Genomic DNA, 56,076 nt, shown 5'->3' with positions numbered 1-56,076 from the left:
GGACCAGCGCCTTGGCTATCAGCAGACGCCGCTTCATGCCCCCCGACAGGCTGCGGGCATAAGCGTCGCGCTTGTCAGCAAGGTGCACCGCGCGCAGCAGTTCCTCGGAACGGCGCAGATGCTTGGCGATGCCATAGAAGCCGGCCTGGTTCTCCAGAACCTCGATCGGGGTAAAGAAGGGGTCGAACACGATTTCCTGCGGCACGATGCCGATCGCGCGCTTGGCGTTGCGCTGATCGTGGTCGATGTCGTGCCCCCAGATATCAACCGACCCCGAGCTCTTGCGCACGAGCCCGGCCATGATGTTGATCAGCGTCGACTTGCCCGCACCGTTGGGGCCGAGCAGGCCGAAGATCTCGCCCTGCGGCACGTCGAAGCTGACCCCCTTGAGGGCCAGCTTGGCCTCGGCCTTGCCAACAGGCGCATACCGCTTGACGAGGTCGCGGATCGAAATGGCGGGCGAGAGGGCAGAAGAGGCAGTCATGGCGCACCATGTGGGCCAGCTTTGGCCCAAGGTAAAGAGCGCAAAGCACAAAGAGGACCGCGAGCCAGGCCCTGTCCTGCCCAGATTGCCCCGCATGCAAGCGCGCTGCATCCTGCGCACGCAGCTGCGCGCGTTTGCCGCTGGAAATCGTCCTCGCCCGCTGGTAAAGGCATCGCCCATGAGCAACGTGCCTGAAACCGTCTTCACCGATTCCCACCGCGTCAAGTGCGATGGAGCCACCGACATCCGTGCCGGAGCCGCTCTTGGCCATCCGCGTGTCTGGCTCGAGATCGACGAGAAGGGCTATGTCGAATGCGGCTATTGCGACCGCCGCTTCGTCCTCAAGGGCGGCCCCGCCGACCAGCAGGCGGCCTGAGCCTTCCGACCTTGTCCCTGAACGGCCTTTGCCGCCCCGGGCCAAACTCCTCCCACCTGTAGAGCGGCATAAGGCAGGCCTTGCGCGTGCCGGGACGCAGGCGTTCAACCTGATGGCCTCGCATGTGCGGTGCCAAGGCAGGCTCCTGGGACGCAGCCTCGCGGCGCTTGCCCTGCCGGTTGTGTGGCCCGTGCGAACAGCCAGGGCGCACGCAATGGCTTTCGCCCACCGGACTTGGCGCCTATATGATGGAAATGTCTTCCATCGTTGATCCCCGCTCGCTCCTCTACCGCCACCTCACGCCCGAGGACGCGCAAGCGCTGGCTGCCGAAACGCTGCGCTCGTGCGACGATGGCGAGCTCTACATGCAGTTCATGGCGAGCGAGGCTTTCGGCTTCGACGACGGACGCCTCAAGACCGCCGACTATTCGCGCGATGCCGGCTTCGGCCTGCGCGGTGTCTCGGGCGAGATGACGGGGTTTGCCCACGCCAACGAGATTTCCGCCAAGGCCATCCGGCGCGCGGGCGAAACGCTGCAACTGCTCGATCCCGCGACCGGCCCCAAGGCTGGCCCGCCTGCGAAAAGCAACCGCCACCTCTATACCGATGCCTCCCCGCTCGACCTCGTCGGCTTTGGCGAGAAGGTGAAGCTGCTGGAGACCATCGACGCCGCCGCGCGTGCGCGTGACCCGCGCGTCGCGCAGGTCAGCGCCAGCCTGTCCGGCTCGTGGTCCGTGGTCGAGATCGTGCGCCCCGACGGCTTCATCGCCACCGACGTGCGCCCGCTAGTACGCCTCTCGGTCTCGATCGTCGCGGAAAGCAACGGTCGGCGCGAGACTGGCTCGTTCGGGATGGGCGGACGCTGGCTCTACGACGATCTCTTCCGCCCCGAAAACTGGAACCGCGCCATCGACGGCGCGCTGGCCCAGGCCCTCACCAACCTGGAAAGCATCGATGCCCCCGCCGGCGAGATGACCGTCATCATGGCTCCGGGCTGGCCGGGCGTGATCCTGCACGAAGCGGTCGGCCATGGCCTGGAGGGCGATTTCAACCGCAAGGGCACCTCGGCCTTTGCCGGACGCATCGGCGAACGCGTGGCCGCACCCGGCGTTACCATCGTCGATGACGGCTCGATTGCGGATCGGCGCGGCTCGCTCTCGGTCGATGACGAGGGCACGCCCACCCAGGAGACCGTCCTGATCGAGGACGGCATTCTCAAGGGCTACATGCACGACCGCCTCAACGCGCGCCTGATGGGCGTCGAGCCGACGGGCAACGGGCGCCGCGAGAACTATGCGCATGCCCCCATGCCGCGCATGACCAACACCTTCATGCGCGCGGGCGAGCAGGACCCCGCCGAACTGCTGAGCGGCGTGAAGAAAGGCATCTACACCAAGAACTTCGGCGGCGGCCAGGTCGACATCGTCTCGGGCAAGTTCGTGTTCTCGTGCACCGAGGCCTACATGGTCGAGAACGGGAAGCTGGGCGCGCCCATCAAGGGCGCAACGATCATCGGCGATGGCCCCTCGGTGCTGACCCGCGTGACCGGCATCGGCAACGATCTCGAACTAGACCGCGGCATCGGCGTATGCGGCAAGGGCGGCCAGAGTGTACCGGCAGGCGTGGGCCAGCCCACCCTGGTGGTCGAGGGCCTGACAGTGGGCGGCACCGCCTGAGACAACCGGATAAAAAGTGCCGGGGCCGCGACGAACGGTCAGCCCCGGTTCAGGACCAGATGCTAAGCTTGTCCAGCAACTAGAGATGCGTGATGGAGACCAGAGCCATGAAAGCCCGTTTCGCCGTACTCGCCGCTGGCCTCGCCGCAGCCGCCAGCCTTGTGTCCGCGCCTGCCGCGATGGCCAAGGAAAAGCTCACCGGCGAGGAGGAACTCGCCAAGATGCTCGAAGGGCGCACGGCGGGCGAACCGGTCAAGTGCATCTCCTACTCGCGCCTCAACAACGCCACGATCATCGAGAAGACCGCGATCGTCTACAAGGTCGGCAGCACGCTTTACGTCAACCGCCCGACCAACGCGGACCTGCTCGATGACAACGATATCTTGGTGACGCGCATCTTCGGCTCGCAGCTGTGCAACGTGGATACGATCCAGCTGCGTGATCGGATGACCCCCAACATGTGGAGCGGCTTTGTGGGTCTGCGCGAATTCGTGCCCTACAAGAAGGCCAAGTAAGCCCCCCACCCCTTACCAGTCCCCCGGTCCCTTGCCGAAACGGCCACGAACCATTCGTGGCCGTTTTGCTGTGCCGGATCGACACGAGCCGTCCTCTCGATCCCGGAGCTTTGCCCAAGCATCCGGCATCCGAATACTAAGACCCGCCGCCTAGTGTCCCGTGCAAGGGGGCACGTCTTCATGAAACGATGTATCGCATGGGGCCTCCTGGCCCTTTCGGCCTGTTCCTCCGGGCGGGAGCCCTACCTTCTGGAGTGCCGCGGGACGCAGGACTTCGAGTGGGACCAGACCCGTGCGGTCGGCTTCATGACACTCTATTTCCGTATCGATGAAGAACGCCGGGCGATCTACGGCCAGTCGCCATCGGGGCAATTCGACAATGTGTGCCGCGCGAGTTGCGCGCAGCTGCAGTTCGGCAAGGACGCCATTATCTGGATTGATGCGACATCCGATGACGAGGGTGCCGACACCCGCATCGTCTCGCGCCTCGACAGGGCCAGTGGAGAGCTGCACATCCGCACACTCGGCCAACGCACCGACGCCGCCGGCCTCCACAAAACCCTTCATGGCGACGGCCTGTTCCACTGCCGCGAGGTCACATCCACGCGCTGAGCTCTGCCACAGGTAGGGAAAGGAGCGCCCCAAACGACAAAGGGCGGCCCCGAAGGACCGCCCCATGCCTGGTAATGGTATGTGCGTGACTCTGACGTCGGATCCGAGATCAGACCAGGGTCAGTGCGAAGACCAGGGCGCTGGTGCCCAGAGCCGCCGCTGCACCGACAGTGCGGTGAAGAATGGCCATAATCGATACTCCTGCGAACACGTTTCGTGCTTTTCGTTTTATCGCTCGCTCGCGGCATTTCGTCGCGATCGGCAGGAGTGCGAAATAGGCGCCTCACGAATTATCGCAAATCCAAAAGCAACAATATTGCTTGCATAATTTGCATTAGTGCAGGTTCGAAAATTTCACGGACCACCCTCGAACCTCATGGCAGAGAGAGCCGGAATCCGTCCTTCAGCGGGGATTTTGGGCAAATCGTGTTCGCCTGTCGGAAATCAAACCCCTCCGCGCAGTCGCAAGGTATGCAACAAAATCTATCCGATTGCGGATTCCTGTACCGCACACAGCGCCTTCAGCCGCGGCGCAGGCGCGGCCAGGCCAGCGCGAAGATCGCCAGCGCCACCCCGGTCAGCCCCAGCCCCGCGAGAATAGGGGACCGAAGCCCCCAGCCCGCCTCGACCGTGAGCGCTCCGCCGATGGCGCCCACCGCGTTCGCGATGTTGAAGGCCGCCATATTGAGCGCCCCCATCATCGTCGGCGATTCCGGCGCCATGCGCATCATCTGCACAGTGATGGAAGGGACGGCCGCGTTGAGGAGGAACGAGGCCACAAAGAACATCGCCATCAAGCCGACCGGCATCGCGGCAACAAAGTACATGACCAGCATGGCCACCATTGCGCCGGCCAGCGAAAGGATCAGCGCCCGGAAACGGTAACGGTCCGCCATGCCGCCGCCCCACAGCGCGCCGAGCGCGATGCCAAAGCCGATCAGCATCTGCGCCAGCGGCGTCTTGCCCGCCGACATCCCGGCCACGTCCGTCACCAGCGGTCCGATGAAGGTGTAGATGGCAAAGAGGCTGGAAACCGCGAACGAGCCGAACAGGACCATGATCCACACCTTGATCCGCCGCAACGAGGCCAGTTCCTGCCGGATCGGACCACCGGCCAGATCCTCGCGCTGGGGAACGGCGAACGCCAGCACCAGTCCCGCAACCAGCGCCAGCAGGCCGATGGCGGTATAGGCCGCGCGCCAGTCAAGCTGCTGCCCGATCCACGTTCCCACCGGCGCACCGAGGATGGTCGCGATGGAGATGCCCGAAAAGACGAGCGAGACCGCCCGCCCTGCCCGCTCGGGCCCGACGATCCGCGTCGCCACCACAGAGGCCGCGCCGAAGTAGACGCCCTGGGGCAGGCCGCTGAAGAAGCGTCCCACCACCAGCGAAATGAGATCGCCTGCCATCGCGGTGACAAGGTTGGCCAGGAAGGCGAGCCCGATCAGGGCGATCAGGAGACGCTTCTTGTTGAGCCGCGCCGCCGCAATGGTCAGCACCGGCGCCCCCAGCGTCACGCCGACCGCATAGGCCGTGATCGCATTCGTCGCGGCCGGGATCGAAAGATCAAGGTCGCCTGCAAAGAGAGGCATCAGGCCCATACTGGCAAATTCGGACGTCGAGATGGCGAAGGCCCCCAGGCCCAGCGCCAGCAGAGCCAGCGCGCTTTGCCGCGCGTCGGGCATGGTCGTGTCGGTCATGATCGGCAGATTACCTTGTCGTGCGGAAAGGAGCGGGTCGACGGCGCACAGGCCGCGTCCATGCAGTTCCCGCTATCTAGGGCAGAAGAACAGGGGCGGATAAGCCGCTCATTGCTTCGTGCCATGGTGAGGATCGCTCATTCACGATGTCGCGCGGGGATCGCTTTCGTCGCTGGCAATCCATCACCGCACGGGTTCCGGACAGGGGCAGTGAATTCTGCTCACCACCGCGTCCAACGCACAGGATCTAGTTCCGCCCCCGGCAGCTTCCTACCTTGGTGAAAGCTTCCCATACGCGGCCCGCCACGGCCCTTTCGTGCAAAGGGCCCACGCATGGAGGGCCATAGACGACAAGGATCAAGGAAAGACCATGATCACGAACGAAACCTACACGCTCGGCAACGAGATCACTGTCCCCAAGCTGGGTCTTGGCACCTGGATGATCGAGGACGACAAGGTCGCACAGGTCGTGCGCGATGCGGTCGAGATCGGCTATCGCCACTTCGACACCGCGCAGGCCTATGGCAACGAAAAGGGCGTGGGCGAAGGCATCCGCAGCTGCGGCGTCGATCGCAAGGAGCTGTTCGTCACCACCAAGCTGGAAGCGGAGATCAAGGACTTCGAAGGCGCCAAGGCGGCCATCGAGGGCTCGCTCGAAGCGCTCGGCCTCGACTACATCGACATGCTGCTGATCCACGCGCCACAGCCCTGGGGCGAATTCCGCAAGGGCGAGCACTTCTTCGAGGGCAACCTCGCCGCCTGGAGCGCGATGGAAGAGGCCTACAAGGCAGGCAAGCTGCGCGCCATCGGCGTCTCAAACTTCGAGAAGGTCGACCTCGAGAACCTGATCAAGAACGCCACCGTCAAGCCGATGGTCAACCAGGTCCTCGCCCACGTCAGCAACACGCCCTTCGAGCTGATCGAATATACCCAGTCGCAGGACATCCTCGTCGAGGCGTACTCGCCTGTCGCCCACGGCAAGATCCTCGACAACGAAAAGATCGGCGAGCTGGCAGGCAAGTACAACGTCTCAGTCCCGCAGCTGTGCATCCGCTACGCGCTGCAGCTGGGCCTTCTCCCGCTGCCCAAGTCGGCCACCAAGGCGCATATCGAATCGAACGCCCAGGTCGATTTCGAGATCTCGGCCGAGGACATGGAGACGCTCAAGACCATGGAGCGCATCAAGGACTACGGCGATGCGAGCATGTTCCCGGTCTTCGCCGGCTGACCTGACGCGCGCCGATGGCGCATGAAAAAGGCCCCGCATCTCATCGCGAGATGCGGGGCCTTTTCGTGTGTCCAAGGTCACTGCGCCTTGGGTGTGACGCGCATCGTCGCGGCGCGGGCGCGCTCGGAAATCATGGAGCCCAGGTAGCTGCTGGCGCCGTACTTGGCGCGGTAGGCCGCATCGATGCGGTCCTGCTCGGCGGGCTCGTCGACCGGGGTGAAGGCTACCGTACGGTCCATGCCCGCAGCGGTGATGCGCCCGGCCTTCTCGCGCAGCGCGGCCTGGTACCAGCGCGAACGGATGCCGTTATAGGCACGCACGTAAAGCACCCCGTCCGCCACCACCGACCAGATGAAGGTCAGCGTGCCGGGCGTTGCGCCGTCTTCGCGGTAGGGGGCGATGCGAAAGTCGTCCGAGGCGGCAAGAGCCTCGAGTTCGTCGGATGTCCAGTTCATCGGGCCTGTCTCCTGTCGGCAGCCCCGCCCGCCGGGCAGGCGGAACCGCAATGCGGTTGACGATGCAAGGTCCCGATGCCGCCTGCGAACGATGGGAGGAGGTCGCAAAGCGGCATCGGGAGAACGCAGGCGAGGCCCTCAGGTACCGGGGACGGGCGCCGCCTGCGCGAAGTGGGAGCGCAAAAGGCTCAGTTGATCGAGAAGCCGCCGTCGACGGTCAGCGCAGTCCCGATCACGAAGCTGGCGCCGTCGCTGCACAGCCACAGCACGGCCTGCGCGATCTCCTCGGCTTCGCCCAGGCGGCCGATGACCTGCAGCTTCATGAATTCGTCCATCGCCTCGGGCTGCTCGTTGAGCATCTTGGCAACCATCGGCGTGTTGATCGTACCCGGGCACACCGCATTCACGCGGATGCCCTGCGCGGCATAGTCCATCGCAGCGCTCTTGGTGAGACCCAGGACCGCGTGCTTGGTGCCGTAATAGATGCCCAGCGCCTTGCCGCCGACGAGGCCGCCGACCGAGGAGCAGTTGACGATCGCGCCGTTGCCCTGCTTGCGCATCTGGGCAAGCTCGTGGCGCATGCACGACCACACGCCGCGCTGGTTGATGTCGGTCACACGGTCGAATTCGGCAACGGTCTGGTCGGCCATCTCAGCCGGGGTCGGCTGCACACCGGCGTTGTTGTAGGCGAAGTCGAGCTGCCCCCAGGTCTCCACGGTCTTGGCAACGAGGGCTGCGACGGCATCATCGTTGGCGACATCGCACGTCACGGCGATGGCTTCGGCCCCACCCTCGACGAGTTCCGCAGCGACCTTCTCGGCCAGCTCGGCGCTTACGTCGGAGACGACGACACGCGCGCCCGCAGCGGCGAAGGCCTTGGCGGTGGCGTAGCCCATGCCCATACCAGCGCCCGTCACGAGGGCGACCTTGCCGGCGAAATCATAGTTCACGTTCATGGATCTGTGTCTTTCCAATTGCTGAGAGAGTTTCAGGACACGGCGATGTCCGTGCACACAGGTTTTCCAAGCCATGGGCAGCGCCTGCAGTTCCGCTTGGCTTCGCCCCGATGCACTGCACGGCGCGATGAGAAGAATTCACCTCACAACCAAAGGCGGCTTCAACGTCGCCGCGCGCCTGCAAGGTCACCTGCGAATTTCCACCCACCTACTCCTCGCGCGCGGGCGCGCAAAATGAAGGGATCTCAACGTGGCGGTGAGAGAGCGGCGGACTTAACAAACAGGGGGGCGAAGGCCTATCTGCCTACCATGCGCCCCGATTCCCCCCATTTTCCCGCCGCGACCACCTCGCCTCCCCGTCCCTCCGGCGCGGCGATCACGGCAACCCTCGCCGGGCTCATGGCCTTTGCCTCGCTGTCCACCGACATCTACCTGCCCGCCCTTCCCGACATGAAGGGCGAGTTCGGGCGCGGGGTGGAGCTGACCCTCTCCACCTTCCTCATCGGCTTCAGCCTGGGGCAGATCCTGTGGGGGCCGATCGGCGACCGGCTTGGACGGCGCGGACCGGTGCTGGCAGGCCTTGCCCTCTTCATGGTGGGATCGGCGGGCTGCGCGCTTGCGGACACGCTGCCCCAACTCCTGGGCTGGCGCGTGGTCCAGGCGCTGGGGGCCTGCGCGGGCCCTGTGCTCGCCCGCGCCATGGTGCGCGACCTGCACAGCCGCGACAAGGCTGCACAGATGCTCTCGATCCTGATGCTCATCATGGGCGTGGCGCCGCTGCTGGGCCCGCTGATCGGCGGGCAACTGCTACGCTTCGGCTCGTGGCACCTCTCCTTCTGGCTGCTTGTAGCGGTGAGCGCGGCCATGTTCGTGGCTGTCCTGCGCCTCCCCGAAACGCTCCCGACCGAGCGCCGCAACCAGACGCCGATTGCCCGCTCCTTTGCGGTCTACTGGACGCTCCTGAAGGACCCCGTGGTGCTGGGCTACGGCATTGCGGGCGGGTTCTACTACGCCGGGATCTACACCTATGTCGGCGGATCGCCTTTTGCCTATATCGAGTACTACAACGTCGACGCGCGGGCCTATGGCCTGCTGTTCTCGCTCGGTATCTTCGGGCAGATGGCGCTCGGCTTTGCCAATTCGCGCCTCGTGATGCGCCTGGGCAGCGAGCGCATGGCACGCATGGGCGCGCTCCTCATCGGCGCGGCAAGCCTGGCGACGCTGGCGACGACCTACACGGGCCTTGGCGGCCTGCCCGGCCTCGTCATTGTGCTCCTGCTGTTCATGTCGGGCAATGGCATCTTCATCGCCAACATCGTGGCGGGCGCCATGGACGCCCATCCCGAGCGCGCCGGCGCCACCTCGGCGCTGGTGGGCGCGATGCAGTTCGGCAGCGGCGTCTTTGCCACCGCGCTGCTGGGCTGGATGGCCGATGGCACTCCGCGCCCGATGGGCACGCTCATCGCGACGGTCGGCCTCGGCACGCTCATCGCGACCTTTGCGGTAACCGCCTGGAAGCGCCGCCGCGAAGCGAAGCTGGCCTGAACCGAAGCATCGCTCTCAACGAAAAAGGCCGCCACTGCGAAGCGCAGCGGCGGCCTTTTCGTATAAGTCAGCGGCGGTGGACCCAAGCGTGTCAGCGCGCAGGCCCGGCCGTGCCGATCACTCCCACTCGATCGTGCCCGGGGGCTTCGAGGTGTAGTCGTAGACCACGCGGTTGATGCCCTTTACCTCGTTGATGATGCGGGTGGCAACCCGGCTCAGGAACGCGGCGTCGAAGGGATAGATGTCGGCGGTCATGCCATCGGTGGAGGTCACCGCGCGCAGCGCACAGACATTGTCGTAGGTGCGCCCGTCGCCCATCACGCCCACGGTCTTGACCGGAAGCAGCACGGCGAAGGCCTGCCAGATCGCGTCGTAGAGACCCGCGCTGCGGATTTCCTCAAGGTAGATCGCATCCGCCTTGCGCAGGATGTCGGCCTTCTCGCGGCTGACTTCGCCCGGAATGCGGATGGCAAGGCCCGGCCCCGGGAAGGGGTGACGGCCCACGAAGATTTCGGGGAGGCCAAGCTCACGGCCCAGCTCGCGCACTTCGTCCTTGAACAGTTCGCGCAGCGGCTCGACCAGCTTCATGTCCATGCGCTCGGGCAGGCCGCCCACGTTATGGTGGCTCTTGATCGTGACCGAAGGGCCGCCGGTGAAGGAGACCGATTCGATGACGTCGGGATAGAGCGTGCCCTGAGCGAGGAACTCGGCGCCGCCGATCTTCTTCGCCTCGTCCTCGAAGACGTCGATGAAGGTCTTGCCGATGAACTTGCGCTTCTTCTCGGGGTCGGTGACGCCCTCGAGACCCTTGAGGAACAGCGTCGAGGCGTCGACGTGGACCAGCGGGATCTGGTAGGCGCCGCGGAACAGCGAGACGACCTGCTCGGCCTCGCCCATGCGCATCAGGCCATGGTCGACGAAGACGCAGGTGAGCTGATCACCGATCGCCTCGTGGATGAGGACGGCGGCCACCGCCGAATCGACGCCGCCCGAAAGACCGCAGATCACCCGGCCATCGCCGACCTGCTCGCGGATCTCGTCGATCTTGGCCTTGCGGAACTCCGCCATGGTCCAGTCGCCCGAGAGACCGCACACGTGGCGCACGAAGTTCTTGAGCAGCTTGCCGCCGTCGGGCGTGTGCACGACTTCGGGGTGGAACTGCATGGCATAGATGCGCTTCTCGTCGTTGGCGATCACCGCGAAGGGGGCACCGGGCGACGAAGCCACCGGGCGGAAACCGTCCGCCAGCTGGGTCACCTTGTCGCCATGGCTCATCCAGACCTGGTGCTTCTCGCCGACCTTCCAGAGACCGTCGAAGAGCGCGCACTCGTCCTGGATTTCGATGAAGGCCCGGCCGAACTCACCCGAATCGCCGAGCGTCACTTCACCGCCAAGCTGGTGGGTGAGCGACTGCTGGCCATAGCAGATACCCAGGATCGGGAGACCGCTCTCGAGGATCACGTCGGGAATGCGCGGGCCGTCCTCGTCGAGGACCGAAGCGGGCGAGCCCGAGAGGATGATCCCCACCGGCTTCATGCGCTCGAAGGCTTCCGCCGCGTTGGTGAACGGGGCGATCTCGGAATAGACGCCCGCTTCGCGGACGCGGCGTGCGATCAGCTGGGTCACCTGGCTGCCGAAATCGACAATCAGGACCGATTCAGTGGTCTGGATGCTCATGGCTGGCCGATAGTCGGGCGCGCCCGCGCTGTCCAGACACTCCGAACGTGCGAAAGGAACTTTATGCAGGCCGCAAACCGCCGGTTGCCGCCGAAGAGCGAGCCCCGCCACCCGGGCCGTCACCCGTGATTGTATGCCGCGCATCTTAGACCAAAGAACGTCGTGGCGATGCGCCCCTCGCCTTGTTCGTTGCTGTCAAGTGGCGTAGTGTTGCTGACGAGCCGGGAAAACCGGCCGCTTTTGGGAAATCTTGAGGAGGATGTCATGACACTTGTCGAAAAATCGATCGGCTTTGCCGCTGCACTAGGTATCTGCGCACTGGGATTCGCGCTCACCCTGGCCTGAGGACACGCCTCGGCCACCACGTGGCCACCGCGCCGCGAAAGCCTGACGCAACCACCAACGGGCGGCCTCGCAAGGGTCGCCCTTTTCCATGCCCGATCGCCGTAGTCTGGCCCCCGAACCGCGCCCTGCCGCTGCCTTGTGGATAAGGACAGCCCCCGGCTTGCGGTTTTGCTTGGGTTTGACCGTCGCGATGCTATAGCCGGAAACATGGCTACCGATCCCGAAAACCAGAAGAACAGCAACGCCTACGGCGCAGATTCGATCAAGGTCCTCAAGGGGCTGGACGCAGTCCGCAAGCGTCCCGGCATGTACATCGGCGATACCGACGATGGCTCGGGCCTGCACCACATGGTCTTCGAGGTCTCGGACAACGCGATCGACGAAGCGCTCGCAGGCCACTGCGACCTCGTCCTGATCGAGCTCAACGCCGACGGTTCGGTTTCGGTGGAAGACAACGGCCGCGGCATCCCTGTCGACATGCACAAGGAAGAAGGCGTCTCGGCGGCCGAGGTCATCATGACCCAGCTCCACGCGGGCGGCAAGTTCGAGAACACCTCGGACGATAACGCCTACAAGGTCTCGGGCGGCCTCCACGGCGTGGGCGTCTCGGTGGTGAACGCACTCTCGGAATGGCTCGAACTCACCATCTGGCGCGACGGCAAGGAGCACTGGATGCGCTTCGAGCACGGCGATGCCGTGGCCCCCCTCATCGTCAAGGGCGACGCGCCCCGCACGGACCAGAACCCGGACGACAACGGCTTCAAGAAGGGCACGCGCGTGACCTTCCAGGCCAGCCACGAGACGTTCAAGAACGTCACCGAGTTCGATTTCGACAAGCTGGAACGCCGCTACCGCGAGCTCGCCTTCCTCAACTCGGGCGTGCGCATCCTGCTGCGCGACCTGCGCGGTGAGGAAGTGGGCGAGCACGACCTCTACTACGAAGGCGGCATCGGCGCCTTCGTGCAGTACCTCGACCGCACCAAGAGCGCGCTGATGGAAGCGCCCATCGCGATCACCGCGGACAAGGACGGGATCGGCATCGAGGTCGCGCTGCAGTGGAACGATTCGTATTACGAGAACGTCCTCACCTTCACCAACAACATCCCCCAGCGCGACGGCGGCACCCACCTTGCCGCGTTCCGCGCCGCGCTGACGCGCACCTTGAACGGCTATGCCGAGCGCGCCGGGCTGCTGAAGAAGGAAAAGGTCACCCTTTCGGGCGATGACATGCGCGAGGGCCTGACCGCGATCGTCTCGGTCAAGCTGCCCGACCCCAAGTTCTCCAGCCAGACCAAGGACAAGCTGGTCTCCTCCGAAGTGCGCCAGCCGCTCGAAAGCCTGATGGGCGAGAAGATGAGCGAGTGGCTGGAGGAAAACCCGGCGACCGGCAAGGCCATCATCCAGAAGGTCATCGATGCCGCGGCCGCACGTGAAGCGGCCAAGCGCGCGCGCGAGCTCACGCGCCGCAAGGGCGTGATGGACATCGCCAGCCTGCCCGGCAAGCTTGCCGACTGCCAGGAGCGCGACCCGAGCTTGTGCGAACTGTTCCTGGTCGAGGGCGACTCCGCAGGTGGTTCGGCCAAGCAGGGCCGCGACCGCAAGACCCAGGCCATCCTCCCGCTGAAGGGCAAGATCCTCAACGTCGAGCGCGCGCGCTTCGACCGCATCATCTCCTCCAAGGAAGTGGGCACGCTGATCCAGGCCATGGGCACGGGCATCCGCGATGACTTCAACCTGGAAAAGCTGCGCTACCACAAGATCGTCATCATGACCGACGCCGACGTCGACGGCGCGCACATCCGCACTCTGCTCCTGACCTTCTTCCACCGCCAGATGCCCGAGATCATCCGCTCCGGGCACCTCTTCATCGCGCAGCCCCCGCTCTACAAGGTCGCCAAGGGCCGCAGCGAGGTCTACCTCAAGGATAACGCCGCGCTCGACCGCTACCTCGTCGAGGCCGGACTCAACGGCCGCGTGCTGGAGACCGCCGGCGGTGCGCGCACGGGCCAGGACCTGGAAGGCCTGGTCGAACACGCGATCCGCATGCGCAACCTGATGGCCTTCGTGCCGCGCCGCTACAACGCCTCGATCATCGAGGCCCTGGCGCTGGCCGGTGCCTTCGCGCCTGATCTTTCGACCGAGGAACGCGCCGCGGCCTACAAGAAGACCGCCGAGTGGCTTGAGTTCGCGGACAGCGAAGCCAAGTGGAGCGTCACCCCGACCGAGGGCGGCGCGCTCGACATCAACCGCCTGTGGCGCGGCGTGACCGACAACCACAAGATCGAGGCCGCCTTCCTCACCAGCGCCGAGGCGCGCAAGCTGGCCAAGCTCGCCGCCGAGCACGCCGATGTCTATTCCTCGGTCAGCCGCCTGGTGCGCGCCACCGCGGTCTCGACCGACGACGGTGAGACCGAGGGCGACGAGGACGTCCAGCGCCCCACCGCTGATGCGGATGCCATTGCGCGCCCCAGCCAGCTCCTCGAAAAGGTGCTCGCGGCCGGACGCAAGGGCCTCTCGATCCAGCGCTACAAGGGCCTTGGCGAAATGAACGCCGAGCAGCTCTGGGAAACGACGCTCGACCCCGAGAACCGCGCCCTGCTCCAGGTCAAGGTCGAGGATGCCGACGTGACCGACGAAATCTTTACGCGCCTGATGGGCGACGTGGTCGAACCGCGCCGCGACTTCATCCAGGAAAACGCGCTCAACGTCGCCAATCTTGATATCTGATCCGCCGCCGATCCGGCGGACGATCACCGGCATGGCGCAGGCCCTCCAGGCGGCGCCATGCTGAAGTTCCTGACAGGCGGCGGCCGCATGGCCGAAGCCATTCGCACTCACGATTGGACAGACCATCCCCTCGGCCCGCCCGAGGGATGGTCCGCAACGCTCAAGACCACGGTGGCGACCGCGCTGGCCTCGCGCTTTCCCCAATGCGTCGTCTGGGGCGAGCACCTCACCACCATTCCCAACGACGCGTTCCTGCCGATCCTGGGCAACAAGCCCCCGGCACTGGGGCTCCCGTTCAGCACGGTCTGGGCCGAAGCCTGGCCGACGATCGGCCCCATCGCCGACCGGGCCTTTGCAGGCGAGCCGACGTTCATCGAGGACTTTCCCCTTGTGGTGGAGCGCCAGGGTACCCCGGAGGATGCCTGGTTCACTTTCTGCTACGGCCCGGTGCGCGACGAGCGCGGCACCGTGGTGGGCATGCTCGACACCGTGATCGAGACCACCGGCGCCGTCCTTGCACGCCAGCAGGCCGAGGTAGTCGCGCAGGAACTTGTCCATCGGGTCAAGAACGCGCTCTCGGTCGCGCAGGCCATCGCCGCCCAGACCCTGCGCGGCGACATCTCTCTCACCGAAGCCCGCAGGCGCCTGGAAAGCCGCCTTCAGGCCATGGCCCGCACCCACGACGTACTCATTCGCACCGACTGGCGCGAGGCCGATGTGGAGACCATCCTGGAGCACATCCTGGCGCCCTACGTCGACCGTCCGGACCGCATCGCACTCTCCGGCCCGCGCCATGTCGTGACCGGGCGCCAGACACTCTCGCTTGCGCTGGCCATCCATGAACTCGCGACCAACGCCGCCAAGTACGGGGCGTTGAGCCGGGACGAAGGGCATGTGGCGCTCAGCTGGACCGCGGGCCGGGACCTGCCCTTCGTGCTCAGCTGGCGCGAACGGGGCGGCCCCGACGTCACCCCACCTACCCGGCGCGGGTTCGGCACCCAGATTCTGGAGCGGATGCTTCCGGGCGATTTTGGCGGGAGAAGCGAACTCGAATACGCATCGGAAGGTTTGCGCTTCACCCTCACGGTCCCGCAAACACACCGAACTTGAAGCGCAGCGCCTATCGAAATACGCGTATCCGCGCCGCTTGCGCAATCCGACACGCGACCATAAGTTGCCGCGATGCGTAAACTTCTTGCCCCCTCCCTGCTCGGTGTCCTTCTCGCCGGAACCGCCCCTCTTTTCAGCGTCCCGGCCCTGGCGGCCGATGCGCGCGAGGCCACTGCCCCCGCCCCGATCCTGACCACGCCCGAAGCGCGCGATGTCTGGACCCATGCCGAGCCGGAAGCCGCGCGCGTGACCCACGTCTCGCTCGATCTCGACGTCGATTTCGCCAGCAAGACGCTCGCCGGAACGGCCACGCTCGACGTGCTGGCCGACGCCGATGCCAAGGAGATCGTGCTCGACGTCAAGGACATGACGATTGCCTCTGTCACGGACGGCAAAGGCACGCCGCTCACCTACACACTGGGTGAGCCCGACAACGACGAGCTTGGTTCGGCCCTCACCGTCCAGTTGAACCGCGCAAAGCAGGTGCGCGTCACCTACCGCACCTCGCCCAAGGCCTCGGCTCTGCAGTGGCTGCCGCCCGAGATGACCTTCGGCAAGACCCAGCCCTACCTCTACAGCCAGGGCCAGGCGATCCATAACCGCTCCTGGGTGCCCACCCAGGACAGCCCCGGCATCCGCCAGACCTGGGACGCCACCTTGCGCGTGCCGGGCGACCTTGTCGCGGTGATGAGCGCGGAGAAGCTCTCGGGCGACAAGGGCGAGGCTCTGCCCGACGGGCGCCGTGCCTTCCGTTTCCGCATGGACAAGCCGGTCCCGCCCTACCTCATCGCCTTTGCCGTGGGCGACCTCAAGTTCAAGTCGCTTGGGCCCCGTTCGGGCGTGTGGACCGAAGCGCCGATGCTGGAGAAGGCAGCTTACGAATTCGCCGATGTCGAGAAGATGATCGATGCGGCGAGCGCGCTCTACGGCCCCTACCGCTGGGGCCGCTACGACATGCTGCTGCTCCCGCCCGCCTTCCCCTACGGCGGCATGGAAAACCCCATGCTCACCTTCCTGACGCCCACCATCGTGACGGGTGACCGCTCGAACACGGACGTCGTCGCGCACGAACTGGCACACTCCTGGTCGGGCAACCTTGTCACCAACGCGACCTGGTCGGATTCGTGGCTCAACGAAGGCTTCACCACCTACTTCGAGAACCGCATCATGGAGGCGCTCTACGGCAAGGAGCGCGCCGCGATGTACGCCGATCTCGACTGGGATTCGATGATGCGCGACATCACGGCCATGGGCGATGACATGAAGCCGGGCATGACGGCGGCGCCTTCGCGCCTCCACGGCAATCCCGGCGAGGGCGAGCTGGACTACACCAAGGGCTCCAACTTCCTGCGCATGCTGGAAACCCGCCTTGGCCGCGAGGCCTGGGATGCCTATCTCACCTCCTACTTCGACCGTCACGCCTTCCAGCCGCAGACGACCGCCGGTTTCCTCGCCGACCTGCGCGAACGGATACTGAAGGACCAGCCGGACACCGAACTGGCACTCCAGCTCGACCGCTGGGCCTATGGAGCAGGCGTTCCCGACAACGCGGTCCACGTGAAGAGCGAGACCCTCGCACAGGTCGACGAGCTGCTGAGTGGCTTTGAAGCGGGCGGCCCGGTCAGCGCCATCGACACACAGGGGTGGAGCACGCAGCAGTGGCTGCGCTTCCTGAATGGCTTGCCGCGCGAGCTCAGCCAGGAGCGCCTGCGCGAACTGGACGAAGGGCTCACGCTCTCCAATTCGGAGAACGCCTACGTGCAGTCGGCCTGGTTCGAGCTGGCCATCGTCAACCGCTACGAGCCTGCGTTCCCGGCCATGGCCGAGTTCGTCGGGCGGATCGGGCGCGGGCTGCTCGTCTACCCGATATACCAGCGCCTGATGCAGCAGGAAGACTGGGGGCCGGAGAAGGCGCGCGCGATCTTCGCCACCGCGCGCCCCACCTACCACCCCGAGACCGCCGCGGGCATCGCGCGCATTCTCGGCGAGTAAGCCCGAACAGGAGAGGACACCGGCCATGCCCCATCGCATCGGACCTGCCCCGAGCCCTCAACAGTTCGAGGCGATGGCGCTGGCCGCCTTCACCCGCATTCCCGCCCCCTTCGCCGAGCACCTCGAGGGCATCACCGTCCACATCGAGGAGTTTGCCGATGCCGAGACGCTGCAGGCCGTCGGCCTTACCGAGCCGTTCGACCTGACCGGCCTCTACCACGGCCATCCGCTGGGCGATGAGAGCATCTGGACCGGCGGAGAGCTGCGCCCGCGCATCACCCTCTACCGCCAGCCGCTCCTTGCCGAATGGTGCGAGACGGGCGTCAATCTCGAAGACCTCGTCACCCATGTCGTCATCCACGAGGTCGGCCATCATTTCGGTCTTTCGGACGACGACATGCACGCGCTCGAAGCGGGCGCACGTTGAATTTTCGTCACTTTCCCGTCATCGCCCCGCTGGATAGAAGCCCCATGACCCGTCTTTCGACGCGCACGCGTGCGCTGTGCGCCGCCGCCCTTCTCGCCCCGCTGCTGGCCGCCTGCGCCACGCCGCAGGGGGCATCGCTCTCCTCCACGAAGGCCCAGCCCCCGGTCGAGGTCGGCATCCTCGCTTTCAACGATTTCCACGGCAACATCGCCGCCCCCAAGGCCACGGTCAGCTGGCCCGACGGCGAGGGCGGTACGGTCAAGGTCCCAGCAGGCGGGGCCGCGCATCTGGCAAGCGCGCTCGATGCCCTGCGCCACGAATTCCGCTATTCTGCTACGGTTTCGGCGGGCGATCTCATCTCGGCCTCGCCGCTTGCCTCCTCGCTCTTCCTCGACGAGCCGAGCATCGGGGTGATGAACCGCATCGGGCTCGACTTCAACGCGGTGGGCAACCACGAATTCGACCGGGGCCGGACCGAGCTCCTGCGCGTCCAGAACGGGGGCTGCGAGAAGAACACCCAGCGCGAGCCCTGCCAGCTGGAACAGTTCGTGGGCGCCAACTTCCGCTACCTATCGGCCAGCACCTACACCGAGGACGGCACCACGCTGTTCCCCGCCACGGGCCTCAAAAGCTTTGGCGAAGGTGCCGCGAAAGTGACGCTGGGCTTTGTGGGTCTGACGCTCAAGGGCACGCCCTCGCTGGTCTCGCCCGGCGGCATTGCGGGGCTGACCTTCGGCGACGAGGCCGAGGCGATCAACCGTGCGGTCCCGGTGCTGCGACGCGAAGGGGCCGATGCCGTCATCGTCCTCATCCACCAGGGCGGCGCGCAGGCCGACACCTCCGATCCCAACGCCTGCGACGGCTTTACAGGCGACATCCAGCCCATCCTCGACAAGCTCTCCTCCAAGGTCGATGTCGTGATTTCCGGGCACACCCATCAGGCCTACATCTGCGAGATGCCGCGCGAGGGCGCCGCCCCGCTGCTGCTTACCAGCGCCGGGTCCTACGGGCGCATGGTCACGCGCCTGACGCTCGATATCGACCCGGCCTCCAACCATGTCGTCTCCGCCCAGGCGCGCAACCTTCCGGTCCAGTCGGAGGGCTACACGACCTCGCGCGGGGAGGTTGTCCAGACCGATCTCGTGCCTGTCTACCCGGCCCGCGCGGACATCGCACAGTACGTCGGGCGCTATCTCGATGCCGCGAGCGCCTATTCCGAGCGTACGGTCGGCCATCTCTCGGGCGGTGCGCCGCGCGACTGGAGCGATGCGAAGGAAGACCGCAAGGGCGGCCCTGTGGACCAGCTCATCGCCGATTCGCAGCTGGCCGCCACCCGCGCGGCGGGCGCTCAGATCGCCTTCATGAACAGTGCAGGCGTGCGCGCGCCCATCGAGCCTGGCGCCGATGGCGCGGTGACCTTCGGCCAGATCTTCACCGTCCAGCCCTTCGGCAACACGCTGATGACGCGCACCTTCACCGGCGCGCAGATCAAGGCGATCCTCGAAAGCGGCATGGGTGCGACGCCGTCCGCCAGCGTTCTGGTACCCTCCTCCACCCTCACCTACACCATCGACACCACGCGGCCTGCCGGAGATCGGATCACCCAGCTCGCCTTCAACGGTCAGCCGCTCGACCTCGACGCAAGCTACCGGGTGACGGTGAACTCGTTCCTCGACCAAGGCGGGGACGGCTATGTCGGGCTTGCCGAAGGCACCGATCCCACGGTCGGCGGGCTCGATCTCGATGCGCTCGAGGCCTGGCTTTCCGCCGTGCCGGTGCGCGAGGTACCCGAGACACCGCGCGTGCGGGTCATCGAGTAGCACCTACCTGTCGGCTCATCCGAAGAGCCAGTGGCCCAGCAGGCGGTGGAACGGGAAGGTAAAGAAGCCCGCGATCAGCAGCGCCCCGATGATGAGCCCGCGCACCGTTCGGCGGTGGCGGTAGACATCGTGGCGCCGGGCGGCGAGGACCAGCACCGGCACAAGCACCAGGGTCAGAAATGAAAGCGCGTGGATCGGGCTGAGCTGGCCCGGCTGCTGCAGGCGAATGAAGAAGCTGTCGATAGCCGTCGCCAGCATCGCCGCGCACCAGGTGTAGCCCAGCACGCGGTGCCCTTTCGTGCCGCGCATGCGCCACAGGAGTACCGGCGTCAGGACCAGCGCGAGGGCGATGGTCGCAAGGTGCAGCCAGACGACGCCGGGGACCCGCCCCCACTCGTCCATGCCGCGCAAAACAGCGGCCGTGACGAAGGCGAGCATGACCAGCGCCAGCGCGCCCAGCAGTTTTTCCAGCTTGTCCGGTCCGGTCGAGCCGAATTCGCCGCGCGCGCGCAGCGCCTCAGAAGCTCGCGCCATCGGGCCACTCCGGCGAAGCAAGCCCCATGACCTTGAACAATGCCCCCATCTGGCCCTCCTCGATCAGGCGATCCTTGGACGCATGTAAAGCCGCTTCGTGCTGAGGCGCAACCTTGGCGAGCGCGGCCGCGCGCGCCTCGATGCCTAGATCGCGCAGGAAGCGGCCCTGCGGCACCGTGCCGAGATGTTTGCAGCCGTGCGAAAGCGCGACATTGGCGAGGGTCACGAAATCAACGTGGCAGGTAAGGTCGGCCTCGCCGGGCATCGTGAAAGGATCGACCTTGGTGTGGGCCCGCAGCGCCTGCAGCGTGGAGCCGGTGCGCGGCTGATCGTAGCCATAGTCGATAAGAAGCGCCGCGCCGCCCTGCTGGGCAAGACGCCCGGCGAGCTCGTAAACCGCCGCCGCGGCCCCCGGGCAGGTTTCGATCAGCGTCCCTTCGGGGCTGTCCTTGAGTTCCGCCGGGATCGCCGCGTCCATCGGCTTGGTGCCCGCCACCGGCAGGAAGCGTCCGTCCTGAAAATCGACGCAGCGCTCGCGCCAGCCATCGGCCATGCGCACCAACTGGCGTACGGGCAGCGCGTCGAGGAATTCGTTGCCCACGACCAGCAGCGGCCCGTCGTTCGGCAGGCTCGAAAGGTCATGGTGAAAACGCGCCTGCGGCACGCCGGCCAGCTGGATGTCCTTGAGCGTGGTCGAGGTCTCCACGAAGTGGACGCGCGGCTCCAGACCATAGCGCTTCATCGCCCGCAGCGCGTCCTTGGCCAGTGTCCCGCGCCCCGGCCCCAGCTCGACATAGTGGACGTCGGGATCGCGCCCCGCGCGGATCCAGATGTCGGCCAGCCACAGCCCGATCAGCTCGCCGAACATCTGGCTGATCTCGGGCGCGGTAATGAAATCACCGGCGCTGCCCAGCGGGTCCTTGCCCGCGTAATAGCGCGCGTTCGCCTCGCCCATGTAGTGCTGGAGCGTGATCGGCCCGTAGTTGGCGATCAGGCGCTGGAACATGCTGGCGAGGGTCTCGCCGTCCGTCGCCCCTCCGGTCATTGGCTCGCCTTGGCGCTCGGTGCCGTGCCCAGGGCCGGACGTGCCAGCGCGCGCCCGACCAGACCGAGGCCCAGCAGGATGAGCGGGATCGTCAGCCACTGGCCCATCGAAAGGCCGGTCTGGTGGGCAAATTCGGCCAGCTGCGCGTCGGGTTCGCGGTAGAACTCGACGATGAAGCGCGCACAGGCAATGCCAGTCACGAAGACCCCGACAAGGAGGCCCGGACGGAAGCGCGCGCGGCTCTTCCAGAACAGCGGCAGCATGATGAGGATCAGCATCAGGCCCTCAAGGCCCGCTTCATAAAGCTGGCTGGGATGGCGCGCAAGCTGGTCGGGCGCGTCGGGGAAAACCATCGCCCAGGGCACCTCGGGTCCGGCCACCCGGCCCCAGAGCTCGCCGTTCACGAAGTTGGCAAGGCGTCCAAAGAACATGCCGAAAGGCACACAGACAGAGACATAGTCGGCCACGCGCACGAGGCTGAGCGCATTGCGCCAGGCGACGAAGGCCATGGCCAGCGTGACGCCGATCAGCCCGCCGTGGAAGCTCATGCCCCCGTGCCACAGCTTCACCATCTCGCCCGGATGCAGCCAGAGGCTGGGAATACCGGTATCGCCGCCGGTGTAGAACGTCGCGTAGCCCAGCCGCCCGCCCAGGATCACGCCCAGGGTGCAGTAGAAGAACAGGTCATCGACATGGCGCTGCGCCATCGGCGCACCGGGCTCGCGGATCATGCGGCTGATGTGCCAATAGGCCAGCAGCAGACCGGCGAGATAGGCCAGCGAGTAGTAGCGCAGAGTGAAGAAGCCCAGGTCGATGCCATTCTTGAGGCCCAGATTGACCCAGTAGATCGGTTCGTGCGCCTGCGTGGCGACAGCGGCGGCCAGAGTTGTCAGAGACAAGTGCCTTGGACCCTTTTTCGATTCGTCAGGTAGCGCGGGGCCCTTTCTTCCGCGCAAAAGCGCAGGAGATCGGGCCATTTGGCTGCCTTCTGGCATAGCCGCCCCTTTGATGGTAGTCGCGATTTGAAACCAGACCTGCAAAAATCGCAGCACCACGGGAGAAGTTCGGCGCACATGATGCCTTGTGCCGACTTCCTCTTGTCGTTTGCGACGTTTAGAAGCTTCCCGTCATGAGTGTCATTCGTATCCCTTCCCCGCGTTCCGTGATCGACCGGCGCGAACTCGTCCAGACCATCGACAAGCTGGTGGCGGCCTATGGTCCGTCCAAATCCCGCCAGTTCGTGGTCGAGACCATGCGCACCGCGCTTGCCGAGGGGCGTGCGGAGATCGAGAGGCGTCTAACCGAGAAGCCCTCGGCCGGGCACGAAATCGCCGAGGCGCAGGCTTTCCTCACCGACCAACTGCTGCGCGTCATGCACGACCACGTGGTCAAGCACGTCTACCCGGCGGTCAACCGTTCCAAGGGTGAGCGGCTGTGCTTCATGGCGGTGGGCGGCTACGGGCGCGGCGAGATGGCGCCGCACTCGGACGTCGACATCGCCTTCCTCACCCCCATGAAGCACACGCCCTGGTGCGAGCAGGTCATCGAGGCGATGCTCTACTTCATGTGGGACCTGGGGCTGAAGGTCGGCCATTCGAGCCGCTCGCTCGACGACATGGTGCGCATGTCGAAGTCCGACCTCACCATCCGCACCGCGATGCTCGAAGGCCGCTACGTCTGGGGCGACCAGGACGTCTACGAGGAAGCGCAGGCCCGCTTCTGGCGCGATGTCGCGCAAGGGACCGAGCGCCAGTTCGTGGTCGAGAAGCTGGCCGAGCGCGACGAACGCCACAAGCGCATGGGCGACAGCCGCTACGTGGTCGAACCCAATATCAAGGAGGGCAAGGGAGGCCTGCGCGACCTTCACACGCTCTACTGGATCGGCAAGTACCTGCACCATGTGCGCGATCCGGGCGAACTGGTCGACGCCGGGCTCTTCACCCGCAAGGAATACCTCGCCTTCCGCCGCGCGGAAAACTTCTTCTGGGCGGTGCGCTGCCACCTGCACACCATCGCCAATCGCGCCGAGGACCGCCTGACCTTCGACCTCCAGCGCGAGGTCGCGGCGCGGATGAACTACACCGACCGCCCGGGCAAAAGCGCGGTCGAGCGCTTCATGCACATGTTCTTCCTTCAGGCGAAGACGGTGGGCAGCCTGACCGGCGTGTTCCTCGCCCAGCTTGATGAGCAGTTCGCCAAGAAGCAGCCGCGCGGCCTGCTCGCCGGGTTCAAGGCCAAGGAGCGCATCGTCAAGGGCTACAAGGTCTTTGGCGGACGGATCAAGGCGCCGTCCGACGACTGGTTCACCAAGGACCCGGTGCGCATGATCGAGATCTTCGTGATCGCCGACAAGGAGCGTCTCGAAGTCCATCCCGAGACGATGCGCCAGATCCAGCACGACGCCGCCCTCATCAAGGAGGAGGTGCGCGAGGACACGCGCGCGAATGCGCTGTTCCTGGAACTGCTAACCAGCCGCAACGACCCCGAGACGGTGCTGCGCTGGTTCAACGAGGCGGGCGTCTTCGGGCGCTTCATCACCGAGTTCGGCCGCGTCAACGCGCAGATGCAGTTCGACATGTACCACCACTACACGGTCGACGAGCACACCATCCGCGCCATCGGCCTCTTGGCGAAGATCGAGCGGGGCGAGCTCAAGGACGACCACCCGCTCGCGCATGACATCGTCCACAAGGTACGCTCGCGCCGGGCGCTCTACGCCTCGGTGCTGCTCCACGACATCGCCAAGGGCCGCGGCGGCGACCACTCGATCCTGGGCTCCGAGATCGCGCTCAAGCTGTGCCCGCGCTTCGGCTTCGACGAGGAGGAGACCGAGCTCGTCTCCTGGCTGGTGCGCTGGCACCTGCTCCTCTCGGCCACCGCCTTCAAGCGCGACCTTTCCGATGCGAAGACGATCTTCGATTTCGTCGAGAAGATGGAATCGCTCGACCGCCTGCGCCAGCTGACGCTGCTCACCATCGTCGACATCCGCGCGGTGGGGCCGGGCACCTGGAACTCGTGGAAGCGCCAGCTCATCGCCGAGCTCTACAACGCCTCGGAAGAGCGTCTGCGCCTGGGCCATGCGCAGTTTGGCCGCGAACAGCGCGTCGAGGCCAAGAAGGAGGCCGTGCGCGCCCTCGCCCCGGAAAACGCCGAACTGGTGGAGAAGGTCGGCGGCAAGCTGATCGACGCCTACTGGATCGCCGAGCCCGAGGACGTCATCGCCAAGAACCTGGCGCAGCTTCTCGCGGCCGACGACGATCCGCTCTCGATCCACACCGAATACGACCCCGCGCGCACCGCCACGCTGGTGACCGTGATCGCCTCGGACCACCCGGGCCTGTTCTACCGCATCGCGGGCGGCATCCACCTGGCTGGCGGCAACATCATCGATGCGCGCATCCACACCACGCGCACGGGCCGCGCGGTCGACAACTTCCTCGTGCAGGACCCGCTCGGGCGCCCCTTCAGCGAGGAGGCCCAGCTCGACCGGCTGCGCGAATCGATCGAGAACGCGCTTGCCAACCGCATCAAGATCCTGCCCCAGCTTGTCGCCAAGCCCGAGGTGCGCCCGCGTGCCGACGCCTTCGACGTGCGCCCCCGGGTCATCTTCGACAACGGCGCGTCCAACCGCTTTACCGTGGTCGAGGCGACCGCACGCGACCGTCCCGCGCTCCTCAACCGGCTTGCCCACGCGCTCTTCGAAGCCAAGCTCATGGTCTATTCGGCGCATATCGCGACCTATGGCGAGCGCGCGGTCGACACCTTCTACGTGACCGACCTCCTGGGCGAGAAGATCACCTCGGCCAACCGCCTCAAGGCGCTGGAACGGCGCCTTCTTGAAGCGGCGAGCGAGGCGGTGGCCGAAGCCGAGGCGGAAGCGCAAGGCTCCTGACGCGAGGCCGGCTCTCCCCGCCGATCCCGGGACTGTGCGTGGGGCCTGTTGCCTCACGCGGCGTTGCAACCGGGCCGATCAAGGCCCATATGTTGCAACGCACCATGCCCTGATCGCGAGGGAAAGCCGCCATGAACTACCAGGATACGCCGATCCGCGCCCCGTGGGGCCCGGTTGCCAGCCGTTCCGGACGCGAGGCGGGCACCTACACCGCGCTTGTCCTGCAGGGCGGCGGCGCGCTCGGCGCCTACCAGGCCGGGGTCTACGAGGCGCTCGCCGCCGAGGACATGCGGCCCGACTGGATCTCGGGCATCTCGATTGGCGCAATCAACGCCGCGCTCATTGCCGGTAATCCCTTGGGCGAGCGCGTGAAGGCGCTGCGCACCTTCTGGGAGCGTGCCTCCTCGGAACTGCTCTACAAGCTCGATGAACCCATCGGCTTTGCCCGGCGCACGTTCAACGAAGCCTCCGCACTCTTCGCCTCGACGCTTGGCATCCCGGGCTTCTTCAACCCGCGCTTTCCCGTACCGCTGCCCGAATGGCCTGCCGAATTTGGCGAACTCTCCTACTATGACACCGCCCCGCTGCGCACGAGCCTCCTCGAACTTGTCGACTTCGATCGTATCAACCGGGGCGAAACCCGGCTCAGCGTCGGCGCGGTCAACGTGCTCAACGGCAACTTCGTCTACTTCGACAACCTGGAACGCCCGATCGGCCCCGAGCACATCATGGCAAGTGGCGCGCTACCGCCGGGCTTTCCGCCGGTCCAGATCGACGGCGAGTGGTACTGGGATGGCGGCCTCGTCTCGAACACGCCGCTGCAGTACGTGCTCGACAACCGCCCGCCTTGCGCGATGGAAGTCTTCCAGGTCGACCTTTTCGCCGCGCGCGGCGATGTGCCCCGCACGATGGCCGACATCGCCCAGCGCGAGAAGGACATACGCTTCTCCAGCCGCACCCGCCAAGGCACCGATATGTCGCGCAAGCTGCAGGCCCTGCGCGCCGCCGCGCACCGTCTGGCCGACAAGCTGCCCGAGGAGCTGAAGGACGATCCCGACCTTGCCAAGCTACTCTCCTGCCGACCAGAAGGGCCGGTCGCGATCATGCACCTCATCAACCGCCCGCGCGGCTATGAAACCAATTCGAAGGACTACGAGTTTTCCCGGATGACGGTCGACGAGCACTGGCAGGCGGGCAAGGCCGACGCGATCTTCTCGCTCGAACATCCCGAGTGGCTGGAGCGCGCCATTGAACCGGACGAGATCGCCACATTCGACCTTGCCTGCGAGCGCGAACGCGGCTGAATACGCGCACAGGGAACGCCCAGCAGGCTCCACACAGACGGGCAGGCCGGGGCGTCGATGAGATAACTGGAGAGAGCACGCACATGAAACTGAAGGACAAGGTTTGCATCGTCACCGGCGCGGCCAGCGGCATTGGCCTTGCCATTGCCCGCAAGTACGCCGAGGAAGGCGGCAAGGTGGCCATCGCCGACCTCAACCAGGAGGCCGCGCAGAAGGCCGCCGACGAGATCACGCAGACCTACGGAACCGATGCCATGGCGGTCGCCATGGACGTCACCAGCGAGGAGCAGGTGGAAGCCGGGGTCCACGCCGTGGTCGAGGCCTGGGGCACGGTCGACGTGCTGGTTTCCAACGCCGGCATCCAGATCGTGAACCCGATCGAGCAGTTCAAGTTCGATGACTGGAAGAAGATGCTCGCGATCCACCTCGACGGCGCGTTCCTGACCTCCAAGGCGGTGATCCCGCACATGTACAAGCAGGGCTCGGGCTCGATCATCTTCATGGGCTCGGTCCACTCCAAGGAGGCGAGCAAGCTCAAGAGCGCCTATGTCACCGCCAAGCACGGCCTGATGGGCCTCAACCGCGTGATCGCCAAGGAAGCGGGCCCCAAGGGCGTGCGCACCAATGTAATCTGCCCGGGCTTCGTGCGCACCCCGCTGGTCGAGAAGCAGATCCCCGAGCAGTCCAAGGAACTGGGCATCTCCGAAGAGGAGGTCGTCAGCAAGGTCATGCTCGGCCAGACCGTCGACACCGAGTTCACCACGGTCGAGGACATCGCCGAAGTCGCGCTATTCTTTGCCGCCTTCCAGACCAACGCGCTGACCGGCCAGTCGCTGCTCGCCAGCCATGGCTGGGTGATGGAATAGGAAGAAGACAAGGTACTGCGGACGCAGCCGCGCGAAGCCTTACCGGCAGGCGCTGGCTGCGTCCGCAGCCCCCTCAGGGCCGACGCAGAGGCGCCGCGCCCTCATCCCGGATCGCCACCGCGCCGCCCAACATGCGCAGCACTATCCAGGTAACCGGCAGGGCCGCCACGAAGGCCAGCGCGATCACGGCGAGGAACACGTAGCCGTCGACCAGCCCCGCGCCAAGCACGGCGACAAGACCGATCCCCATGAGGACCGTTGTCGCCAGCGAATGTACCGCCATCATCATCACGAAGCCCATCGCGTAAGTCCCTTGCGACCTGCTGACGCGCGGGAAGTAGGACGGACGTGCGATGCCGTCCTTGACGCACGTCAAACGGCGCGCAGACGCTCCAGCGCGGCTGCGCGGCCGATCAGGGGCAGCATCGCGCCCATGTCGGGGCCGTGCTCCATGCCTGTCAGCGCGAGGCGCAAGGGCAGGAACAGCGCCTTGCCCTTACGGCCCGTCGCCTCCTTGAGCGCGCCGGTCAGCGCCTTCCAGACGCCCGGCTCCCAGTCGAGCCCCTCCAGTACCTCGCCAGCCGTCGCGAGATAGGCGCGGTCCTCCTCGCCCAGCTCCGGCGCGGCAACGTGGCCGGTGACGACCTGCCACCAATCCGCCGCCTCGTGGACGTGCGCCAGATTGGGACGCACCGCCTCCCAGGCCGCCGCGTCCATTCCCTCCGGGAGACGCGCCGCTACGGCCTCATAGGGCAGGGTGTGGACAATCGCGGCGTTGACGCGCGCCAGTTCGGTCTCATCAAAGCGTGCCGGGGCGCGGCCGAAGCGCGAAAGATCAAAGCTCGCCGCCAGGTCCGCGAGACGCAGCGCCGGATCAACCGGATCGGACGTTCCCAGGCGCCCCAACAGGGCAATCAGCGCCTCGGGCTCGATCCCGTCCTCGCGCAGCTGCGCCATGCCAAGCGAGCCCAGCCGCTTGGACAGCTTGCCCTCGGTGCCGACCAGCAGCGCCTCGTGGGCAAAGCGCGGGACCGTGCCGCCCAGCGCCGTGAACATCTGCACCTGCGCTGCTGTGTTGGACACGTGGTCCTCGCCGCGCAGAACGTCGGTCACGCCCATTGCGATATCGTCGATCACCGAGGGCAGCATGTAGAGCCAGGAGCCATCGGCGCGCCGGATCACCGGGTCCGACATCATCGCCGCATCGAAGGACTGGGGCCCGCGAATGCCGTCCTCCCAGGCAATCGGCTCATCGCGGTCGAGTAGGAAGCGCCAGTGCGGGACTTCTCCTGCGGCCACTTTCTGTGCCTTCTCCTCCTCGGAGAGGGCAAGCGCCCCGCGGTCATAGATCGGGGGCAGCCCGCGGCCCAAGAGGACCTTGCGCTTGAGTTCAAGTTCCTGCGGGCTTTCCCAGCACGGGTAGACGCGGCCCTCGCCCTTCAGGCGCTCGAACTCGGCCTCGTAGAGGGCAAAGCGCTGCGACTGGCGCTCCTCGCCCTCGGGTACGATGCCCAGCCAGGCAAGGTCCGCCCGGATCGCCTCCACATAGTCCTCGCGCGAGCGCGCGGCATCCGTGTCGTCGATACGCAGCAGGAAGCGCCCGCCTGCCCGCTTGGCCAGCAACCAGTTGTGCAGGGCCGTGCGGATGTTGCCGACGTGAAGGAGGCCCGTGGGCGAAGGGGCAAAGCGCGTGGTGGTCATAGCCCTGCGCGATTACGCGCAGGCGACCGCGAGGTCAAAGCCCTCTTTGCCCGCCCATGCGCGGCGGCGTCCACCTAGTCGGCAAGTCCACCCATGCCCTCACGGCCATGCGGCGCGGCCAGGTCCATGAGGGGCCCGGCCGGCACGATCCCGGTCGGATTGATGGTGCCGTGGCTCTGGTAATAGTGGCTCTTGATATGCCGGAAATCGACCGTCTCGGCGACACCGGGCATCTGGTAGATGTCACGCAGATACCCGAAGAGATTCGGATAATCGGCGAGCGAGTGCAGGTTGCACTTGAAGTGGCCGCGGTAAACCGGGTCGAAACGCACCAGCGTAGTAAAAAGGCGGATGTCGGCCTCAGTCAGGGTGTTGCCGACAAGGTACCGGCTCGACGAAAGACGCGTCTCGAGCCAGTCGAGCGTGCCGAAGAGGGGATAGACCGCCTCCTCGTAGGCCTCCTGGGTGGTCGCGAAACCGGCCTTGTAGACGCCATTGTTGACCGTGTCGTAGATCCGTGCGTTGAAGGCATCGATCGCCTCGCGGTGCGCCTCGGGATAATAGTCGCCCGGTCGCGCGCCCAGGTCGTCGAACGCGGTGTTGAACATGCGAATGATCTCGGCCGATTCGTTGCTGACGATCGTGCCCCTCTTACGATCCCAGAGCACCGGCACGGTCACGCGGCCCGAATAGTCCGGCTTCGCGGCGGTGTAGACCTGATGCATGTACTGCGCGTGGTGGATCGGATCGGGCACCACGCCCGGCCCTTCGGCGAAGGTCCAGCCGTTCTCGGCCATGTGCCAGTGCACGACGGAGACAGGGATCATGGCCTCCAGACCCTTGAGCGCGCGCATGATGAGCGTGCGGTGCGCCCAGGGGCAGGCCAGGCTAACGTAGAGGTGATAGCGCCCGGCTTCCGCCGCGAAACCGCCCTCGCCCGAAGGCCCGGGACTCCCGTCGGCCGTCAGCCAGTTGCGGAAGGCCGACTTCTCACGCTCGAATTTCCCCTTGTTGGCCTCGGTATCGTACCAGACATCGTGCCACTGGCCGTCCACCAGCATTCCCATAATTCATCTCCATTCGCCGGTTTCGCGAGGCCGCGGACCGGCTCGTCGTTCATCCCTCAGCTGCGAAACGCATGAGTGATCGGATAGCGCCGATCCCGTCCGAAATTTCTTGGGGACAGTTTCACGCCCGGCGGCGACTGACGGCGCAGCCCCTCACTGGCGTGCAGGCGCTCCTCGATATGGCGCAGCGCCGCGCGCGGAAATCCGTCGGCGACCATCTGGTCGATACTCTTGTCGTGTTCGACAAGGCCGAACAGCATGGCATCGAGGCGCTCTGCATCCTCCACGCCTGCAGGAAGCGGCGGCGTGCGGGAAAGGATCGAGGCGGGAAAAATCGTTCCTTCCGGGCCCAGCCCGATATGCGGAACCGCGCCGTTGCGCCAGGAGGCAAGCGTGGCGACCGTCGTCGCGTAGGCGTCCTTGAGCGGGCTATAGCCGCCCGTCGCACTGGCGCAGGAGGGCACGCGGCCAAGGCTGAAATCGCTCTTCGTTGCCGAGGAGAGCAGCATTGCCCCCTGGCTCTCGGCAAAGGCGCAAAGCACCAGCGCGCGCATGCGCGCGGCAAGCCGCTCGCCCGCTTCCCGCTCATCGCCGGCGAAGCAGACGTCCAGGGCCTCCAATGCCTCAGCGATGCGCGAATCGAGCGTGATTTCCCGGCAGGTAACGCCAAGTTCCTGCGCGCAGGCGTGCGCGTCCTCCAGCGCCTGCGCGCCACCTGCCAGGGGCGGGACCAGCGCCAGGGTCACACACTCGCTCCCCAGCGCATCGACTGCGAGCGCGGCAACCAGCGCCGAATCGCGCGCGCCGTCGAGCCCCACCACCACGCCCTCGCACGCGCTGCGTTCCACGAAGTCGCGCAGCGCCAGCACCATGGCGCAATAGATCGTCTCGGGCTGGGGCGTTTCCTGCGCCAGATCGCCCCGGTCGCAACGCCAGCCGCGCGCGGTACGCGTCCACGAGGTCTGCAGCACCTGCTCCTCCCAGTCCCGCGCACGCGCGGCAAGCTGGCCATCGCCGTTGACGACGAAGCTGCCGCCATCGAAGACGAGTTCGTCCTGCCCGCCCACGCGGTTGAGATAGGCAAGCGGAATACCGGTATCGCTGGCGCGGCGCCGGGCGATGCCTTCGATTCGCAGGGCTTCCTTGTTGAGCTCGTAGGGGCTGCCGTTGATGCAGATGAACATCTCGGCCCCGAAGTCGGCGAGGTGTCGGCACACTTCCGGGCGCCAGATATCCTCGCAGATCGGCACCCCGATCATGGTGCCGCGCAGGATCACCGGCTCGGGCAAGGGCCCGGGCTGGAACAGGCGCATCTCATCGAACGTGCCGTAGTTGGGAAGCTCGTGCTTGAAACGCACCGCCGCGATCCGCCCCTGGTCGAGCAGCGCCACGCCGTTGTGCAACGCACCATCGCGCACGAAGGCCGACCCCACCAGCATGGCCGGACCGTCATCGCCGCTGGCCTCGGCCAGCCGTTCGAGCTGGGCAGCCGCCTTTTCGACCAGCGCGGGCTTGAGCACCAGGTCCTCGGGCGGGTAGCCGATTAGATGGAGTTCGGGAAAGACGACCAGATCCGCGCCGCTCGCTTCACGCCGGGCCGCCAGAATCGAATCCGCATTGGCGCCGATATCGCCGACCGACTGGTTGAGCTGACCAAGCGCGATCCGGAAAGCATCGGGCATGGGGTCAGGTGATGCCGCATTGCAGCGCATCGCGCAAATGTCTTTAAAGTTCGGCGCGCATCGTTTGCAAAAACATGGGCCGAAAACGAAAAACCCTCCCCGAAAGGGGAGGGTCTTTGTCCACTTGGCTTAAGTGGGTCTTTCCGATGTCCCGGCCGAAACCGGGTGGAAAGCCGTGGAGGGCCGCCGGAACACGAGGCGCCGGCCAGCCCTCCTAACGGATTACATCGCCTCGGTCGGAACCTCGGTCGGAGCGTCCGTCGCCATCATGTCACCGGGCACGGTCTCAACCGACTCGGTAGCTTCCGGAGCCGGAGTCTCGCCACAAGCAGCGAGAGCCAGAGCGGCAGCCGACGCGAACGCGGCGAAAGCAATCTTCTTCATGCGAATCCCCTTGCATTGTTTGGCCCACGGGCCAACGCTTGCAGGCAAGCCTGCGGACGCCTCTTTAAACGAGACGATGGTGCAACGCAAATAGGAAGTATGGGGGGTGGAAGCCGCCTCAAACCTTGGGGTTGCACGCATATAAAGATATCTTTATATCCAACCCCATGCAAATCGACCCACTTCTGAGGGCCCTTTCGGAGCCAACGCGCCTGCGCATCATGCGTTTGCTGGCGCACATGGAGCTTTCCGTGGGCGAACTTGCGCAAGTGCTGGGCCAGAGCCAGCCGCGCGTTTCGCGCCATGTGCGCATCCTGTGCGATGCGGGGCTGTCCGAACGCCGCAAGGAAGGCAGCTGGGTATTCCTGCGCACGGCCGTGAACGAAACCTCCGAGCCCGAGATGGGCGCGGCCGCCGCGCGCCTGCTCACCATTGCCGAGCGCGACGACCCCGAATTTGCGCATCGCTGCCGCGATGACCGCCGCCAGCTCGCCTCCATACGCGAGGCACGCGAGGCCAACGCGCAGGCCTACTTCGCGCGCCACGCGCCCGAATGGGATACGCTGCGCCAGCTCCACGGCGCCGACGAGCCGGTCGAGGATGCGCTCATCACAGCGCTCGGCTGCGCGCCGGGAAGTCTCACCGGGAAACTGGGCGCCCTGCTCGACATCGGCACCGGGACCGGCCGCATGGCCGAGCTCCTGGCCGACAGCGCAAGCCACGTCACCGCGCTCGATCGCAACCCGGAGATGCTCCAGATTGCACGGGCCCGGCTTCAGGCGCTGCCCGCCGACAAGGTCGATCTGGTGCGCGGCGATTTCGTCGACCTGCCTTTTGATTCGGGCAGCTTCGACACCGTGCTGTTCCATCAGGTGCTCCACTTCGCACCCTCGCCCGGTCCTGTCCTCGATGAAGCCGCGCGCGTCACGCGTGCAGGCGGGCGCATCGCCATCGTCGATCTGGCCGCGCACGAGCGCGAGGAACTGCGCGAGCGCCATGCCCACGCCCGACTCGGGTTTTCCGATGCGCAGATGGCCTCGCTCATGGCCGACGCCGGTTTCGCGCCCGCACCGCCCATAGCCCTTCCGGGTGACACCCTGACGGTGAAGATCTGGACCGCCGAGCGCCTGCCCTGCCCTGCTCCCACGCCTGCCCCGGCATCTGCCTGAGACGCCGGTTCACCTGCCCTTTGCCACGACTGTGCCCTTGAAGAAGCGCCCTAGCCCCAAGCGGCCCAAGCGAAAGATTGCGAAGCGATGACTGTTACGACCCGACCCGCCGAAGCTGCCACGTCCGCCCCCTGCGGCGATACGCCGCTGTTCGGCGAAATGGCCGGAGACATTGCGGTCTCCTACGAATTCTTCCCGCCCAAGACCGAGAAGATGGAGGCCCAGCTGTGGGACGCCATCACCGAACTGGCCCCGCTGGCACCCAAGTTCGTTTCGGTCACTTACGGTGCGGGCGGCTCGACGCGCGAGCGCACCCACGCGACGGTCGCACGCATCCGGCGTGAAACGAATCTGGTCCCCGCCGCGCACCTCACCTGCGTTGCGGCCAGCAAGGGCGAGATCGACGAGATCGCCGATGAATACTGGGAGGCAGGCGTGCGCCACATCGTCGCCCTGCGCGGCGATCCCCAGCCCCAGGACAACGGCGTCTTCCGTGCCCACCCCGAAGGTTACGCCAGCGCTGCAGCTCTGGTGGAAGGGCTGAGAAAGCGTCACGATTTCGAGATCTCGGTCGCTGCCTATCCCGAAATGCACCCCGAGGCCTCGAGCGCGCAGAGCGATCTCGACAACCTCAAGCGCAAGATCGATGCGGGCTCCACCCGTGCGATCACGCAGTTCTTCTTCTCGGCCGACGCCTATTTCCGCTTCCTCGACAAGGCATTGGCCGCAGGCATCACCGCGCCGATCGTGCCCGGCATCATGCCCGTCACCAGTTTCGCCGCGATCCGGCGCATGTCCGCGAACACCGAGATCCCCGCCTCGCTCGAAGCGCTCTTTGCCGATCTCGACGCGCGTCCGGGTCCGCGCGCGCTGGTCGCCGCGGTTGCAGCCGCCGACCTGTGCAAGCGCCTCTATGACGGGGGCGTGCGCAATTTCCATTTCTACACGCTCAACAAGGCCGACCAGACCTACGCGATCTGCCAGCTGCTCGGCCTGCGCCCCAAGGAGACCGTCTGATGACGCCCCGTGAAGCCTTCGAGGAGCAGGCCCGCCGCCGCATCCTCATTACCGACGGGGCCTTTGGCACCGAGATCCAGAACTGGAAGCTCTCCGAGGCCGACTACGCGGGCGATCTGGATCTGGGCCACGACCAGAAGGGCAACAACGACATCCTGGCCCTCACCAAGCCCGAGGTGCCCGAGGCCATCCACCGTGCCTACTTCGAGGCCGGCGCCGACATTGCCGAGACCAACACCTTCTCGGCCAACCGCATCAGCCAGGCCGACTATGGTGCACAGGGGCTCGTGCGCGAGATCAACGTCGCCTCCGCCCAGCTTGCCCGCAAGGTCGCCGACGAGTTCACCGCGAAGGACGGGCGCGCCCGCTTCGTTGCCGGCGCCATCGGCCCCACCAACAAGACCCTCTCGCTCAGCCCCGACGTCAACGACCCGGGCTACCGCGAGATCGACTGGGACACGCTTGTCGATGTCTACAAGGAGCAGGCCGTGGCCCTCGTCGAGGGCGGTGCCGACTTCATCCTGATCGAGACCGTGTTCGACACACTCAACGCCAAGGCCGGGATCATGGCCGTGCGCCAACTCGAGGCCGAGCTGGGCCGCGAGGTTCCGATCATGCTCTCGATGACGCTGACCGACCTTTCGGGCCGCAACCTCTCGGGCCACACGGTCGAGGCCTTCTGGCACGCGGTGCGCCATGCCAGGCCGCTCACCATCGGGCTCAACTGCTCATTCGGTGCGACCCAGCTGCGCCCGCACGTCAAGGTCCTCTCCGAGATCGCCGACAGCCTCATCATGATCTACCCCAACGCAGGGCTGCCCAACGAACTGGGCGCTTATGACGAGATGCCCGCAACCACGGCAGGCTTCGTCAAGGAATGGGCCGATGCGGGTCAGGTCAACGTGCTGGGCGGCTGCTGCGGATCGACACCGGCGCACATCGCCGAGATCGCCAAGGCGGTGGAGGGCCTGCCGCCCCGCCGCGTGCCCGAGCTTGCGCCCGTCACCCGCCTTGCCGGGCTCGAACCCTTTACCATGGCCGCCTGACGCAAAGACACCTTACATGACGAACATGCCTATCTGGCGCATCCGGGTTGCCACGCCCGAGGATGCCGAAACTCTCTCGCTCATTGGCTCGGCCACGTTTCTGGAGGCCTTCGCAGGCGTCGTCCACGGCCAGGGCCTGCTGGCCCATTGCCGCACCTCGCATTCGGCCGAGACCTACCGCCGCTATCTGGAAAGCGGCGCGCGCATCTGGCTCGCCGAAGTCGAACCGGGCCACGCGCCGGTGGGCTATGCCCTCACCTGCACGCCCGAGCTTGACCAGGCGAAGGACGGCGACGTGGAACTGAAGCGCATCTACGTGCTGGCCAAGTTCCAGGGCACGGTGATCGCAAGCGCGCTCATGCGCAATGTTCTGGAAGCCGCGCAGGCCGATGGCCACAAGCGCCTGCTGCTGGGCGTCAAGAACGACAACCAGCGCGCCTTGAGCTTCTACGCCAAGAACAACTTCGAGACGATCGGCTCGCGCAGCTTCGATGTCGGCGGCGTAATCTACGACGACTTCGTGCTGGCGCGCCCGCTCGCCGCACTCGCCACCACCTGACCGGATCCCGGGGGACACCATGACCGAGACTTCCGCCTCTGCCGCCACGCCCGCTTCGGCCTCGGGCTCGCGCTTCGTCAATATTGGCGAGCGCACCAACGTCACCGGCTCTGCCAGGTTCAAGAAGCTGATCATGGCAGGCGACTATGCGACCGCGGTCGAAGTCGCCCGCCAGCAGGTCGAGAACGGCGCGCAGGTCATCGACATCAACATGGACGAGGGCCTGCTCGACGCGCTCGAGGCCATGACCACCTTCCTCAACCTGATCGCGGCCGAGCCGGACATCGCGCGCGTGCCGATCATGATCGATTCGTCGAAATGGGACGTAATCGAGGCGGGCCTCAAGTGCGTCTCGGGCAAGCCCATCGTGAACTCCATCTCGATGAAGGAAGGCGAGGAGCTCTTCCTCAAGCAGGCGCGCACCTGCATGGCCTATGGCGCGGCCGTGGTCGTCATGGCCTTCGACGAGACCGGGCAGGCCGACACCAAGGCGCGCAAGGTGGAAATCTGCACCCGCGCCTACAAGCTGCTGACCGGCATCGGTTTCCCGCCCGAAGACATCATCTTCGACCCCAACGTCTTTGCTGTGGCCACCGGCATCGAGGAGCACGACCGCTACGCGCTCGACTTCATCGAAGCCGTCGCCGAGATCAAGGCCGCCTGCCCCCACGTCCACTTCTCGGGCGGGCTCTCCAACCTCTCGTTCTCCTTCCGCGGCAACGAGACGGTGCGCCGCGCGATGCACTCGGTCTTCCTCTACTACGCGATCCCCGCCGGGCTCGACATGTCGATCGTGAACGCGGGCCAGCTCGACGTCTACGACCAGATCGACCCCATCTTGCGCGAAGCCTGCGAGGACGTGATCCTGATGCGCACGCCCAAGGCGGGCGGCGAGCAGACCGCCACTGAGCGCCTGATCGAACTGGCCGAGAGCTTCAAGGGCAAGGACAAGGCGCAGGAAAAGGCCACGCAGGAGTGGCGCACCTGGGAGCCGGTCAAGCGCATCGAGCACGCGCTCGTGCGCGGTATCGACGCGCACATCGTCGATGACACCGAAGAAGCACGCCAGGCGATCTTCGCCCGTGGCGGACGCCCGATCGAGGTGATCGAGGGCCCACTGATGGACGGCATGAATGTCGTGGGCGACCTGTTCGGCTCGGGCAAGATGTTCCTGCCTCAGGTGGTGAAGTCGGCGCGCGTGATGAAGAAGGCCGTGGCCCACCTCATCCCCTTCATCGAGGCGGAAAAGGACGCCAATTCCAAGGCCAAGGGCCGCATCATCATGGCCACCGTCAAGGGCGACGTCCATGACATCGGCAAGAACATCGTGGGCGTTGTCCTCCAGTGCAACGGCTACGAGGTCATTGACCTTGGCGTCATGGTGCCCTGGTCGACGATCCTGGAGACCGCGCAGAAAGAAGAAGTCGACATCATCGGCCTTTCCGGCCTCATCACCCCCTCATTGGACGAGATGGTGACGGTGGCCGAGGAGATGCAGCGTGCGGACATGAAGATCCCGCTCCTCATCGGCGGAGCCACCACCTCCAAGGTCCACACCGCGCTGCGCATCGACCCGGCCTATACGGGCGCCGTCATCCACGTGCTCGACGCCAGCCGCGCGGTCGGCGTCGCCTCGCAGCTTCTCTCCGACACCCAGGCCGAGGGCTACATCGAATCCGTTGCCATCGACTACGAGAAGGTGCGTGAGGCCCGCGCGGGCAAGGGCAAGCGCGACGTCCTGCCCATCGCGGACGCGCGCGCCAACGCCTTCAAGCCGGACTTCGCCGACAAGGCCCCGGCCCCGATGCAACCCGGCCTCCACGTCTTCGAGGACTGGGACCTTGCAGATCTGCGCGAAACCTTCGACTGGACACCGTTCTTCCGTGCTTGGGAGCTGGCGGGCACTTACCCCGCCATCCTCGACGATGAAGTGGTGGGCGAAAGCGCGCGCAACCTCTTCGAGGACGCGCAGAAGATGCTCGACACCATTGTCGAGGAGAAGTGGCTGACCGCCAGGGGCGTCTGTTCGTTCTGGGAGTGTCACCAGGACGGTGACGACATCCTGCTGGCCGATGGCACGCGCCTTCCCATGCTGCGCCAGCAGGTCGAAAAGTCGCGCGACCGCGCCAACTTCTGCCTCTCCGACTTCGTCGATCCGGCGGGCGACTGGCTGGGCGGCTTTGCCGTGGGGATCCATGGCATCGATGAGCACATCGCTCGCTTCAAGGCCGCGCACGACGACTATTCCGATATCCTTCTGAAAGCGCTGGCCGACCGCTTCGCCGAGGCCTTTGCCGAGCGTCTGCACCAGCACGTGCGCACCACGCTCTGGGGCTATTCGCCCGACGAGCAGCTCACCAACGAGGCGCTCATCCGCGAGCAGTACCGCGGCATCCGCCCCGCTCCGGGTTACCCCGCCTGCCCCGACCATTCCCTGAAACCCATCCTGTTCAATCTCCTGCGCGCGCAGGACACCGCCGGGATCACGCTCACCGAAAGCCAGGCCATGCTGCCCACTTCGGCCGTCTCGGGCTTCTACTTCGCGCACCCCGAGAGCCAGTACTTCGGCGTCGCGCGCATCGGGCGCGACCAGTTGGAGGATTACGCCGGGCGGCGCGGCGTCGACATCGCCACGGCCGAACGCTGGCTGCGCCCCAACCTCGACTGATCGGGACACGAAAAGAGGCGCCGTCCACACCCAGGGGACAGGGTGGACGGCGCCGGGAAGACCTGTCGGCGTGGTCTTGTGCCGTTACGCGGGGCAAAGCCGTGTTCGGCGGCCGCCCCACCGGCACACTCAGTGGACCAGCGGCGGACCGGCAGGCTTCATCTGGACAGTCTGGGCGACCTGCGCCGCCTGCGCATCGCTTACAAGGCGCGATTCAACCGTGAGCAACGCAAACGCGGCGTCGGCCCCGAAATGGACGAGTTCGTTGATGATCGGATCGGTCGCGACGCCCTGTTCGTGCGCAAGCGCCTTGAGCGTGCGCGCCAGTTCGGCAAATTCGCACTCGTTCAACCAGGCCGTGTGGCATTCCTCGAAACGCACACGCGCATCGTGCAGCATCGCTCCCATGACTTGTACCTCATCCCTTGGTGTTCTTGTGGTTCCTGTGGCGACCTCGATTCAATCGATTGCAGTTCCGTCGATCGAGTGACGCCAAGTATCCGCCAAGCGCTCCAAAAAACGCTGAAAAAAGCCATGCGGGCTTACCCGCGTGTCAGGTGCAAGAGAAAGTTACCACGCCCGGACGCCGATCTTCGTGGGCTAGCCGCGGGAGGAAAACGGGTCTTGTCCGAAGGGATGAGAGCGACAAGGACCAAATGCCTCTCAACGATGGCCTGCATTCACCAAACCATCTCCCGCCCCCACGCACCATGGTCTGCGTGGGAGGGGCAAGGTGGGGTCAGAACAGGCGGTCGAGCAGTCGGCCGAACAGGCCGCGATCACCGTCCATTGGCTGGATCGGCCCATAAGTGTGTAAGCGCTGATGCGCGTCGCGATGCGCCCGCGGCAGGATCGATTCGTGCGGGCGACTGGAATGGTAAACGTAAGACGACATGATGTGATCTCCATGAACCAGTTGTCGTGAAATAAACTCGCCGCAGCCGAAAAAGTGCCCGCCAATCGTCGCAAACGCCCGTTCCATCTTCGCAAGCCCGCCTCTCCCCGCGAGTCGCCCCAGGAGGCGAAAAGCGGAGGAAAGCGCCTCCTCCACGGGTTCCGCACGGCGTCCGGCTCTGCCATAAGCTGCCCCCGTGAACGACGACGACTGGCCCTTCGAGACGACCTTCTACGGCGATGACGACGACTGGCAGAGCGACCTTGCCCCGCCCGTCGACAACACGCCCGCCCTGCCCCCGCCTGCCGAGCGCGTGCGCGAGGCGCTGCAGGCAACCTTCGGCTTTTCCGGCTTTCGCGGGGTCCAGGACCAGGTGGTGGACCGCGTGCTTCAGGGCCAGTCCACGCTGGCGGTGATGCCTACCGGCGCGGGCAAGTCCCTCACCTACCAGCTACCCGCCGTGCTTCTCGAAGGCACCTGCGTGGTCGTCTCCCCGCTCATCGCGCTGATGCACGACCAGCTGCGCTCGGCGCGCGCCAACGGCATCCGCGCGGCGACCCTCACCAGCGTCGATGCCGACTGGCGCGAGACGCTCGATGCGTTCCGCGCCGGCCAACTCGACCTTCTCTACATCGCACCCGAACGGGCCAGCCAGAGCGCCTTTCGCGACCTGCTCTCCAGCACCCGCATCTCGCTTTTCGCCATCGACGAGGCGCACTGCGTCTCGGAATGGGGGCATGATTTTCGATCAGACTACCGCAAACTACGCCCGCTGCTCGACGCCTTTCCGCAGGTCCCGCGCCTCGCCCTCACGGCGACCGCCGACCACCACACCCGTAAGGATATTCTCAAACAACTCGGCATCAATGACGATGGCCTCATCATTGCTGGTTTTGACCGCCCCAACATCCGCTACGCAATCCGCTCGCAAAGCGGTCTCGACCAGCAACTCCAATCGGTAATTGAGGAAACTCCGGGCGCTGGGATCATTTATGCTCCGTCTCGCGCCAAAGTAGAGCAATTAGCGGAGAAGCTTGCGAAGACTACCGGGCGCCCCGTTTTGCCCTATCACGCGGGCCTGCCAGCCGAAGTGCGTGCGAGCAATCAAGCCGCGTTTATCGCGAGTGAAGACATGGTGATGGTCGCTACGATTGCCTTCGGGATGGGCATCGACAAGCCCGACGTGCGCTTCGTCGCCCACGCCGGGATCCCCAAGTCGATTGAGGGCTATTACCAGGAAACCGGCCGTGCCGGGCGTGATGGCGAGCCTTCCCTCGCAATCATGTTCTGGAGTGGCCAGGACTTTGCTCGCGCGCGCATGCGCTTGGCTGAAGTCGACGAAGCGCGCCAGCAGAGCGAGCGTCAGCGCCTTGAATCGCTCGCCGGGCTGATTGAGACTGCGGACTGCCGCCGCGCCGTCCTCCTGCGCCATTTCGGCGAGGACCCACCGGCCAAGTGCGGTAACTGCGACACCTGCCTCGAACCCGTCGACGTGATCGACGCGACGACGCTCGCCCAGAAGCTGCTTTCGGCAGTCTACCGCACCGGCCAGACCTATGGCCTAGGACACCTCGAAAAGGTTCTGACGGGCGTTACCGACGACCGCGTGCTCCAGCGCGGGCACGACCAGCTGTCGGTCTTCGGCATCCTGCGCGAGGAGGAGAAGCCGATCCTCAAGGCCCTTGCCCGCGCACTTCAGGCCCGGGGCAGCCTGGTCCCCACCGAACACGGCGGACTGGCGCTTGGCGGCGATGCCCGCGAGATCCTCAAGAAGGAGGCGGCCGTAATGATCGTGCGCCCGCCCAGGAAGGAACGCGGCCGCCGGGGCCGTGCGGCAGACCAGACGCCCAACCCTCCGCTCTTCGATGCCCTGCGCGAATTGCGCCGCGACCTCGCCAAGGACCAGGGCGTGCCGCCCTACGTCATCTTCCACGACGCCACCTTGCGCGAAATGGTCTCGGTTCGCCCTTCCAGCCTCTCCGAACTGGGCTCGATCACGGGCGTGAGCAGCCGCAAGCTCGACGCCTATGGCGAGGAATTCCTCCACGTCCTCCAGCAGTTCTGAAACAGAACAGAGATACCGAAGGCCATCGCCCTCGGGCTTCCCGAACGGTCGACCTCACCTTGCGCACGCCGACCTGGCCGAGGAACGTGAGATAGACCGTTTGGGGGTCCAAGGGGCAATGGCCCCTTGAAGCAGATCCTTCTCACTTACAGCGGGTTATCCAGCTTGATGACTTCCTCTTCGCTCTTGCGCTGGGAGGTCTTGAGCTGGCGGGGCTGCTGGAAGCTTTCCAGAACGGGCTTGTCGCGATCGTAGATGTCGTCGAAGGTTTCGAGGTTGCCCTCGATGTCGCGCGCGATGGTGAAGTAGGTGAGGTAGACCGGGAAGGTGCGGGTCATCTCGACCTTGGTGTATTTGCCCGAACGCGAGATGTCGGCGGCCTCGCTGCCCGACATGCCAGCACCCAGGATCGCCATCGTCATGCCCAGTTCGACCGCGCGTTCGGTGCGGATGCAGCCATGGCTGTAGGCGCGCACCTTGTGGTTGAAGTACTGCTTGGAGGGCGTGTCATGCAGGTAGATCGCGTGCTCGTTGGGCATGTCGATCTTCATCATGCCCAGCGAATTGTTCGGGCCCGGCTGCTGGACGACCCAGACGTTGCCATTGGCGTCCCTGGTGGCCTTGTAGCCCGCATTGCGCGCCCAGGTCGGGTTGTTGAGCACCTTCTGCCCCAGACCCTCACCCTTCACGATCGATTGCGGCACCGTCCAGGTCGGGTTGAACACGACCGCCGAGACCGTCTCGGCCAGCTGCGGCGTCGCGGTGCGCCCCGGCTTGCCGACGACCGTCTTGTAGGTGCGGATGATCTTGTTCTTGACCGTAAGGCGCAGCTGGAACTCGGGCACGTTGGTCAGGAGATAGACTTCGCCCAGATCGCGCTTGAGCCAGCGCCAGCGATCCATGTTGGCCATGATGAGGAGGCGCCGGTCCTTCTGCGCCTCGGGCGTTGCGGCCAGTTCCTCCTTCAGCGCGGCGTAGTCCGGCACGGTCGGCGCCAGCGCGGCGACGAGGCCGGGAATATCGTGCGCGGCCAGGGTCTGGGCCATCACCTTGCCGGTGGGCATCTCGTCGCGGTCGGGATCGACGGCAAACCACTGCACACGCGCAGGCATGGGCGTGCGCCCGTCGCGCAGGTCCTCGACCAGCCAGCCCAGAAGCTTGCTCGCCAGTTCGTCGAGCGCATCGCCCTCGCCAGCTGCGATCGCGGCCTCGAGCGCGTCGGGCTGATAGTCGGCGGGAAACAGCCCCTCGCCCCCGATCCCGCGGATCGTGGCGAGAAGGTCCTGTGCGTCCGAGATATTCCAGGGCAGCACCGGAGCGGAGAGGAAGAGTTCCTGCACCACCGGCTCGGACGTGGTGCGCATGGGCGCGCCCTCGCTCACCACGGTCGCGGTGGTTGGTGCCGGAGCATCCTGCGCAGCACGCGTGGGCGCGGGGTTCGGCGTTGATGTCGGCGCGGTTGTCGGCAGGGGCGAGGCTTGCGCGGCGGGCGAATGCGGGCGGGGCAGGATGTCTTCGGGGCCGCTCTGCGCACGACTCTGCGCCAGCACCGGTTGGGCCAGGAGGGAGAGCGCCGAAAGACTCGAAAGAAGGCCACAGGCCTTGCGCTGGATGCTGCTCATTTTGCTTCGAAATCCGCCCGAATAATACGTGTAGGCCGCATAGCGACCGTGCGCATCACGGTCACCGATCCGGCGATGTGAACGCCAGTATAGCACGTCCGTTCCGCATCGCGCCTGTCGCTACGATGAATTGCTTGCGAATAACCGGCGCTTAACCCACAGCACGCGAACCATGACGCAGCTTGCCCGAACCTCCATCACCCCACCATCGGCCCTGCAGGCCGCGCTGCCGGTCGTTGCCGTGGTCGCAGGGATCGGAACCTTCAGCGCGATGGACGCGGCCATGAAAGGGGCCTCCATCGCGCTGGGCGTCTACACGGCGCTGCTCCTGCGCAACGCGCTGGGCACGCTCTTCGCTCTCCCGGTCTGGCTGGCGACCCTGCGTGGCCCTCGTCCCGAGAGTGCCACCGCCGCGCGCCGCCCGACGCGCGCGCGCCTGCGCCTTCACGCCTTTCGCGCCGGGGTCACCACCTGCATGGCTGCGCTCTTCTTCTATGGACTCGTCCGCATACCCATGGCCGAGGCGATCGCGATATCCTTCATCTCGCCGATCATCGCGCTGTTCCTGGCGGCCCTGCTGCTGGGAGAAGTCATCCGCCCGCAGGCGATCCTTGCGTCCTTGCTCGGCATCGCAGGGGTGATCGTGATCGGCGGCGGGCGATTGGGCGCGCTCGACACCTCTCCCGAGACATTGAAGGGGATCGCTGCGGTCCTGTGCTCGGCCGTGTTCTATGCCTTCAACCTCGTGCTGCAGCGCAAGCAGGCCCTACTGGCAGGCCCCGGCGAGATCACGCTGTTCCAGAACCTGTTCTCGACGCTCCTCGTGGCCTTGCCCGCCCCTTGGCTCTTCCTCCTGCCCAAAGGGCCCGTCTGGGGTTTGATCGCGGCAGGCGCCCTGCTCGCCACGCTCGCGCACCTGTTGCTTTCTTGGGGCTATGCGCGCGCCGAAACGCAAGTGCTGGTGCCGATCGAGTACACCGGCTTTGCCTGGGCCGCCTTGCTGGGCTGGCTGTTCTTCGGCGAAAACGTGGCGCTTGCGACTGTTGCCGGAACGTTTCTGATCCTCGTCGGATGCTGGGTCGGTACGAGAAACAAAGTTTCACAACCCACCCCCTAGACCTATGCAGGAGGCCCTGCCTCTTGACCTTGCGCCTTTCAGCGCGCATCGGCGAGCCGACGAACCCGTCTGTCGCGTTGCAACACGCCTGAGGACCATGCGTTCAAGGGCCTGAACCCAAGCGTCAGACATCACAGGAAGGGAACAACGCCCACATGACCCAGGTCGGACAGGATACGCTCGGTACCCGGAGCACCATGACCGCCGGCGGCAAGACCGTCGCCTACTACTCCTTCAAGAAAGCCGCCGAAAAGATCGGCGACGTATCGCGCCTGCCCTTCTCGATGAAGGTGCTGCTCGAGAACATGCTGCGCTTCGAGGACGGCGGCTTCACGGTCTCGACCGACGACGTCCAGGCCGTGGCCGACTGGCAGAAGAACCCGGTCACCGGCTCGGAAATCCAGTACCGTCCGGCACGCGTCCTTCTCCAGGACTTCACCGGCGTTCCCTGCGTCGTCGACCTTGCCGCGATGCGTGATGGCATTGCCGCGCTCGGTGGCGACACCAGCAAGATCAACCCCCAGGTTCCCGTCAACCTCGTGATCGACCACTCGGTCATGGTCGACGAGTTCGGCACGCCCAAGGCGTTCGAACAGAACATGGAGATCGAGTACCAGCGCAACATGGAGCGCTACGACTTCCTCAAGTGGGGTTCCAAGTCGCTCGACAACTTCTACGCCGTCCCCCCGGGCACCGGCATCTGCCACCAGGTCAACCTCGAGAACATCGCGCAGAGCGTGTGGACCGAGAACGACCAGAATGGCGAAATCGTCGCCTACCCCGACACCTGCGTCGGCACCGACAGCCACACCACCATGGTCAATGGCCTGGGCGTCCTTGGCTGGGGCGTGGGCGGCATCGAAGCCGAAGCGGCCATGCTCGGCCAGCCCGTCTCGATGCTCATCCCCGAAGTCGTCGGCTTCAAGTTCACCGGTGAACTGAAGGAAGGCGTCACCGCCACCGACCTCGTGCTGACCTGCACCAACATGCTGCGCAAGCACGGCGTGGTCGGCAAGTTCGTCGAATACTACGGCGAAGGCCTTGCCACGCTCAGCCTCGCCGACCGTGCGACGCTGGCCAACATGGCCCCGGAATACGGCGCGACCTGCGGCTTCTTCGGCATCGACGAGAAGACCCTCGAATACCTGCGCCTCACCGGCCGCGAAGAAGGCCAGATCGAACTGGTCGAAGCCTACGCCAAGGAGCAGGGCTTCTGGATGGATCCGGCGAACCCCGAGCCGGTCTTCTCCTCGAGCCTCGAACTCGACCTCTCGACCGTCGTGCCCTCGCTCGCCGGTCCCAAGCGCCCGCAGGACAAGGTCGTCCTCACCGAAGTCGACGATGTCTTCAACAAGGACATGGCCGAGCTCTACAAGCGTGAGCGCAAGTCGGTCGACGTCGATGGCGCGGACTACAAGCTGACCGATGGCGACGTCATGATCGCCGCGATCACCTCATGCACCAACACCTCGAACCCCTCGGTTCTGGTCGCCGCCGGCCTCGTGGCCAAGAAGGCCGACGAGCTGGGCCTGAAGCCCAAGCCCTGGGTCAAGACCTCGCTCGCCCCCGGCTCGCAGGTCGTCACCGACTACCTCGAGAAGGCCGGCCTCCAGTCGCACCTCGACAACGTCGGCTTCAACCTTGTCGGCTACGGCTGCACCACCTGCATCGGCAACTCGGGCCCGCTCGCCGAGCCCCTGTCGAAGGCGATCAACGAGAATGACCTGGTCGCCTCGGCGGTCATCTCGGGTAACCGCAACTTCGAGGGCCGCGTGTCGCCCGACGTGCGCGCCAACTTCCTGGCCTCGCCGCCGCTCGTCGTCGCCTACGCTCTGAAGGGCACCGTGGTGGAAGACTTCACCACCACCCCGATCGGCACCGGCAAGGACGGCCAGGACGTGTTCCTCAAGGACATCTGGCCGACCAACGAGGAAGTGACCACCACGATGAACGCGTGCGTGGATCGCGAGATGTTCCAGGCCCGCTACGCCGACGTCTACAAGGGCGACGAGCACTGGCAGGCGATCAACGTCACCGGCTCGGAAACCTACGCGTGGAAGCCGGCTTCGACCTACGTCGCCAACCCGCCGTACTTCGAGGGTATGGAAATGACCCCGGCACCGGTTTCGGACATCATCGAAGCCAAGCCGCTCCTCATCCTGGGCGACTCGGTCACCACCGACCACATCTCGCCCGCCGGTTCGATCAAGGCGGACAGCCCGGCCGGTGAATGGCTCATGGAGCATCAGGTCTCGAAGGCCGACTTCAACTCCTACGGCTCGCGCCGTGGCCACCACGAAGTGATGATGCGCGGCACCTTCGCCAACATCCGCATCCGCAACGAGATGGTCCCGGGCACCGAAGGCGGCTACTCGTCGTACAAGGGCGAAACCATGGCCGTCTACGACGCCGCCATGAAGCACGCGGCCGACGGCACGCAGCTTGTGGTCGTGGCCGGCAAGGAATACGGCACCGGCTCGTCGCGTGACTGGGCGGCCAAGGGCACCAACCTGCTGGGCGTGCGCACCGTCATCGTCGAGAGCTTCGAGCGCATCCACCGCTCGAACCTGGTCGGCATGGGCGTGCTTCCGCTCCAGTTCAAGGACGGCGACACCCGCGAGACGCTCGGCCTGACCGGCGACGATGCCTTCACCATCAAGGGCGTTGCCAACCTCAAGCCGCGCCAGGACGTCGAAGTCGAAGTGACCCGTGCGGACGGTTCGACCTTCACGTTCACCGCTCTGTGCCGCATCGATACGGCCAACGAGCTGGAATACTACATGAACGGCGGCATCCTTCAGTACGTCCTGCGCAAGCTCGCAGCCGACTGATCCGGCGCCAAGCCGAGGCCCTCACCGGCCTTTCGAAAACCCCGTCCGGCTCGCGCCGGGCGGGGTTTTCCGCGTTTGGGCCAGGTCATGGACGGAACTGGAGAAGAAAGAAGTGATTCCGAGGGCCAGCGCCCTCGGGCTCCCGGGACTGTCGAGCGCAAGGCACTCCCGCGATTTCATCGCGACATACGAAAGATCGACAGACAGATTACCGGCCGCCCCGGCTCAGGACGCAATCAGTCCCCTCGCCTTTCGCCGCAAAGGTGGCGCGCGAAAGCTGAGGTAGACATTATGGGGAGCCCGAGGGCGATGGCCCTCGGATCACTTCTTCCCCTTGCCTTGCTTTTTTTGGAATGCGCGGAAGCCCCGCAGACCGGGCCTCAGGCGCGGACAGTGTCCTTGCCCCGGCGCGCCAGGCGGCTGCGGGCGAAGAGCGCGGCAGCAGCGGCTCCGAAGAGGATCAGCATCGGCGGTTCAGGTACGTCCGTGGGCGGCGGTCCCGGCGGCGCAGCCCCGCCAGTCGTCGATCCGCCGGTGGTCGTGGTGGTATCACCGCCAGTGGAGGTCGAAGTGCTGGTCGAGCTGCTCGTCGAACTCGACGTGCTGGAGCTGGTGCTGGAACTCGTGCTGGTGCTTGTGTCCCCACCCGAGCTTGTCGACGTGCTTGTGGTGGTCGAGCCATCGTCGCCCCCCGAACTGGTCGAGGTGCTGGTGGTCGTCGTCGTCGAACCCTCGCCGCCCGAAGAGCTCGAAGAGGATGAGGACGACGACGACGAGGAACTGGAGCTGGACGAGGAGGAACTGCTCGACGTCGAGCCACCGGTCGTGGTCGAGGTGATGACGACATTGCCGCCACTCGACCCACCGCCTCCGAAGAACCCGCCGAAGAAGCCGCCACCAAACCCACCGATAGGACCACCACCGATCACCACCGGAGTACCGCCGCTGCCGCCTGCGGGCATCGGTGTGGGGGCGGGCGGAATATAGGGCGGGGGCACGGGGACCATCGCCAGCGGCGGGTCCTCGGGCGGCTTGACGATTTCACGCACGCGGCGGGTGGTGCGCGGCCTTTCCTTGGGAATGAGGCGCTTTGCCGGACGCGCGACCTTCGCCTGCTTGAGCTTGCGGTACTCGGTCATCTCCGACTGGGTCTCGGCAACGTGGACCGCGCCCCCGCCGATCACGGCGCAGCCCGCGGCGCAGGCGGACAGTTTGGCAATGGCGGTACGGATCGACATAAACGTTGCTCTCTGCGCAGGTCCTGCAGCCCTGACGGACTGGGCCGCTACGGCTCTCCCGGATGCTTTGCTCGAATACGGTTGCTAGCACACTCAAGGCAGAGAGGCGTTAACAGGGCAACGGCGTTAACCCTGTTTTCGGCTAAACCCCGCCAATTATCACGCAATTGCGTGGCTATTTCTAACCATGTGTTTCGAAACGGGACTTGTTTCGGGGGCAAGGGTAAACGCCTGCACCCGGGTGTCCTGCGTGATTTCAGTCGGCCTGCGGGCCTGCCGACGAATCGAAGAGCCCGCCTTGCGGACCCGCCGGAGGCGTCAGCCCCAGGTGCTGCCAGCCCCGGTCGTTGAGGCAGCGCCCGCGCGCAGTGCGCGCCACGAGCCCCAGCTGGATGAGGTAGGGCTCGATCACTTCCTCGATCGTGTCGCGCGGCTCGGACAGGCCCGCCGCCAGCGTCTCCACGCCCACCGGGCCGCCCTTGTAGATGTCCGCGATCATCGTCAGGTAACGGCGATCCTGCATGTCGAGACCAATCGAATCGACATCAAGGCGCGTCAGCGCATCGTCCGCGATCGCCTGGGTGATGACGTCCGAGCCCGCGACATGGGCAAAATCGCGCACGCGGCGCATCAGGCGTCCGGCCACGCGGGGGGTCCCGCGCGAACGGCGTGCGATCTCGGTCGCCCCGCCCTTGTCCATGCCGATGCCCAGCAGATTGGCGCCGCGCGTCACCACGTGTTCCAGCTCAGGCACGGTGTAGAACTGCAGGCGCACCGGAATGCCGAAACGGTCGCGCAAGGGGGTCTGGAGCAGGCCCTGCCGGGTCGTCGCGCCGATCAGGGTAAAGGGCGGCAGATCGATGCGCACCGAGCGCGCCGAGGGCCCCTCGCCGATGATGAGGTCGAGCGCGCGGTCCTCCATCGCGGGGTAGAGCACTTCCTCCACCACCGGATTGAGGCGGTGGATCTCGTCGATGAACAGGACATCGCCGTGTTCCAGGTTCGTGAGCAGCGCGGCAAGGTCCCCTGCCTTGGCGATCACCGGGCCCGAGGTGGCGCGGAAACCCACGCCCAGCTCGCGTGCGACGATCTGGGCCAGCGTCGTCTTGCCCAGCCCCGGCGGGCCGAAGAAGAGCGTGTGGTCCATCGCCTCCCGGCGCGACTTCGCGCTTTCGATGAAGACGTGGAGGTTGTCCTTGGCCGCCTCCTGCCCGACGAAATCGGACAGCGTCTTGGGGCGCAGCGCGGCATCGGCGTCTTCAGGCTGCGTCGCGGGCGAGAGGATGGGATTGTCGGTCATCAGAAGGGGTTCAGCGTGTAGCCGTCCTGTTGCAAGAGGGCGTGAGCGGTCATGGCCGAAAGCGCCAGCTCCACGCCGGGAATGAGATCGGCCCTGGCAAGGCCCATGGCCGTTGCACTCTGCCCGCACAGGATCACCCGGACACCATGGTCGAGGAGCGCGCGGACCAGCGGAGCGTTCGCGCTCGTCGTCCCGCCGCTGCGCGCAGCGTACGCCTCTGGCGCAAGCAGGTCAGCCCCGGCGGGGCCATGCACGACGAGCGCGACGTGAATGCGTTCGCGCGGCACACCGGCGGCGACCTGCATGTTGATGAAGCGCGCCGCGCTGTCGACATGGCGGTTCACCTCACCCGGTGTCGCCGCCGCCGAGATGTCGAAGGCGACCTTGAATTCGGCATCGGCCGGGATCGGCATGTCCGGCTCGACTGCAAAGGTGCGCCCATACTCGGTGAAGACGGGCCCCGTGCGTGCAGCGGGCCCAGCGATGGCCACAGCCGGAAGCAGCGCGACCACAGCCGAGAGGAGAAACGCCGCGCGCCTCACCCCGCCGCCTTCTTCAGCGCCACGCGCACCAGGTCGTTGAGCCCGGCATCCTCGCCCAGCTCGCCCACGGCCTGCGCGACCGCGGTGCTGGCAATGGCGGGCTTGAAGCCCAGGTTCTGGAGCGCGGAGACGGCGTCCGCACTGGACGAACCGGCAGGGCTCGCCGCGTCCGAGGCGGCGATGCCCGGGGATCCTGGGGCGACCGGCATGCCGCCCGCCTTCTCCTTCAATTCGTTGACGATGCGCGTCGCAAGCTTGGGGCCGACCCCGTTGGCGCGCGCGACCATGGCGCTGTCGCCGCCCGCGCAGGCGCGCTGCAATTCCTCGGTAGTGAGGACCGAGAGGATCGCGAGCGCGACCTTCGAGCCCACCCCCTGCACCGCGGTGAGGAGGCGGAACCAGTTGCGCTCGGCCGCCGAGGTGAAGCCTATCAGGCGCTGGTCGGTCTCGGAGACCTGCATCTCGGTGTGCACCACGACCTTGTCGCCCCGGATGCCGAGGTGGACGAGCGTACGTGCCGAGCAGTGGACGAGATAGCCCACGCCGTTCACATCGATCACGGCCCAGTCGGGGCCCGTGTCATCCAGCAATCCAGTCAGCTTCGCGATCATGGTTTGTTCCTATGGCAGGAACGCCCCGGCATGACCAGACCAAACCGGTGCAGGTTAGCGATGGCTTCCCAGCATGTTGGCGTGGGTGATCGCGACGGCGAGCGCGTCGGAGGCGTCCTCACCCGCGAGCTGGACGCCGGGCAGCAGCACTTTCAGCATATGCTGGATCTGCTTCTTGTCCGCCCCGCCGGTGCCGACGAGCGCCTTCTTGACAATCTTGGTCGAATATTCGGCCACCGGCAGCCCCGCGCGCGCGATGGCGAGCATGGCCACGCCGCGCGCCTGGCCCAGCTTCAGTGTCGATTGCGGGTTCACGTTGACAAAAACCTCCTCCACCGCGCCTGTATCGGGGCGATGGTGGAGGATCACGTCGAGCAGCGCACTGTCGAGCTCGACCAGCCGCTCGGCCATCGAGGCCTTGGCGTTGGTACGGATCTGCCCGTTGGCCACGTGGCTGAGACGGCTGCCGCTCTTGGCGACCACACCCCAGCCCGTACAGGTAAGCCCGGGATCGAGCCCGATGATGATCATGCCGGCAAACGCCCCGTTCTGTCGATCCTGGGATCTGGCTCAGGCCGGAGCGAGAGAGGTCGTCGACGAGAACCGGCGCGCAGCGTGCTTCAGCACGTGAGCACCGGAAGCGCAGTCGACGGCCTTTCGCAGCCCGGGCTGGGCCAGATCAGCCCAGCTTTTCCATGACTTCGTCGGAGATCTCATAGTTCCCCCAGACGGTCTGGACATCGTCGTCGTCGTCCAGCGTGTCGACCAGCTTGAGCAGCGTGCTCGCAACGCCCTCGTCGGCATCGACCTTGATGTTGGGACGCCAGGCCAGCTTCACGCCTTCGGCTTCGCCCAGGACCTTCTCGAGTTCGCCTGCGACTTCGTGGAGCGCTTCGGGCGCGCACCAGATCGCGTGGCTGCCCGGGTTCTCGTCGCCATCGCCCATATCGCTCTCGACATCGTCGGCACCCGCCTCGATCGCAGCTTCGAGGACCTTCTCCTCATCGCCGACGCTCGCCGGGTACTCGATCAGGCCGAGGCGTTCAAAGCCGTGCGAGACGGCGCCGCTCGCGCCCAGGTTGCCGCCATTCTTGGCGAAAGCGGTGCGCACGTTGGTGGCGGTGCGGTTGCGGTTGTCGGTCAGCGCCTCGACGATGAGCGCGACGCCGCCCGGGCCGTAGCCCTCGTAGCGCACTTCCTCGTAGTTCTCGGCATCGCCCTTGGAAGCCTTGTCGATGGCGCGCTGGATGTTGTCCTTGGGCATCGACTGCGCCTTGGCGGCGTTGACGGCCGCGCGCAGGCGCGGGTTCATGTCCGGATCGGGCATGCCCATCTTGGCCGCGACGGTGATTTCGCGGCTCAGCTTGCTGAACTGCGCCGAGCGCTTCTTATCCTGCGCACCCTTGCGGTGCATGATGTTCTTGAATTTGGAATGGCCTGCCATCGGGTCCGCTCTTGTCTTGTGCCCGCCGCATGTAACCGAGGCTCTTGCCAGGCCAAAAAGGCCAGCGGGCGGCGGTACGGGGCGAGTCCGTTGGAAATTCGGGTCGGGCGCCCTTACAACAAGCGCACGCCCTAGAGCAACACTTGCCACCATCCCACCTCGCGCCAGGCGCCGAGTTTCCAGCCGACCTCGCGGTAGATGCCCACCGACGTGAGACCCATCGCCTCGTGCAAGGGGACACCGCCCGCGTTGGGAAACGCGATCCCGGCAGGCCAATTCAGGAAGGTGATTCCGAGGGCCATCGCCCTCGGGCTCCCCAAACTGTCTGCCTCACTTTTCGCCGGCCAGCGCGGCGCAGAGAGGTGAGGCAGACAGGTATGGGGTCAAGAGGCGATGGCCCCTTGAAGGAAGTCCTCGCCTTCTGCGCTCAGACCAGTTCGGCGAGCGCGGCCGGATCGAAGCCTTTGAGGCCGTCCGCATCGCCGCCGCGCACCTTGGCAACCCAATCGGGGTTGGAAATGAGCGCACGGCCGATGGCGATGAGGTCGAACTCGTCACGCTCCATGCGCGCTGTCAGCTGTTCAAGGCCCGTCGCCTTGGACGTCTCGCCCCCAAACGCGGCGAGGAATTCGCCCGAGAGGCCGACCGAGCCGACGCTGATCGTGGTCGCGCCGGTGAGCTTCTTGGCCCAGCCTGCGAAGTTCAGCCCCTGCTCGCCGTCGATCTCGGGGAACTCGGGCTCCCAGAAGCGGCGCTGCGAGCAGTGCAGGACATTCGCGCCCGCATCAACGAGCGGAGCCAGCCAGGACGTCATTTCCGCAGGCGTGGTGGCAAGCTTGGCCGTATAGTCCTGCTGCTTCCACTGGCTGAGACGCAGGATGAGCGGGAAGTCCGGGCCGATCGCCGCGCGCACGGCCGCAACCACTTCGGCGGCCATGCGCGAACGCTCGGCGATTGTCGCGCCGCCGTAGCGATCCTCACGCTGGTTGGTGCCGTCCCAGAAGAACTGGTCGATCAGGTAGCCGTGCGCGCCGTGCAGTTCGACCGTGTCGAAGCCCAGGCGCTTGGCATCGGCCGCGGCCCGCGCAAAGGCGGCAACGGTGTCGGCGATGTCCTCTTCGCTCATGGCCGTGCCGCGCGGGTCGCCGGGGCCGACGAGGCCCGAGGGGCTCTCGACCGGGGTTTCGGGTTCCCAGCCGCTCATGCCGCGCGTGGAGCCGGTGTGCCAGATCTGGGGGCCCATCCGGCCACCTGCGGCGTGGACGGCATCGACCACACCCTTCCAGCCCGCGAGCGCGTCCTCGCCATGAAAAAAGGGAATGCCCGGCTCGTTGCGCGAATTGGGCCGGTCGATCACCGTGCCTTCGGAGAGGATCAGGCCCACCCCGCCCTCGGCCCGGCGGGCGTAGTAGGCAGCCTGCTCGGGGCCGACGATGCCATTCTCGGCGAACGAGCGGGTCATGGGCGCCATGACAATGCGGTTGGCAAGGTCGAGGCCGCCGCGCTGGAAGGGCTGGAACAGGATGTCAGTGGCGGATGTGCTCATGGGAAGGGCTCCATCGGAACGAGGATCTGGGGGAGAGATTGATTGAATGCCCGCCTAGGTATATCTTCGATACCTGGGTTCAAGAACGCACCTTCAATTCGCCAGGTATCCTCAAGGATACCACCCCTCGACCACCCGCTTACCTGCGAGTTTCGCCATGCCCCTGTGCCAGCATTTCTCTGTCGACTGCCCCAGCCGCAAGCTGTTCGAGCAGATCGCGGACAAGTGGTCGATGATGGTCCTTACCGTCCTCGAACACGGGCCGGTGCGCTTCAACGCCATCAAGCGGCACCTGGAAGGCGTGACGCAGAAGTCCCTCACCCAGTGCCTGCGCAAGCTGGAGCGCAATGGCCTCGTCGAGCGCCAGGTGATCCCGGCCGCGCCGGTGGCCGTGGAATACAGCCTGACCCCGCTGGGCCAATCGCTCCTGCCGCCCTTCAAGGCGCTCTACGTCTGGACGATCGACAACATGGCGCAGGTCGATGCCGCGCGTACGGACTTCGACCTGCGTCAGGAAGAGGCCCGCGTCAGCGCCTGAAGGCCCGAGCGAGGCCCGGGAAGCGCGCGGATCAGATCCGCACGGCCGTCCCCGAACAGCTGACCATCAGCATCGAGCCGGTCTTGCCGATCGTCTCGTAATCGATGTCGACCCCGATGACGGCATTGCCGCCCAACCGTGCGGCCTCGGCTTCCATTTCGGCCAGCGCCTCCTTGCGGGCGCGCTGGAGGACCTGCTCGTACTTGCCCGAGCGCCCGCCCACGATATCGGTGATCGAGGCGAAGAGATCGCGAAAGATATTGGCCCCCACGATGACCTCCCCGGTCACGATGCCGAAGTACTGCTGGACAGGCTGTCCCTCGATCAGCGGCGTGGTGGTGACAATCATCGGCAAGGCTCCCATGTAAGTGCGTGATCCACGCCATTCCCGAAATGCAGCGGGAACACAACGCTTTGGCAAGGATCTATCGGCCAGGAGATAGCCCATGACACGCCCCACGGTTCCCCTGGCATCCGCCGCCTCGCCTGGCATCGCCGCCATTCTGGCCGACCTTGCCCGCTTCGTGCGCCGCCCGCGCGTGCTCGTGCCGGAGGGCTTGCGCCGTCTTTCCAGCTGGAAGGTGCTGGGCGTCCTCTATGCCCTGCACGTCGCGGTGCTGCTGCTGGTCACCCTGCCGCTGACCGCGCTCATCCAGAGCCAGCTTGGCCTGACGCCGCCCGACGCCTTCGATCAGTTGCCAGCCGGATGGCTTTTTCCCGTCACGGTGATTGCCGCGCCGATCATCGAGGAAATGCTGTTTCGCGGGTGGCAGAGCGGGCGCCCGCGCGCGCTGTGGCTGCTGGGCTGCGGATTTCTGGGGGCTGTCGTGATTGCGGGCCAGGCCCATGGACTTGGCCCCTTGTGGATCACAGGCGGCCTGCTGGGTCTGGCGCTCATCGCTGGGGCGGGCTGGTTCGCGCTGCGCCGTCGTCCGGCACCCGGTTGGTTCCGCAGCGGCTACCCCGTGATCTACTGGCTGGCCGCGCTGGTCTTTGCGGGCATCCACATCTTCAACTACGGCAACGCCTCGGCGCTGACCGCGCTTCTTGTGCTGCCCCAGCTGTGGGCCGGGATCATGCTGGGCTATACCCGCCAGAGACTGGGCGTGGGCGCAGGGATGCTCCAGCACGCGGGCGCCAATGCCGCGACCATGGCGCTGGCCCTTCTCACCGGAATGTAAGGAACGGCCGGGACCTATGGCCCCGGCGTTCCCCACCGGATCAGTCGAGGCCGAGCGCGCTGCGGTAGGTCTCGAGCACCATGTCCATCTCGCGACGGTCGTCGGGCTTCATCTTACGCAGGCGCACGATCTGGCGCATGATCTTGACGTCGTAGCCGACGGCCTTGGCCTCGTTGTAGACGTCGCGGATGTCGTCCGAGATGCCCTTCTTTTCCTCTTCGAGACGCTCGATGCGTTCGATCAGCAGGCGAAGGCGGTCGTCGGCGGTTTCGGCCATGGAATTTCAGCTCCGAAAGAAGTTTTGAGAATCGGGTGTCGCCAAGGCGAACGGGCGCAGGCTGATAGCCGCTGCGCCGCCTTTGCGCAAAAGGTGATCCTGTGGAAAGCCGACGAGGCCCGTCTCCGGTGCCCCGCAGCAACGTGAAAGCGGAACATAGTGCCCCCTTGGCGCTTTGCCATAGTCGCATGCAATTTCGCGGCTGATGAAGGACACCGACAATGGAAGGAAGCGCCCCCGCGCGCACCGAGGCCCCCGCCTCCCCGCCTGCATGGACGCCTGCGCGCGTT

52 protein-coding genes (2 of these 52 cut by a window edge) are annotated in these 56,076 nt (G+C 65.9%); 26 read left to right on the top strand and 26 right to left on the bottom strand.

Features of this window, described 5'->3' with window-relative positions; all coding sequences use genetic code 11:
* On the bottom strand, positions 1–484 hold the 5' portion of the coding sequence (locus MTR65_RS10970; protein ID WP_243800073.1) for an ABC transporter ATP-binding protein. Its footprint begins 458 nt before the window's first position; the window shows 484 of its 942 coding nt (coding positions 1–484); its start codon is at positions 482–484; its stop codon lies off the left edge, out of view.
* Positions 485–662: 178 nt separating this feature from the next.
* Here MTR65_RS10970 and MTR65_RS10965 point away from each other — a divergent pair, with 178 nt between their 5' ends.
* The 4 genes from MTR65_RS10965 (at position 663) to MTR65_RS10950 (ending at position 3,663) form a co-directional block, all read left to right on the top strand.
* A complete protein-coding gene (locus tag MTR65_RS10965) occupies positions 663–860 on the top strand; it encodes a zinc-finger domain-containing protein (RefSeq protein WP_039388953.1) in 198 nt (65 codons plus the stop codon).
* A 254-nt stretch (positions 861–1,114) separates the two neighbouring features.
* Entirely contained in the window at positions 1,115–2,536 is a 1,422-nt protein-coding gene (gene tldD / locus MTR65_RS10960; protein WP_243800070.1) for a metalloprotease TldD, read from the top strand.
* 107 nt (positions 2,537–2,643) lie between these two features.
* A complete protein-coding gene (locus tag MTR65_RS10955) occupies positions 2,644–3,051 on the top strand; it encodes a hypothetical protein (RefSeq protein WP_039388955.1) in 408 nt (135 codons plus the stop codon).
* A gap of 180 nt (positions 3,052–3,231) precedes the next feature.
* Positions 3,232–3,663: a hypothetical protein gene (locus MTR65_RS10950; RefSeq protein ID WP_243800068.1), complete on the top strand. Its 432-nt coding sequence runs from the start codon at positions 3,232–3,234 to the stop codon at positions 3,661–3,663.
* Between the two features lie 521 nt (positions 3,664–4,184).
* On the opposite strand, the gene MTR65_RS10945 is transcribed toward MTR65_RS10950, so the two are convergent.
* Complete coding sequence (locus MTR65_RS10945; RefSeq protein WP_243800065.1) at positions 4,185–5,363, bottom strand: MFS transporter; 1,179 nt, start codon at positions 5,361–5,363, stop codon at positions 4,185–4,187.
* 370 nt (positions 5,364–5,733) lie between these two features.
* Between MTR65_RS10945 and MTR65_RS10940 the strand changes: the two genes are divergently transcribed.
* A complete protein-coding gene (locus MTR65_RS10940) occupies positions 5,734–6,591 on the top strand; it encodes an aldo/keto reductase (RefSeq protein ID WP_243800062.1) in 858 nt (285 codons plus the stop codon).
* A 77-nt stretch (positions 6,592–6,668) separates the two neighbouring features.
* On the opposite strand, the gene MTR65_RS10935 is transcribed toward MTR65_RS10940, so the two are convergent.
* On the bottom strand, positions 6,669–7,046 hold the full coding sequence (locus tag MTR65_RS10935; RefSeq protein WP_243800060.1) for a DUF2255 family protein: 378 nt from the start codon (positions 7,044–7,046) through the stop codon (positions 6,669–6,671).
* Positions 7,047–7,234: 188 nt separating this feature from the next.
* Positions 7,235–8,002, bottom strand: coding sequence for a glucose 1-dehydrogenase (locus tag MTR65_RS10930; RefSeq protein ID WP_243800058.1), 768 nt, complete (start codon positions 8,000–8,002; stop codon positions 7,235–7,237).
* 309 nt (positions 8,003–8,311) lie between these two features.
* Between MTR65_RS10930 and MTR65_RS10925 the strand changes: the two genes are divergently transcribed.
* Entirely contained in the window at positions 8,312–9,547 is a 1,236-nt protein-coding gene (locus tag MTR65_RS10925; protein ID WP_243800056.1) for a multidrug effflux MFS transporter, read from the top strand.
* 117 nt (positions 9,548–9,664) lie between these two features.
* Here MTR65_RS10925 and guaA read toward each other — a convergent pair whose 3' ends face one another.
* Entirely contained in the window at positions 9,665–11,224 is a 1,560-nt protein-coding gene (gene guaA / locus MTR65_RS10920; RefSeq protein ID WP_226632505.1) for a glutamine-hydrolyzing GMP synthase, read from the bottom strand.
* A gap of 162 nt (positions 11,225–11,386) precedes the next feature.
* On the opposite strand from guaA, the gene MTR65_RS10915 reads away from it, so the two are divergent.
* The 6 genes from MTR65_RS10915 (at position 11,387) to MTR65_RS10890 (ending at position 19,645) form a co-directional block, all read left to right on the top strand.
* A complete protein-coding gene (locus tag MTR65_RS10915; RefSeq protein WP_243800054.1) occupies positions 11,387–11,569 on the top strand; it encodes a hypothetical protein in 183 nt (60 codons plus the stop codon).
* 207 nt (positions 11,570–11,776) lie between these two features.
* On the top strand, positions 11,777–14,296 hold the full coding sequence (gyrB, locus tag MTR65_RS10910) for a DNA topoisomerase (ATP-hydrolyzing) subunit B (RefSeq protein WP_243800051.1): 2,520 nt from the start codon (positions 11,777–11,779) through the stop codon (positions 14,294–14,296).
* 57 nt (positions 14,297–14,353) lie between these two features.
* Positions 14,354–15,406: a sensor histidine kinase gene (locus MTR65_RS10905; protein ID WP_243800049.1), complete on the top strand. Its 1,053-nt coding sequence runs from the start codon at positions 14,354–14,356 to the stop codon at positions 15,404–15,406.
* Between the two features lie 72 nt (positions 15,407–15,478).
* Positions 15,479–17,398: a M1 family metallopeptidase gene (locus tag MTR65_RS10900; protein ID WP_243800046.1), complete on the top strand. Its 1,920-nt coding sequence runs from the start codon at positions 15,479–15,481 to the stop codon at positions 17,396–17,398.
* A 25-nt stretch (positions 17,399–17,423) separates the two neighbouring features.
* Positions 17,424–17,825 carry a metallopeptidase family protein gene (locus MTR65_RS10895; RefSeq protein WP_243800044.1) on the top strand — a complete coding sequence of 134 codons (402 nt, stop codon included), beginning with the start codon at positions 17,424–17,426 and terminating at the stop codon, positions 17,823–17,825.
* 44 nt (positions 17,826–17,869) lie between these two features.
* Complete coding sequence (locus tag MTR65_RS10890) at positions 17,870–19,645, top strand: bifunctional metallophosphatase/5'-nucleotidase (RefSeq protein WP_243800042.1); 1,776 nt, start codon at positions 17,870–17,872, stop codon at positions 19,643–19,645.
* A 15-nt stretch (positions 19,646–19,660) separates the two neighbouring features.
* Here MTR65_RS10890 and MTR65_RS10885 read toward each other — a convergent pair whose 3' ends face one another.
* Genes MTR65_RS10885 through lgt form a run of 3 tightly spaced genes read right to left on the bottom strand, consistent with a single transcriptional unit; the run spans position 19,661 to position 22,123 of the window.
* Complete coding sequence (locus tag MTR65_RS10885; RefSeq protein ID WP_243800040.1) at positions 19,661–20,179, bottom strand: DUF2306 domain-containing protein; 519 nt, start codon at positions 20,177–20,179, stop codon at positions 19,661–19,663.
* Entirely contained in the window at positions 20,163–21,224 is a 1,062-nt protein-coding gene (locus MTR65_RS10880; RefSeq protein ID WP_243800038.1) for a class I SAM-dependent methyltransferase, read from the bottom strand. Before MTR65_RS10880 ends, MTR65_RS10885 begins: the two co-directional genes overlap by 17 nt.
* Positions 21,221–22,123 (bottom strand): prolipoprotein diacylglyceryl transferase, encoded by a 903-nt coding sequence (lgt, locus tag MTR65_RS10875; protein ID WP_243800036.1) that lies wholly within the window; start codon positions 22,121–22,123, stop codon positions 21,221–21,223. Before lgt ends, MTR65_RS10880 begins: the two co-directional genes overlap by 4 nt.
* A 230-nt stretch (positions 22,124–22,353) precedes the next feature.
* Between lgt and MTR65_RS10870 the strand changes: the two genes are divergently transcribed.
* The 3 genes from MTR65_RS10870 (at position 22,354) to MTR65_RS10860 (ending at position 27,286) form a co-directional block, all read left to right on the top strand.
* A complete protein-coding gene (locus MTR65_RS10870; protein WP_243800033.1) occupies positions 22,354–25,116 on the top strand; it encodes a [protein-PII] uridylyltransferase in 2,763 nt (920 codons plus the stop codon).
* Between the two features lie 131 nt (positions 25,117–25,247).
* Complete coding sequence (locus MTR65_RS10865) at positions 25,248–26,420, top strand: patatin-like phospholipase family protein (RefSeq protein ID WP_243800031.1); 1,173 nt, start codon at positions 25,248–25,250, stop codon at positions 26,418–26,420.
* An 83-nt stretch (positions 26,421–26,503) separates the two neighbouring features.
* Positions 26,504–27,286, top strand: a complete 783-nt coding sequence (locus MTR65_RS10860) for a 3-hydroxybutyrate dehydrogenase (protein WP_243800029.1) — start codon at positions 26,504–26,506, stop codon at positions 27,284–27,286.
* Positions 27,287–27,359: 73 nt separating this feature from the next.
* Here MTR65_RS10860 and MTR65_RS10855 read toward each other — a convergent pair whose 3' ends face one another.
* The 5 genes from MTR65_RS10855 to MTR65_RS10835 form a co-directional block, all read right to left on the bottom strand.
* Complete coding sequence (locus tag MTR65_RS10855) at positions 27,360–27,662, bottom strand: hypothetical protein (protein ID WP_243800027.1); 303 nt, start codon at positions 27,660–27,662, stop codon at positions 27,360–27,362.
* A complete protein-coding gene (gene gltX, locus MTR65_RS10850; protein ID WP_243800024.1) occupies positions 27,659–28,987 on the bottom strand; it encodes a glutamate--tRNA ligase in 1,329 nt (442 codons plus the stop codon). Before gltX ends, MTR65_RS10855 begins: the two co-directional genes overlap by 4 nt.
* Before the next feature lie 74 nt (positions 28,988–29,061).
* A complete protein-coding gene (locus tag MTR65_RS10845; RefSeq protein ID WP_243800022.1) occupies positions 29,062–30,054 on the bottom strand; it encodes a glutathione S-transferase family protein in 993 nt (330 codons plus the stop codon).
* Between the two features lie 56 nt (positions 30,055–30,110).
* Positions 30,111–31,736: an NAD+ synthase gene (locus MTR65_RS10840; protein WP_243800020.1), complete on the bottom strand. Its 1,626-nt coding sequence runs from the start codon at positions 31,734–31,736 to the stop codon at positions 30,111–30,113.
* A 222-nt stretch (positions 31,737–31,958) separates the two neighbouring features.
* Positions 31,959–32,120 carry a hypothetical protein gene (locus MTR65_RS10835; RefSeq protein WP_162853555.1) on the bottom strand — a complete coding sequence of 54 codons (162 nt, stop codon included), beginning with the start codon at positions 32,118–32,120 and terminating at the stop codon, positions 31,959–31,961.
* A 167-nt stretch (positions 32,121–32,287) separates the two neighbouring features.
* On the opposite strand from MTR65_RS10835, the gene MTR65_RS10830 reads away from it, so the two are divergent.
* From MTR65_RS10830 to metH, 5 genes are all read left to right on the top strand, one after another.
* The gene (locus MTR65_RS10830) at positions 32,288–33,289 is read left to right on the top strand and encodes an ArsR/SmtB family transcription factor (RefSeq protein ID WP_243800017.1); all 1,002 of its coding nucleotides are present in this window, start codon (positions 32,288–32,290) and stop codon (positions 33,287–33,289) included.
* A gap of 87 nt (positions 33,290–33,376) precedes the next feature.
* Positions 33,377–34,306: a methylenetetrahydrofolate reductase [NAD(P)H] gene (gene metF / locus MTR65_RS10825; protein WP_243800014.1), complete on the top strand. Its 930-nt coding sequence runs from the start codon at positions 33,377–33,379 to the stop codon at positions 34,304–34,306.
* Positions 34,306–35,352 carry a homocysteine S-methyltransferase family protein gene (locus tag MTR65_RS10820; protein WP_243800012.1) on the top strand — a complete coding sequence of 349 codons (1,047 nt, stop codon included), beginning with the start codon at positions 34,306–34,308 and terminating at the stop codon, positions 35,350–35,352. The genes metF and MTR65_RS10820 overlap by 1 nt, the downstream gene beginning before the upstream one ends.
* Before the next feature lie 16 nt (positions 35,353–35,368).
* Complete coding sequence (locus tag MTR65_RS10815) at positions 35,369–35,911, top strand: GNAT family N-acetyltransferase (RefSeq protein WP_243800009.1); 543 nt, start codon at positions 35,369–35,371, stop codon at positions 35,909–35,911.
* A gap of 19 nt (positions 35,912–35,930) precedes the next feature.
* Entirely contained in the window at positions 35,931–38,579 is a 2,649-nt protein-coding gene (gene metH / locus MTR65_RS10810; protein ID WP_243800007.1) for a methionine synthase, read from the top strand.
* Between the two features lie 129 nt (positions 38,580–38,708).
* On the opposite strand, the gene MTR65_RS10805 is transcribed toward metH, so the two are convergent.
* Positions 38,709–38,987, bottom strand: a complete 279-nt coding sequence (locus MTR65_RS10805; RefSeq protein WP_226632468.1) for a hypothetical protein — start codon at positions 38,985–38,987, stop codon at positions 38,709–38,711.
* Positions 38,988–39,318: 331 nt separating this feature from the next.
* Positions 39,319–39,561 carry a hypothetical protein gene (locus tag MTR65_RS10800; protein ID WP_243800005.1) on the bottom strand — a complete coding sequence of 81 codons (243 nt, stop codon included), beginning with the start codon at positions 39,559–39,561 and terminating at the stop codon, positions 39,319–39,321.
* A gap of 109 nt (positions 39,562–39,670) precedes the next feature.
* Here MTR65_RS10800 and recQ point away from each other — a divergent pair, with 109 nt between their 5' ends.
* Positions 39,671–41,539: a DNA helicase RecQ gene (gene recQ, locus MTR65_RS10795; protein WP_243800003.1), complete on the top strand. Its 1,869-nt coding sequence runs from the start codon at positions 39,671–39,673 to the stop codon at positions 41,537–41,539.
* 146 nt (positions 41,540–41,685) lie between these two features.
* On the opposite strand, the gene MTR65_RS10790 is transcribed toward recQ, so the two are convergent.
* Positions 41,686–43,161 carry a L,D-transpeptidase family protein gene (locus MTR65_RS10790; RefSeq protein WP_243800001.1) on the bottom strand — a complete coding sequence of 492 codons (1,476 nt, stop codon included), beginning with the start codon at positions 43,159–43,161 and terminating at the stop codon, positions 41,686–41,688.
* 172 nt (positions 43,162–43,333) lie between these two features.
* Here MTR65_RS10790 and MTR65_RS10785 point away from each other — a divergent pair, with 172 nt between their 5' ends.
* On the top strand, positions 43,334–44,278 hold the full coding sequence (locus tag MTR65_RS10785) for a DMT family transporter (protein WP_243799999.1): 945 nt from the start codon (positions 43,334–43,336) through the stop codon (positions 44,276–44,278).
* Positions 44,279–44,433: 155 nt separating this feature from the next.
* Positions 44,434–47,109 (top strand): aconitate hydratase AcnA, encoded by a 2,676-nt coding sequence (gene acnA, locus MTR65_RS10780; protein WP_243799997.1) that lies wholly within the window; start codon positions 44,434–44,436, stop codon positions 47,107–47,109.
* A 380-nt stretch (positions 47,110–47,489) separates the two neighbouring features.
* Here the strand turns inward: acnA and MTR65_RS10775 are convergent, their stop codons facing one another.
* From MTR65_RS10775 to MTR65_RS10740, 8 genes are all read right to left on the bottom strand, one after another.
* Positions 47,490–48,347: a PEP-CTERM sorting domain-containing protein gene (locus MTR65_RS10775; protein WP_243799995.1), complete on the bottom strand. Its 858-nt coding sequence runs from the start codon at positions 48,345–48,347 to the stop codon at positions 47,490–47,492.
* A 256-nt stretch (positions 48,348–48,603) separates the two neighbouring features.
* Positions 48,604–49,647 carry a Holliday junction branch migration DNA helicase RuvB gene (gene ruvB, locus MTR65_RS10770; RefSeq protein WP_243799993.1) on the bottom strand — a complete coding sequence of 348 codons (1,044 nt, stop codon included), beginning with the start codon at positions 49,645–49,647 and terminating at the stop codon, positions 48,604–48,606.
* Positions 49,647–50,189: a DsrE family protein gene (locus MTR65_RS10765; RefSeq protein WP_243799991.1), complete on the bottom strand. Its 543-nt coding sequence runs from the start codon at positions 50,187–50,189 to the stop codon at positions 49,647–49,649. Before MTR65_RS10765 ends, ruvB begins: the two co-directional genes overlap by 1 nt.
* Positions 50,186–50,800 carry a Holliday junction branch migration protein RuvA gene (gene ruvA / locus MTR65_RS10760; protein ID WP_243799988.1) on the bottom strand — a complete coding sequence of 205 codons (615 nt, stop codon included), beginning with the start codon at positions 50,798–50,800 and terminating at the stop codon, positions 50,186–50,188. The genes MTR65_RS10765 and ruvA overlap by 4 nt, the downstream gene beginning before the upstream one ends.
* A gap of 54 nt (positions 50,801–50,854) precedes the next feature.
* Positions 50,855–51,331, bottom strand: coding sequence for a crossover junction endodeoxyribonuclease RuvC (gene ruvC, locus MTR65_RS10755; protein ID WP_226632455.1), 477 nt, complete (start codon positions 51,329–51,331; stop codon positions 50,855–50,857).
* Positions 51,332–51,479: 148 nt separating this feature from the next.
* Entirely contained in the window at positions 51,480–52,244 is a 765-nt protein-coding gene (locus MTR65_RS10750) for a YebC/PmpR family DNA-binding transcriptional regulator (RefSeq protein ID WP_148628600.1), read from the bottom strand.
* A 131-nt stretch (positions 52,245–52,375) separates the two neighbouring features.
* A complete protein-coding gene (locus MTR65_RS10745) occupies positions 52,376–52,546 on the bottom strand; it encodes a GNAT family N-acetyltransferase (protein WP_243799986.1) in 171 nt (56 codons plus the stop codon).
* 125 nt (positions 52,547–52,671) lie between these two features.
* On the bottom strand, positions 52,672–53,790 hold the full coding sequence (locus MTR65_RS10740) for an NADH:flavin oxidoreductase (protein WP_243799984.1): 1,119 nt from the start codon (positions 53,788–53,790) through the stop codon (positions 52,672–52,674).
* A 157-nt stretch (positions 53,791–53,947) separates the two neighbouring features.
* On the opposite strand from MTR65_RS10740, the gene MTR65_RS10735 reads away from it, so the two are divergent.
* A complete protein-coding gene (locus MTR65_RS10735; RefSeq protein WP_226632446.1) occupies positions 53,948–54,328 on the top strand; it encodes a winged helix-turn-helix transcriptional regulator in 381 nt (126 codons plus the stop codon).
* A 31-nt stretch (positions 54,329–54,359) separates the two neighbouring features.
* Here the strand turns inward: MTR65_RS10735 and MTR65_RS10730 are convergent, their stop codons facing one another.
* Positions 54,360–54,677, bottom strand: coding sequence for a heavy metal-binding domain-containing protein (locus MTR65_RS10730; protein WP_148628597.1), 318 nt, complete (start codon positions 54,675–54,677; stop codon positions 54,360–54,362).
* A gap of 97 nt (positions 54,678–54,774) precedes the next feature.
* On the opposite strand from MTR65_RS10730, the gene MTR65_RS10725 reads away from it, so the two are divergent.
* Complete coding sequence (locus MTR65_RS10725; protein ID WP_243799982.1) at positions 54,775–55,509, top strand: type II CAAX prenyl endopeptidase Rce1 family protein; 735 nt, start codon at positions 54,775–54,777, stop codon at positions 55,507–55,509.
* A gap of 40 nt (positions 55,510–55,549) precedes the next feature.
* On the opposite strand, the gene MTR65_RS10720 is transcribed toward MTR65_RS10725, so the two are convergent.
* Positions 55,550–55,786, bottom strand: a complete 237-nt coding sequence (locus MTR65_RS10720; protein ID WP_039389019.1) for a DUF2312 domain-containing protein — start codon at positions 55,784–55,786, stop codon at positions 55,550–55,552.
* Between the two features lie 221 nt (positions 55,787–56,007).
* Between MTR65_RS10720 and MTR65_RS10715 the strand changes: the two genes are divergently transcribed.
* Positions 56,008–56,076, top strand: partial view of an AI-2E family transporter gene (locus tag MTR65_RS10715; protein ID WP_243799980.1) — the beginning only. 1,011 nt of this gene lie beyond the right edge of the window; the window shows 69 of its 1,080 coding nt (coding positions 1–69); it begins with the start codon at positions 56,008–56,010; its stop codon lies off the right edge, out of view.

Source organism: Novosphingobium mangrovi (genome assembly GCF_022818885.1).
In the GTDB taxonomy this organism is placed as follows: domain Bacteria; phylum Pseudomonadota; class Alphaproteobacteria; order Sphingomonadales; family Sphingomonadaceae; genus Novosphingobium; species Novosphingobium mangrovi.
This window is presented reverse-complemented; position numbering and strand designations above follow the sequence as displayed.

What these genes read in the sequence shown, in the direction of transcription:
- acnA (WP_243799997.1), top strand. Translation starts at nt 44,434, where the DNA reads ATGACCCAGGTCGGACAGGATACGCTCGGTACCCGGAGCACCATGACC.
- ruvB (WP_243799993.1), bottom strand. Translation starts at nt 49,647, where the DNA reads ATGACCGACAATCCCATCCTCTCGCCCGCGACGCAGCCTGAAGACGCC.
- MTR65_RS10750 (WP_148628600.1), bottom strand. Translation starts at nt 52,244, where the DNA reads ATGGCAGGCCATTCCAAATTCAAGAACATCATGCACCGCAAGGGTGCG.
- MTR65_RS10890 (WP_243800042.1), top strand. Translation starts at nt 17,870, where the DNA reads ATGACCCGTCTTTCGACGCGCACGCGTGCGCTGTGCGCCGCCGCCCTT.
- MTR65_RS10720 (WP_039389019.1), bottom strand. Translation starts at nt 55,786, where the DNA reads ATGGCCGAAACCGCCGACGACCGCCTTCGCCTGCTGATCGAACGCATC.
- MTR65_RS10895 (WP_243800044.1), top strand. Translation starts at nt 17,424, where the DNA reads ATGCCCCATCGCATCGGACCTGCCCCGAGCCCTCAACAGTTCGAGGCG.
- MTR65_RS10830 (WP_243800017.1), top strand. Translation starts at nt 32,288, where the DNA reads ATGCAAATCGACCCACTTCTGAGGGCCCTTTCGGAGCCAACGCGCCTG.
- MTR65_RS10790 (WP_243800001.1), bottom strand. Translation starts at nt 43,161, where the DNA reads ATGAGCAGCATCCAGCGCAAGGCCTGTGGCCTTCTTTCGAGTCTTTCG.
- MTR65_RS10820 (WP_243800012.1), top strand. Translation starts at nt 34,306, where the DNA reads ATGACGCCCCGTGAAGCCTTCGAGGAGCAGGCCCGCCGCCGCATCCTC.
- MTR65_RS10775 (WP_243799995.1), bottom strand. Translation starts at nt 48,347, where the DNA reads ATGTCGATCCGTACCGCCATTGCCAAACTGTCCGCCTGCGCCGCGGGC.
- metH (WP_243800007.1), top strand. Translation starts at nt 35,931, where the DNA reads ATGACCGAGACTTCCGCCTCTGCCGCCACGCCCGCTTCGGCCTCGGGC.
- MTR65_RS10905 (WP_243800049.1), top strand. Translation starts at nt 14,354, where the DNA reads ATGCTGAAGTTCCTGACAGGCGGCGGCCGCATGGCCGAAGCCATTCGC.
- tldD (WP_243800070.1), top strand. Translation starts at nt 1,115, where the DNA reads ATGTCTTCCATCGTTGATCCCCGCTCGCTCCTCTACCGCCACCTCACG.
- MTR65_RS10950 (WP_243800068.1), top strand. Translation starts at nt 3,232, where the DNA reads ATGAAACGATGTATCGCATGGGGCCTCCTGGCCCTTTCGGCCTGTTCC.
- MTR65_RS10880 (WP_243800038.1), bottom strand. Translation starts at nt 21,224, where the DNA reads ATGACCGGAGGGGCGACGGACGGCGAGACCCTCGCCAGCATGTTCCAG.
- MTR65_RS10735 (WP_226632446.1), top strand. Translation starts at nt 53,948, where the DNA reads ATGCCCCTGTGCCAGCATTTCTCTGTCGACTGCCCCAGCCGCAAGCTG.
- MTR65_RS10745 (WP_243799986.1), bottom strand. Translation starts at nt 52,546, where the DNA reads ATGGCCCTCGGAATCACCTTCCTGAATTGGCCTGCCGGGATCGCGTTT.
- MTR65_RS10955 (WP_039388955.1), top strand. Translation starts at nt 2,644, where the DNA reads ATGAAAGCCCGTTTCGCCGTACTCGCCGCTGGCCTCGCCGCAGCCGCC.
- MTR65_RS10965 (WP_039388953.1), top strand. Translation starts at nt 663, where the DNA reads ATGAGCAACGTGCCTGAAACCGTCTTCACCGATTCCCACCGCGTCAAG.
- MTR65_RS10800 (WP_243800005.1), bottom strand. Translation starts at nt 39,561, where the DNA reads ATGGAACGGGCGTTTGCGACGATTGGCGGGCACTTTTTCGGCTGCGGC.
- MTR65_RS10835 (WP_162853555.1), bottom strand. Translation starts at nt 32,120, where the DNA reads ATGAAGAAGATTGCTTTCGCCGCGTTCGCGTCGGCTGCCGCTCTGGCT.
- guaA (WP_226632505.1), bottom strand. Translation starts at nt 11,224, where the DNA reads ATGAGCATCCAGACCACTGAATCGGTCCTGATTGTCGATTTCGGCAGC.
- MTR65_RS10740 (WP_243799984.1), bottom strand. Translation starts at nt 53,790, where the DNA reads ATGAGCACATCCGCCACTGACATCCTGTTCCAGCCCTTCCAGCGCGGC.
- MTR65_RS10935 (WP_243800060.1), bottom strand. Translation starts at nt 7,046, where the DNA reads ATGAACTGGACATCCGACGAACTCGAGGCTCTTGCCGCCTCGGACGAC.
- MTR65_RS10785 (WP_243799999.1), top strand. Translation starts at nt 43,334, where the DNA reads ATGACGCAGCTTGCCCGAACCTCCATCACCCCACCATCGGCCCTGCAG.
- gyrB (WP_243800051.1), top strand. Translation starts at nt 11,777, where the DNA reads ATGGCTACCGATCCCGAAAACCAGAAGAACAGCAACGCCTACGGCGCA.
- MTR65_RS10865 (WP_243800031.1), top strand. Translation starts at nt 25,248, where the DNA reads ATGAACTACCAGGATACGCCGATCCGCGCCCCGTGGGGCCCGGTTGCC.
- MTR65_RS10840 (WP_243800020.1), bottom strand. Translation starts at nt 31,736, where the DNA reads ATGCCCGATGCTTTCCGGATCGCGCTTGGTCAGCTCAACCAGTCGGTC.
- MTR65_RS10805 (WP_226632468.1), bottom strand. Translation starts at nt 38,987, where the DNA reads ATGGGAGCGATGCTGCACGATGCGCGTGTGCGTTTCGAGGAATGCCAC.
- ruvC (WP_226632455.1), bottom strand. Translation starts at nt 51,331, where the DNA reads ATGATCATCATCGGGCTCGATCCCGGGCTTACCTGTACGGGCTGGGGT.
- MTR65_RS10870 (WP_243800033.1), top strand. Translation starts at nt 22,354, where the DNA reads ATGAGTGTCATTCGTATCCCTTCCCCGCGTTCCGTGATCGACCGGCGC.
- metF (WP_243800014.1), top strand. Translation starts at nt 33,377, where the DNA reads ATGACTGTTACGACCCGACCCGCCGAAGCTGCCACGTCCGCCCCCTGC.
- MTR65_RS10930 (WP_243800058.1), bottom strand. Translation starts at nt 8,002, where the DNA reads ATGAACGTGAACTATGATTTCGCCGGCAAGGTCGCCCTCGTGACGGGC.
- MTR65_RS10815 (WP_243800009.1), top strand. Translation starts at nt 35,369, where the DNA reads ATGACGAACATGCCTATCTGGCGCATCCGGGTTGCCACGCCCGAGGAT.
- MTR65_RS10885 (WP_243800040.1), bottom strand. Translation starts at nt 20,179, where the DNA reads ATGGCGCGAGCTTCTGAGGCGCTGCGCGCGCGCGGCGAATTCGGCTCG.
- MTR65_RS10900 (WP_243800046.1), top strand. Translation starts at nt 15,479, where the DNA reads ATGCGTAAACTTCTTGCCCCCTCCCTGCTCGGTGTCCTTCTCGCCGGA.
- ruvA (WP_243799988.1), bottom strand. Translation starts at nt 50,800, where the DNA reads ATGATCGCGAAGCTGACTGGATTGCTGGATGACACGGGCCCCGACTGG.
- MTR65_RS10845 (WP_243800022.1), bottom strand. Translation starts at nt 30,054, where the DNA reads ATGGGAATGCTGGTGGACGGCCAGTGGCACGATGTCTGGTACGATACC.
- MTR65_RS10860 (WP_243800029.1), top strand. Translation starts at nt 26,504, where the DNA reads ATGAAACTGAAGGACAAGGTTTGCATCGTCACCGGCGCGGCCAGCGGC.
- gltX (WP_243800024.1), bottom strand. Translation starts at nt 28,987, where the DNA reads ATGACCACCACGCGCTTTGCCCCTTCGCCCACGGGCCTCCTTCACGTC.
- MTR65_RS10925 (WP_243800056.1), top strand. Translation starts at nt 8,312, where the DNA reads ATGCGCCCCGATTCCCCCCATTTTCCCGCCGCGACCACCTCGCCTCCC.
- MTR65_RS10730 (WP_148628597.1), bottom strand. Translation starts at nt 54,677, where the DNA reads ATGATTGTCACCACCACGCCGCTGATCGAGGGACAGCCTGTCCAGCAG.
- MTR65_RS10940 (WP_243800062.1), top strand. Translation starts at nt 5,734, where the DNA reads ATGATCACGAACGAAACCTACACGCTCGGCAACGAGATCACTGTCCCC.
- MTR65_RS10945 (WP_243800065.1), bottom strand. Translation starts at nt 5,363, where the DNA reads ATGACCGACACGACCATGCCCGACGCGCGGCAAAGCGCGCTGGCTCTG.
- MTR65_RS10725 (WP_243799982.1), top strand. Translation starts at nt 54,775, where the DNA reads ATGACACGCCCCACGGTTCCCCTGGCATCCGCCGCCTCGCCTGGCATC.